The following is a 57,671-nucleotide window of genomic DNA, read 5'->3' as shown; positions in this document are numbered from 1 at the left end:
TAGTCCTGATGGTCAACTTCTCGTCAGTGGCAGTGATGATCAGACTGTTCGTATCTGGGCGGTCGATACGGGAGTGTGTCTTCAAACGTTGCAGGGTCATACGAGTTGGGTGTGGGCAGTGGCGTTTAGTCCCGATGGAACGCTGCTCGCTAGCAGTAGCGAGGATCAAACCATTCGGCTTTGGTCAATGCAGACCGGAACCTGTCTTCATACCTTACAAGGACATACCGGACGGGTTCAATCGATTGCCTTTCATCAGGATGGTCAAGTGTTAGCCAGTGGAAGTGGTGATGAAACCGTGCGGCTCTGGTCAACCACAACGGGACAGTGCCTTAACATTCTAGAGAAGCATCAGAATAGCGTTTGGTCGGTTGCCTTTAGTCCCAACGCTGAAACCCTTGCCAGTGGTAGCTTAGATCAAACCATAAAGCTTTGGCAGATGGAGACAGGAGCGTGTCTAAAAACGCTGCCCATGTTGACGCAAACGGTACGGACTGCGATCGCGTTTCATCCTGACCCAAATTGTGCTGCAATTGCCAGTGGTAGCCAGAGTGGAACGATCACGATTTGGGATACTCAAACGGGTCAGTGCTTAAAAATCTTGGCTCCAACCAAGCCTTATACCGGAACAAACATCACCCGTGTTACAGGTATTACGGTTGCTCAGAAGTCTGCCCTGCTCGGTATGGGCGCGATCGAATCCTAAATCCATAACTTCCATCCATTCAATGCAACCTTAAAAACCTCCATAACTTTCCTCAACTTATCCTCATCGACGCTCCTTGAGATCCGCAATAGAGTGATAGTGTCCTGAAAACGACAGGGTTTCAAACCCAGTCAACCAAATTCGACTCCACGCTGAAAGCTTTCGACAACACTAAATAACGAGCATTTTGATACATCCATCAATGCTTAATAACAAGGGCAAATCGTCCTCAGCTTCGTGTTGTCGTGCTATTCATCCACACGCTTAATGACTCACTCTTAATGACTTACAAGGAGCATCAATTATGGCTTACACCAACGCACAATTCCGCAGCATTCTAAATGGTTTAGGATTCGGTTACGTTCCAGAAGGTGAATTGACCGATCCCATATCAACTAACAACAACCCACTAACTGATCGAGTCACCCGCGATGCGATCGAAGACTTTCAAAAGTATTTCAAACTTCAAGTAGACGGTATTGTGGGTGCAAAAACAATGGCGATGGCAGAGCGAGAAATGCGAGTACTTCAGGCAGAACTGAATCAAGTCGTGGGAGCCAACCTACCGAAAAATCAACCGTTTTATGGGCCTCGTACGATCGCAGCTATTAAGGAGTTCCAACGACGTTATGGATTTGTTCCTGATGGCTTTGCAGGGCTTCCAGTTCGCCAAAAGCTGCTGGCAGTGTCAAAACTGCAAGGTGTCACACGTTAAATAGCTCAAATTCTTGTTTTCTAAAGCTGAAGAATCCACGAGCGCTCCTACTCCGGTAGGAGCTTTTTTCATTAATTCTGAACCTAATAGTCATTTAAAACTTACTAATTTATCCTAACTTTTCTAGCAAACCTACCTAACAAGCTCCTTAACTTTCCTCAATTTATAGTTATCGACCCGCATCAGATAAGCCAGTAAATTGAAAGTGTTCTGAGAGAAGCGGTTGCTAATCAATTAACAAACCAGACGACATCTCAGAAAAATCTTTTATTACAAGTACCAACGTTCTCACAAAGGAGCTTCAATCATGTCTGCAATTCAATTCCTCAAATCTCGGAAATCTCTAGCCGTTTTCGCACTCTTAAACATTAGTATTCCTCTGTTTACACTTGTAGGAGCACGGGCTGCACACGCAGACTCTAACTTCATTCAATGCGTTCCTGCAATGGGCATCAATGTTTGTGTTGAGGCAAACACGAGTGACTATTCTCTTTACACTCAGTCAGGGTCACTCACTAGTCAAAAAGTTGCCCTTCCGGTCGAAGGTGGCTGTCCGGTATTTGGTGGAATGGACACTGCCAAGGGTCGTCTTCGGGTAGAAGGATGCGTTACTCCTTACTCAAGACCGCCACAATTACAGGGTGTTGCTCAAGTTTGTAATGCAGGCAATTGCCAAAGAGAAGCGATTACGTTGAATTTTCCCAATCGCACCATGTTGTCAGACGATCGCCATCTGGGTGCGAAGGGATATGAGTATTATTTGGATGGTGAGCTAGTTGCAAGATCGCCGAGTTGGTCGCGCCGAGATTCAGTCACTCACCTAGAGTTAGCGAAGAAAACATATCCTAATCGAAAAGTCGAAGGCTATTTTGACGGTCAAAAGATTGGCTATGAACTGTTTTGGGATGGTGTGAGAGTTGGATTTGAGCCAAGCTGGAGTCGGGAGCAAGCGATCGCAAACCTGCAACAGAACAAAAAAGCTTATCCCAACAAACGAGTTGAGGGAATTCTCAACGGTCAGAAAGTTGGCTACGAGTTATTTTGGGGTGGACTGCGCGTCGGGTTTGAGCCAAATTGGAACCAGGAGCAAGCGATCGCGAACTTGCAGTGGAACAAGAAAGCTTATCCCAATAAGAGCGTGTATGCTCTGTTGAATGGCGAAACGGTTTATTTACCTAGCATTCCTGTCACTAGACCAACTAGCAGCCGATAGCAAGCTCTACATCCTGTTAGAGGAACTGTTTCAATTTCATACACCGTGATTTGATCTAAAGCAGCTAGTTAACCTAGCTGCTTATAGCCTTAGCCGCGATCGTACTAAGCAAAAGCGCTGCTCCCGTTTAACTTGCTACCTGCTCCGCAACCTCTGGCAACCGCACTTGCTCCACACATGGGGTACAGCCTAACCATTGACGAGAAATCTGAACAAATGGATGCGGATCGCCACTCACATAAAATCGAGTCGGCTTTGGTGGGCGAGTATGCCGCAGACCCAACACATCTAACTCTTGAGCCGCTGCTAAAACCACATGAGATGCCGGATCAACCAATTGTACTGACTTAGGTACAATCGACCGAATTACAGGAGCCAAGTGCGGATAGTGAGTACAGCCATACACTAAGGTATCAATTTCCTGCTCTAGTAACGGCCGCAAATACTGCTCGACAACTTGATAAGTATAGAGGTCATTAATTCGACCTTGTTCGATCAGGGGCACAAATTCAGGACAGCCGACTTGCCACACGTGTGCCGTCGCATCGACTTCTAAAATAGCCTGACGGTAGGCATCACTTTGGGCCGTAGCCGGAGTCGAAATCACCCCAATCCGCTTGCCTTTCTGAACCGCTGCCCGCGCACCGGGCAAAATAACGCCCAAAATAGGCAATCCCGGAAATTCTTGGCGAACCGTTTCGATCGCTAAAGCCGAACTCGTATTGCACGCCATGATCACCATCTTGACGCGATGTGCCGTCATCCACACCAAGATCTCCCGCACAAATTGTTCAATTTCTAAGCGCGATCGCGTTCCATAAGGCAATCGCGCTGTATCTCCGAAATATAAAATCGATTCGTTTGGCAGTTGGCGATAGAGTTCACGCAACACGGTTAAGCCGCCCACTCCACTATCAAACACCCCAATCAGATCGGAGCTTTGCGATGAGGCATGGAGCATTGACTCTGCTCGTCTAACCGCATCAGATGTTTGATTCTTCATATTCTAAAGTTTGAACTCCACACCACAAATAATTCACACCATACGAAATTCTAAGCCTAGGCGCAATTCCCTAGAGGCTCAAGTCTGATTGCGCTAACGCAAGTATTGAATAATGCCCCGCGCGATCGCTTGAGCTAACTGCTGTCGATAACCAGGCGTGGCTAACTTGGGCGCATCTTCTGCCCCCGTCACAAAGCCTGTCTCAACTAAGACAGACGGCATTGAGGTTTTCCGAATCACGTAGAATCGGGCTTTGCGGACGCCGCGATCGCGCGTTCCGGTCGCCTGCAAAATGCTGCTGTGAATCGACTGTGCCAGACCTGCGCCAGACGAGAAGTAATACGTCTCTAAGCCATTAATATCGGGGCGACTCATGCTGATCGCATTGGCATGAATGCTGACAAAAATGGTCGCGTTGGCGCGTTGTGCGATCGCCACTCGTGGTTCTAAATCTAAATCTCGATCGTCGGGGCGAGTCAGAATCGCTTGAATGCCCTGCTGCTCTAACAGCGCCGCCACTTGACGGCTGATGTCTAAAACAACATTTTTCTCGTAAATGTTGCCAATGCCGACTGCGCCCGGATCAGGTCCTCCATGTCCTGGATCAATCACCACCACTAAACGACCATTTGGTGTGCGGGGGCGCGGCTGAACCGGATTTGGACTGGTGGCCGGAGGAACAGGAATGGAGGAACCCGGAGTCGGATTTGGGGGAGACAACAGAGCGCTTCGTCGAAGCGAGAGCGACACGAGTTGACGACTGGGCTGATTAGGAGTTCCGACTTGAACACCAGAGGCAGGCGTCATCAAAATCGCCACATTCGTGTCCTCTTGGCGAATCCGGACTTGCAGCAGGGGGCTGTTGCTGGGCAGTCGCGGCCCTTGAATGTTGCTGTCTAGTCTCGCCGATGGAACCGTAATTCGATACGCTCCGGTGGCTCTGTCCCACCCTGATGTGTAGGTAATAGGCTGATCGGCTCGAATCAGAAGCTGACTGGCGGCTGCGTCGTATTCCACCGACTGAATTTTGGCAGTTCCCGACTGAGCTTGTGATCCAGGTAACTGACTTTGAGATCGCGGCAATTCAGCTGTCGGAATGGAGCTAGACCCAGACGTTTGGGGCAGAACCACAATACCGCCTGTAATGCCCGTGCCGCTCATCGAAGCTTCCCAGTTGGGGCTATCGGGGGATAAAGATAATGCCACCCTCACTACAGGCGGCGAGGCTTGAAACTGTGACACCTGCAACCGGCTCACTCCATTTTGGTTCACCGATAAATCGCGAGGATAAGCGCTGGAAGCGAGTGTTGCTCCGTAAATATCAATATACATCTGGCGGCGATCGCTGCTTCTAAGCGATCGGATTTGCGCTTGCCCTTCTGTGGTTCGCAGAAAGAAGCCGTCTTGGGTCGCCTGAATGCTTTGAATCTGAGTGCCTCCACGACTGAGCAAGGGCCGATTGCTGCTTGGAGGGAGGCTAGTGAGAGGCGGACGACCGCTGGGCGACGTCGGCAGTTGCGCTACTTCCGAATTAGTACCCGCAAATTGAGGTGTTGGTACTTGCACCGACCACTGCTGAGCCGTTGTTCCGCGAAATTTCACCTGCGCCGGGTCAAGCGTATAGCCAGGAGCAAGTTCCATCACGATCCGAGTCGTTCCTCGCTCAAATTGCCCTACCCGCACAGAGCGAATCGCCCCTCCATAAGACTGGGTGACAGCAGGACGCCCCAAAGTCGTTCCGGGCAGATCAATAATTAGTCGCGTCGGATCTGCAATCAGTTGCGCTCTGGGCTGTACCCCATCATCGGTTGTAAAGTCGAGGCGATTTTGAGCCGCATCAAACCGCCAAGATTGCAGTCTCGCTGCCTCGGCAGGCGAGGTTAGGAAAAAGAAAACAAGGGGTAATAAAGAATATAAATAAGAATTTAGCCCTCTCCAGTTTCGTTGATTGTTGACCTGATCGCGTTTCAATGTCGTTCTCCTTGTGTGCATCGCGTCGCCCTGCTTTGAACCTGCAAACACTCAAACCCGCGCTTTCAAATTGCTACATTTGGTGCAGAGTCTTAGCTAGAAATAGCGAGGCGAAATGATGAATGATTGCCTTAGTTAAAGCGCCGCATTTCCCCCATTTAGTCTTCTCACACACACGATTACATGGTTGCTGTGACCCCTGATAGATAAGCTCTTGATCTATCGAAGCTAACAATTTAGGGCAGCCGTGAACCAAAACTTGAGATCAGATTGGTCATTCAAAAATAACCTTCCCAATATTCACCACGACTGCACCCTATTCTGGAAATTCTGCTCAGCTCAGCAAAATTTTAAGCTCTCGAACGATGCGGACGTAAAGCTGAACGCTGAAGTTTCGCAGAGATTGGACAAGCGCTTCGATGACTGCTGGCATAAGAATTTGCGACCAATTAGTAAGACACGTTAAGAGCCTGAGGGTGCTTCTACCGATGGGTGGGGCAGTGAGCGATTTGGCTACAGCATTTTAATATAGATGCTTAAGAATCAAACTATTTTCTAGGGTTCATTGTTCTAATTGCAAAGAAATTATAAAGATGAGATTAGCCCAGAGCGCAATTTTAGAAGAGCTGATGTGGCTCAGCGCTACTCCGTTCAGGTGCTTAGCACTCTGGGACTGGCGTTGTACCTAGTCATCCTGTTGAACAATGCCTGGTTCTAGAAGTTCAGAGGGGGCAATTCCTTCAATTGCGAGGTCGTCCTCTTGTCCTACAGAGTCACCGTTGGTAAAGACAACCCGTAATAGCGGTGGCGCTAGAAACGTAGTCAAAATCACCATCACAATCACGGCGGCTTGCAGGGCTTCGGGTAATGTTCCAGTAGTTGCACCGACTGAGGCAAACACCAAGCCCACCTCGCCCCTAGGAATCATACCGACCCCGATCGCGAGTCGATTTAGCTCTGGTTGCCCAAAAATAGTAAATCCGGTGACAACTTTACCCGCGATCGCAACCGCGACCAAGAAGGCAGCCATAATCAATCCTTCACGATTGCTGGGTACAAATGGATTGAGCACGCTCAAATCGGTGCGTGCGCCAACCACGACAAAGAAAATGGGCACGAGCATATCTGAGATGGGCGCAACTTGCTCTTGCAGCTCGGTGCGCTTCTCAGTTTCTGCCAAAATCAACCCCGCCGCAAATGCCCCTAAGATGGCTTCTAGCTGAATTACAACCGCAACATCCGCTAAAACAAAGGTCAGAACTAGGGCGGTGATCAACAGTTGTCCCCGCGTTCTCAGTTCGTTGATGAGAGACACCAGAAACGGATTAAGCAAGAGTCCGAGCCAAAGGCTTCCAACCAAAAAGACCCCAGCGCTCACAATCAGATAAATGACGTTCCCAATTTCGACTTGTCCGGTCTTTGCCAAACTCGCAACCACGGCAAGCACAATGATGCCCAATACGTCGTCTAAGACGGCTGCCCCGATGATAATTTGTCCTTCTTTGGAGTTGAGCCGCTGAATTTCTGCCAGCACCCTGGCCGTGATGCCGATGCTAGTTGCCGTTAGTGCTGCCCCTGCGAAAATGGCTGGAACTGATGAAACGCCGAATAGCAGCATTAGACCGGCTGTGCCCAACGCAAACGGAACTACCACTCCCACGACTGCCACGATCGCGGCTTGCGGTCCGACTCGAATCAGTTCTTTGAGATCAGACTCTAGCCCAATCTCAAACAGCAGAATGATCACGCCCATTTCTGCCAAGGTCGAGAGGACTTCGCTCTGCACCTCAAAGGTCGTGGTGAGCGGGGCGGGGTCAAGATGAGCCGTTAGTTGCAATAGCTGCATTACCATCGACTGACTCGCCGTTAGATCAGCGCTTGGAAAGACGAGTAAGTGCAGCGCAGAAACGCCAACCACAACGCCCGCTAGAAGTTCCCCGAGAACCGCCGGTAGCTCCATACGGGCACAGATTTCGCCACCAATTTTGCTGGCTAAGTAAACCACGATTAGGCTCAGCAACACGCCTGCTAAAACAAGGGAACCACTTTCTGGCTCAGCATTCGCGACAATTGGCGACAAGATTTGAACTGGAGTGGAGATTAGTGACGAGAAATTATTCATCAGTCAAAGCAGTAACACTGCTTCCCATGGTACAGACTCTGTAACATTTCTCAATGCCCACATTTCTCCATCCCCGCAGGAGGTCTGACTAGACAAACACGCGATGCTGTAATGAGGGCATCTGCCGCCGGACTTGCTCAAGGCGAGTTGGCCTAATTTCGGCGATCGCAACTCCCACCTCTTCTCCCGCATCTGCCAAAATCATGCCCCAAGGGTCAATGATCATTGCGTGTCCGTGAGACTGCCGCACGGCATTGTGGCGGCCCGTCTGAGCGGGCGCAATCACATAGCAGGTATTCTCGATGGCTCTAGCTTGTAGCAACACTTGCCAATGGTCTTTGCCCGTGTACGCCGTAAACGCGGCGGGAACAAACAGCACTTCTGCCCCTAACTGAGACATTTGACGGTAAAGTTCTGGAAACCGCACGTCATAGCAGACCGACAGCCCCAAACTGCCCAATTCTTTAGACGGGTAAATCGGCGGGATCCGCATTCCAGCTAAAACCGTTTCTGATTCGCGATAGGTGTTGCCATCGGGCACATTCACATCAAACAAGTGAACTTTCTCGTAGCGGGCTAGTTCTTGACCGTTGGGGCCAACCAACAGCGCCGTATTGTAAACTTTGCCATTGCCTACCGGAACCGGAAACCCGCCGCCTAAGATCGTGATCTGAAAGCGTTGCGCGACGGTTTTGAGAAATTTCTCGCTTTCCTGCGCGATCGCGTCGGCTTGGGTCATTTTCGCCACTTCATCACCCAGAAACGAAAAGTTCTCTGGCAGCGTCACGAGTTCTGCCCCTCGTCGGACGGCAACATCGATCAACTCTTCTGCCTGAACCAGATTCTTTTGCAAATCTGGCAGGCTGTTCATTTGAATTGCGGCGGCAAAGTAAGACTTCATGGATTTCACTCAGGCTCAGAAAAATGAGTAAAGCTCTATATTGTATCGGCTTCTAAAGCGATAGAAACATCTATCGGGCAACAAATCCACTGGAACCCTAAAGCAAACTTGACTGAAGTGCCCGACTTGAAGTTACTTTACTACGTTAAGCACGATGTTAAGCTCGATTGAAATGACTTGATTTTTCCATTCTTGATTTTCGCGTTGAGAAACAAACCTATTTTTTATCGGTTTGCGGCGTGCCAGAGTCGTGGCCCAAAACAGCATGAGTGAGAGTCGACACTAGGCTAACGAGTGCTGCGACGAACATGACGAGCATTAGCATCGCTAACGCGGAAAATGGGGAAAAGATCAGAGTGCAAAGTAAAACGATCAGAATGAAAGATGCGATCGCGTTATTCATAGAAACCAACTCCACAAAAATTCTACATTTACTCTAAAAAAAACTTCTTCAATTAACCTCTAACGTGAGCAGCATTTTGATTAGGTTTTGCTTAGTTATTGAAGAAATATTCTGTTACGGCGATCGACTTTAATTCGAGGTATGATGCAGACATCATCTCGCCCTAAACTCTCTCGGCGTAGAGATTTCAAGTCGTTCACGCTTCACTCAAACGGCGAGATATTGATTTTACTTGAGTTATAAACCCGGCAAAGTCGTTATGAATGAATGGCAAAAAGACTGGTCTGAAATGCTAGACACGATGGCAGGACACATCGGAGATTTTTTCGCTGAAGTGGCTCAGGATATGGCGGAAGTTGCAGAGACATTTATTGTTATTTCTGAAGAAGTCTCAACACAACTTAATAACGTTTTTACTGACGAAATTGAGCAATACGTAACAGAGTGGGTTAGCCCCGTTCTAGAAGCCTACTTCGGCATCGAAAGTATGGTCGGGGAAGCCACTCAACCTGTATTTCAAACCGTCGATCCATTGCTCAAACAGCACTTAGGATGCGTCGGCTGTCGTCACTTCCACGGACAGGTATATGGCGATGCGCTGTTGGTTTGCGGAATGCATCCCTATGGCATTGGCGAAGGTGTAGAAACTTGTCCTGACAAAGAAATGACTGTTTGGAAGTCACCCGGATTCTCGTCTGACAATCAGTTCTTTTTTGGTTCAGACGAAGACTGGTAAGCAAGAAGCTAGGACAAAAAATCGGGCTGGACGTAAAATATACGTTCAGCCCAATGTTCAGACTCAGTGTTCAAAAACGTGTTCAAAAGCAGAATTTAGACTTATACAAGCTTCAAGTTAGGATATTCTGCCAACACATCATCGCGGGTCAACACATCCCCTTCAGCTTGAGGCGTCCATAGCACTTCAAGAGCTAGAAGCTGATCGCCGGAGACGCTCCCCAACTGGCTGAGGGCACGCTTCAGGTCATCAGAGCTATTAATCGTAGGAAGCTGTAGCTTGCCCTGAGTGCCGACTAACAGGGTGACAACAATATACTCACCGGGTGCTTCAGCTAACGCACCGCCTCGCTCAGCCACCGTCAACGCGTTGCTGTCTTGAGAAGCTTGCTTCAGTTGGTCATTCACGTTAGACAGGGTTTCTGCTGTAAATCTGCTCCGCTCAAACAAAGCTAGGCGATTGAATTCTGCACCGGCTGCTTCTAAGCGGGCTTGATGAGCTTCCGATGCGCCATACACCCAGTATTCGGGGTGGCGCAGCAGCGAAAGAGTCGTCTCCTGCAGCACTTGTGCCAACCCTTCGGACGAGTCAGTATTGGCGCGTTGAGCAATGCGATCGAGGTCTGTTTGCAAACTCCGAGCTTGGGCTAGTAAGCCAACTTGGACTTTCGCAACCGAAACAGATGGATTGGTCGTGTAGTCTAGATCGTTGCCTTCTGTTGCTCGTCGGAAGCTTTGTAGCAGAAAGCCTGCGATCGAGATGAAGATAAACAGGGTGAATAGGCTGCCACCGCCGCCAAAGAACGGGAAGTAGAGGAAGGGGAAGAACCCACCGCCGCCGCGTGGATAGTAGCCGCCACCGCCAGGATATCCTCCACCAGGATAGCCGCCGCGACTAGGCGTGAAGGTCCGGCTAGGTGCTCTAAAAGAGCCTCCACCGATGCGACCACCCGTGCGCGCTGCAAGCGCACCATCAGCATGACCCAGTGCCAGCGTGAGAGCCAATCCCAGCGCAATCAGGGGTCGGATGAGTGATTTAAAGAAAGATTTTGGTGTTTTCATAGCGTAGTCCCAGTTAGCTCGCCTAGACGCAAATGCTTGTGTTCTAAACGTCGAGCTTTATACCTTGTTACAGTGCTTTAAGCTTTTCTACTCCTCTACTGTATCGCCTTCTATAGGGGTTGAAAATGCCTTAAGTAGTAGGTTTGAGGGGAGATTACCGTACTAAAAGAGACGGACATGAGCGCCCTATCCACCGCCGACGATCGTCACAATTTCTAAGCGATCGCGCTCCTTGATTTCGGTTGTATCCCAGTACTGTCGATGCAAGATTTCGCCGTTGTATTCTACGGCGACAAGTCGAGGGTTCAAGCCGAGTTGCTCTAGAAAATTTGGCAGATGCAGATTTGGTTCACAGGTTTTAGATTCACCATTCACCTGAAGCGTGATTTGCTCAGACATGCGCTGGTTCTCCCTCACTATTTTTCTTCTCTACTATTTTTGTTCATATCTATGTCATCCACGGATCAGTCATTGAATCTTGCTTGACAAAGTTGGGTGTTTTAAGCCGACGTTTTTGCTCCAGTTGCGCCATGAAATATTGCACTGCCAGTGTCGGTTGCTCTGCGGCCATAATCGCCCGGACAACAGAAATGCGTTGTGCCCCGGCAGATAGAACCTCGTGGACATTGTTCGCGTCAATGCCCCCGATCGCAAACCAAGGAATCGGACACTCTTCGGTCGCATGACGCACGTACTCTAGTCCGGCAGCAGGTCTGCCTGCTTTGGTTGGCGTTTCGTAGACGGGACCCACGCCAACATAGTCTGCACCTTCTTGAATGGCGCGGTAAAGATCATCGGCACTGTGCGTGGAACGTCCGATCAGCCGTTGAGACCCCAGCATCTGACGGGCTAATTCTATCGGCAAATCGTCTTGTCCGAGGTGAACGCCATCGGCATCGACAGCTAGGGCTAAATCGATACGATCGTTAACAATAAATAGTGCTCCGTACTCGTGGCACAGCCGCCGTAATGTTCGAGCATTACTCAGTCGCGTCAAATCATCTGAGTCTTTGTCGCGATATTGAACAAGGCTGAGTCCTCCCTGCAACGACGACTCCACGGTTGCAAACAGCGTTTCGGAAGGCGACGTGACCAAATACAGCAGGGACTGACGCAACTTTTGATGCCGATGCTGTGCCATCAGTTGGCTTTCGAGCGTGTAAACCTGATAGCGCATTTGTTTGAGCGATGCGGTCATGTCTTGGCTGTAGACTTTGCCGTATTCTTCTAACACCCGCAGCGCTTCTTCGACGCGGCAAAAATTGGCCTGCAAGACCTGCTCAATTGTGCCTCGCGTGGCTTCGTTGGGATGGGTTAATTCTGTACCCGGATCGTCTGGGGTGTTGCGTGCCGATCGCAGATCGCTGTGATGCCAAGTGGCGAGTTCTTGTCGTAAGTGTTTGCACTGGTTGGTGAAGTGGGAGTGGTTCAGGCCAAACCGACACCATTCTTCTATCACCCGCAATCCTTCACGGGCGCGATCAAGATTGGCATCCAAAATTCGGTATAAAGCTGGTTGCATAGATGGGAGAACGGGCTCTGTTTTGTCCATTGGCGCAAACCGATTAATGTCTCATCCTAGCAGCGAGAGGGAGTCGGGCATTTTGAATTGTGACATTCTTTATAACTTAAGGGTTAATACTGAATTCAGCTAACTCCTTGGTCAAAAATGAAGCGGTTTTTAAAAACTCAATTACCATGAACTTCCATTAGGCATTTTCGCCCTCATGCCCTACGGACAACCGGATGAGGAATTCGCTCTCCTCAGTGATCAAAGGCTGAATTTTATCAGTACTTTTGCGGTCGTTTTTGTTTCTAGTTCTTATTTCTAGTCAAAGCCATCCTACTGCCGTGTATAGGAGAAAGATTGTGAGTAAAGTTTCACCTGAAAAGCCGTCTTCCAGTGTTGTATTAACGCTGGGCGTCTCTGGAGTTATGTTATTTGGCGGTGCATCCCATGCCATTGCTCAACCGATCGCCCAACCGATTCAACTCGCTCAAGCCTCCGATTCGTCCCCTCAATACAATTATTTGTTTGTCAATTCAAACGCTGGAGTTGATACTGCTGAGGGTAGCGTGCGATCGCCGCTCAAAACCATTACTCGCGCCTTGCAAATCGTTCAACCAAATACGATCATTCTGTTAGCTCCAGGGACGTATAGTGCGCAAACAGGTGAAGCATTTCCACTGCAAATGAAGCCGGGGACAACGATCAAAGGAGAGCCTCGTGATCGCGGGCAAACCGTTCTGATTCAAGGCGGTGGTATCTTTTTGAGTCGTACCTTTGCGCGGCAAAGTGTCACCATTGTCGGTGCAAATCAGTCAGGCTTAACGGGCGTTACTGTTTCTAACCCTGACGCTCAAGGCTACGGGTTGTGGACTGAATCCACGAGTCCTGTGATCAGTGACAACACGTTTACTAAAAATGGTCATGATGGGGCATCTGTAGTCGGGAGCAGTGCTCCAATTCTTCGCAACAACTATTTCTATCAAAACGGTGCAAACGGCATCACGGTTTACGGAACCTCGCGCCCAGAACTGCACGACAACATTTTTGAGCAGACCGGGTTTGGCATCAACATTGCCCAAAGCGCGGCCCCTCGAATTGTTGGCAATCGCATTACGCAGAACAAAGATGGCATTGTGATTCAAGGGAAAGCGCAACCGATTCTGCGAAACAATATCGTTGATGGCAACGCACGGGATGGCATGGTCGCGATCGCGCAGTCTCGACCGAACTTAGGTACGTCCGCCGACCCTGGCAACAACACCTTTACAGATAACGGACAGTTTGATCTCAACACTCAGAAAAGCGTTCAAAAAATTCCAGCGTTTGGCAATCAAATGACCGGAAATAAGACGATCGGACAATTGGATTTCTCCAATACGCCCGCTGTAGCAGATGCTCCGATTAGCGTCGCATCTGCTCAAAGCTATGGGCGGTCTCTACCGAGAGTTGTGCCCGCTCGATTTTCGCCCAGCCAGCCTTCCGCATCCTTTAAGGGCACAACCGTTGTCGCGCCGATTTCTAAGAAGTCACGCCCTGCGGTTTCTTCATCGCGCAGTAGACGAGTACCGCTTTCTAAGCAGTCAAAATCTCAAGTTGCTCGGATTGAGATTCCTGTTCCGGCTCCCTCGAATTTTAGTACCGCTTCCAATCAATCTGCCTTCCAACTAAATAGCGCGATCCCTCGAAGCTTGGCAGAGCCAATAGCTCGTCGCGGCTCGGACGGTGCCATTAACATTCCGGTTCCTCCTCCTGAGACGATTAGGGCAGTGCGTAACTCTACAAAAACTTCGCCATCTCGTCGATTTCAAGCGATGTCCTCTAGGGTTGATCGGCCTACTTCTCGTGGTGCGGTTTCGGCATCAGGCACCTTACGTGTGCCCAAAGCGTCAATCCCTGTCGGTCGAACGGCAGGATCATCGGTTAAGGTTTGGCGCGGCGCACCCGTCTCTCCCAAACGGTCTGCTGCTCCAGTGAGGCAAGATCTGGCGTTTGGACTTCGCTATCGAGTCGTGGTGCAAGCCCGCAGCGAGGGTGAACAGGCTCAAATTCAATCTGCGGTTCCAGGTTCGTTTCCTGTCTTTCGGAGCGGACAAAGTGTGCTGCAAGCAGGAGTTTTTAGCGATCGCAGCAAAGCCCATGAACTTCTACAAACGTTGATGAATCAAGGACTGAGAGCCACGGTCGAACAGCTTTAATGTGTCGTAACGAATTAAGTAGAGCGCCTGAATAAATTGCATCCTCTGCTAGCAAAGATCTCCGATTTCATCTAAGAATCGGAGATTTACTTTGAGATGGTTAAGATGCTGTGTGCGGGACAGTCAGACTGGCGCGATCGCGTCAACCATCCGTTTATCGTTGGTCACTATTGGAAGTTTCCTAAGACATTGAGTGATTCATTGAATTTTCTCTATTAAAGACACTAACAATTCCGAAGGTGTTTCTATTCCATTGCGACACTCTAACCCCTAATTTAGAAATTAATGAACTTATGGGTGTTTTAGGAAACCTATAAGCAAAATTAATATATTCTATATGGTTGCGGTGAGGAGATTGTAATGAGGCAGTTCGGTTTACGGCTACAGATGAGCTTGATTGGTGGATTAGCGGGCGCGATCGCGTCGCAGGTTTCCGGAGGAGTAATTGCTGTCAATCCAGCGATCGCAGCACCTGTTAAAGAAACAAACAGTGTTTCTCAATCTATCCCTGAAGCTCAATCTATTTCTGAAGCTCAATCCATTCCTGAAACAGTGCCTTCGGTGTCGCAACTCAATCAAGCTTCAGCGATCGATACAGATTCTGGACAAGTCACTTCAGTCTCCCAACTTTCGGATGTGCGTCCAACCGATTGGGCATTTCAAGCGTTGCAATCGCTTGTGGAGCGCTATGGTTGCATCGCGGGCTATCCCGATCGCACCTATCGCGGTAATCGTGCGCTCACCCGCTATGAGTTTGCGGCAGGCTTGAACGCGTGTCTCGATCGCGTCAACGAACTAATCGCCGCATCGACCTCAGATTTAGTCAGGAAAGAAGACTTGGCAACCCTACAAAAACTGCAAGACGAATTCGTCACAGAACTCGCTGCCTTGCGCGGTCGCATGGATGCCCTTGAAACTCGCACCACCACCCTGGAGAAGCAACAATTCTCCACCACAACCAAACTGCAAGGAGAAGCAATCTTCAGCCTGGCCAGCGCTTACGGGGCAGTCCCCAATGGTCAAGATGCCAATGTCGCTTTTAACAATCGAGTTCGCCTGAATCTAAAGACGAGTTTCACAGGTAAAGACGCGTTAATCACTGGGCTACAAGCTCAGAACTTCGGTGCCAGCGGACTTGTCGGTAGTGGTAGCAGCCTTGCTCAAACCCTGGGCTACGCTGATCCAGTATTTGGCAGTTCGAGTAATGTGAAGCTTTCCTATGGGCCTCAGTTTCCTACGGCTGATCCGTCAACCTTGACGGCAAAAGGCGCAGACAATAGCCTCATCCTCTACAAGCTGCTGTATGTTTTTCCGGTTGCGAACAAACTCACCGCTTTTGTCGGAACAAATGCCGAAGTTTCGGATGCGTTTCCGTCAATCTTGCCGTTTGCCAGTGAAGGGCAAGGCGCAATTTCTCGCTTTGCGGCTCTTCCTGCTGCTCAACGCGTTTCCGGCGGAACGTCACAAACTGGACTCGCTGCCGCCGCAGGCTTTATCTTCAATATCTCAGATGCGATCGATCTGCGAGCGCTCTACGGCTCAGTCAACGCTAACCTTCCAGCCAACAATGGACTCGCGGGCGGAACACCGCTCGGCGCAGGGGTGTTTGGTGGTAGTTATGTAGCAGCCGCACAACTCACGGTTAAGCCATCTCCCGCGATCGACATCGGTCTCAACTACGCCCACAGCTACCACCAGATCAATATCTTGGGAACGGGCTTGAGCAGTTCAGATATCGGCGCGATCGCGTTGCCGGGAGGCTTCACAGTTGCAAATCTCGATGAAGGTATTCAGCTCAACACCGTTAGCGCGTCAGTTGCTTTCCGCCTTTCTCCGAAGCTTACGCTGGCAGGATCTTATACCTATATCTTCAGCGATTTAGTCGATGTCAACGCTTCCACGAATTTCAACTCCTGGCTAGTAGGCTTGCACGTCAAAGACATTTTCAAAAAAGGCAACTCGGCTGGAATTACCTTTGGTCAACCGCTGAAGCGAGTTCAAACCAGTGGTTTAGCCCTCAATCCCGAAAATCGGATTCCCTATCACTTAGAAGGCTACTTTAACTTCCAGGTAAGCGACAACATAAGTGTTACGCCCGGTGTATTTGCGGTGTTTAACCCAGAAGGATCGAGTGCCAACAATACTGCGATCGTGCCTGTAATCCGCACTACGTTTTCGTTCTAGTCAGTAACTCACGCCCCTCTTTGTAGAGAGGCGCTCTGGTAGAGCATCTCTCTATATCTTGTCTCCTCACCCTCACTGACCTCTTGCGGGAATCAGGAAGAACGGGCAAGCTCAAGGTTAATACTAGAAGCAGCCCTGAAACCTATGTCTGAAGAAACTATGCCTGGAGAAACGAAGCCCACAACACTCCATATTCTGGCGATTTCAGGAAGCCTCCGAAAGGTTTCATCAAATACGGCGCTACTGCAAGCTGCGATCGCGTTAGCACCAGAGAACCTCGAAGTTAAATTGTACGAAGGACTCGGCGCTTTACCGCACTTCAATCCCGATCTTGAACCCACTGAACCGCCATCTGTCACTGATCTACGTCAGCAAGTGCAATGGTCTGACGGGTTGCTGATCTCCAGCCCAGAATATGCACATGGTGTACCGGGTGTGTTGAAGAACGCCCTCGATTGGCTGGTCAATGGAGAAGAGTTTGTGGGCAAGCCGATTGCATTACTCAATGCATCACCACGAGCGATTCATGCTCAAGCGTCTTTAACTGAAATCGTGACTGTAATGGCGGGGCGGGTCATCCCTGCCGCCTCGATCACCGTCCCTCTTCTAGGTCAGAACCTTGACGCCGCCGGAATTGCCTCTGACGCTGAACTATCGAGCGCTCTGCACACTGCGATCGTGACGTTTGCAAGTGCCATTCAACGCTGTCAATCTGAAGCGGTTAGGTTACTCTAGTCCTGCAATCATGCATCATTTTCTTCCCCTGTAGTGCTGAATCACTCCGATCCTGATGCCATCCAAAGCTCGAATTCCCTCTCCTAATCTTCTAAAATAAGGGTTATTACATATTAAAGTCACCCATAGGATTGTTCATGGATATTGTCGAGTTTTTTCAACAGAGCGCTGGGAAATGGTCATCGATGCGAACTAGCCATCATCTAGCGTTTAAGCAACAAGAGGCTGGAAAATCGAATATTCAAATCGAATTGCTCGACAAGACTGACCCTGCCGTAATCCAACTGTGCGAACAGCATAATGTTGACCCTGCCACCGCTTCATGTGGAGCGCGAGTTACATGGGACGGCACAATGGATTGGGATAAGGAAAAACACGATGGCTCAACGGTGCTTGTGCCGATCGCAGATCCTGAAAATCCGCAAGAAGGAAAGCTGCTGCGAGAAATGGGCTATGCCGAGAAAGCTCCAGTCGCAGGAAGCTATCACATCAACGACAGTAATGAACTGACGCTCGTGACTGAGTACGAAAGTATGTACTCAAAAGAACGCCTTTGGTTTGAAAGCCCCAACGTGCGCTTGCGTCACAGCATTTTAAAGCGGTTTGGCGGCTTCAGCATGGCATCGTTCTGCTCAGAAATCCGCTTGGGTGTAGCTCAGGCAGCCGAACAACAAGCAACCGAACAAGCAGCCGAACAACCTAGTGATGCAGCAGCTAACGCTTAGGTTTAAACAGATAGGATGCGAGCGAGTGGAGCGGTTCCTTTGGAGCTGCGCTCTACACTTCGCTGATTCGCCTAGCTTTTGCCTTGGGTCTTAGGCGGCAATTAGAGTGTGCTTTGTGTTAGAAAACAGCCCATAATTCCGCCTGTTTGCCCACAATGATTACCCATGATGAAGATCATCCACGATCCAATGTCATAGGTGGAAGTGTCGCTTGTGCCTATGATTCTAGGCTTGAGAATCAGATTGAAAGCTTATCTTGAATGAGGGTCTTAATTCAGAAAGTTCCAGTCCAATCGTTAAGCGACTAAAGGACTTTTTATCCAATCCATTTCTATATTCGTGGGCGATCGCAGATAGACTTCTCATTTTCAATTTCATGCTTGGCGTACTATACTGTCACGGTGTTTTGAGGCGAGTTCTATGACGCAAGAGCAAAAAGACCAGCAGCATCCGTTGTGGAACAGCGATCGCCAAATTGTCGATGCCCTGCTCAGCGGCGAACCGACAGATTACAATCTCGCTGAGTTGGCCCGTCTGAAGATTCGCTACAACGGCTTTCCAGGCGCTAGAGACATTCAAACAGATTTAGATCAGGTTCTAAAGCAGTGGAAGCTGACCGAAGATGCGCTATATGAGCGGACACGTCAGATTCATGAAACATCGCAGGTGTACAAAGGTCGTGGTGTAAAGCGAGACGATTGGAGTTAGCCAACGCCTTAACGCCAAATCAACGTCCACGATTGGTTCTCAATCAAAATATAGATGCCTAAACCGATCAGAACTACAGGAACAAAGATGTGGCTATAGCGGCTGAGAATAGGCGCGACAGTTGGGTGTCCTGCTAACCAATCTGAGATGAGGCACCACACCCCAACAAGTAGGAAGAATACGCTCAAAACAATTACCAAATTGGTCAGAGTACTACTTGCAAAGAGTGGAATATAAATTCCGATATTATCTCCACCATTAGCAAACGTAACGGCAGCAACGTTAAAGATTTGAGGATTGATGCGTTTAAAAATTCCTCTACATGACACGCTCGTTGCTTGAACTTCATCACGATCCTCTGGAGTGATTAAACTCCGAATTCCAAACCCAATTGGCACAAATCCCAGTAACCCAATCAAGGGTTTAGAAACAACTAGTCCGCCAAAAAAACCTGGTAAGCTGCATAAAACTAATGCGGTGAATCCCAAATATTGACCCGCGTAAATATGATGCTTTTTGAATTGCGGATTGACCTGAGCAAAAAACAGCATCAGCATCACCAAGTCATCAATATTTGTCGCGACGAACGCGATCGCGGCATAAGTTGCTACAGCCATCGCACTCGTCAAAGTGGCTGAGACAAACCAAGGCATGTTTAAGGTTGAGTTGGGGCTGGACTAGGATCAAACTGAAAATCTGGCATAAACTCTGCCGAAAGCTGAGTGTTTTCTTTGGTGAACGGACGCAGCTTTGCAGTGGGCGACGGAACCGTTAGAATTTGAGCGACCTGAGCCTGTTTCTCAAGCTGATCGGTTGAAGACACCAATCCACTTAGACCATTGATTAAGTTTCTCAAGTTATTACGAAGCGCCGGATCACCCGTTAATTCATCTAAATCGGCAGTAATTTTTTGCGTGTTCTGAAACGTCTCTCTTGCAGAATCAAGCGTTTGCCGCAGCAACGTAATGCTTTCAGGATTGTTCAAACTGGTTGACACATCTCGAAAATTAGCAGACGCTTGAACCGCATTTGCAGAAAGAGTCTCTAAATTTTGAATCAGTTGCCCTCGTTGAACCTGATTGACAATTGGACTCAAACTTGAGATGCTACCGCGCAATTGGGTACTTGTTGCATTGAGATTTTCCAGCGTTGAAACCAGCGTTGCTCGATTGGCGGTCACTAACTCATTCACTTGCCCCACCGTCAGCGTCACTTGATTTGCTGCTGTAGTGATAGAGTCTGCGGTCGTTGAGAACGATTGCGCCGTTGTTGAGAATGTACCGATTTCCTGTCTAGCAGATTTCACTAGCCCCGTAACTTCTTTGCTAAGGGTAGCGATCTGAGCAGCTGCCTCACTGCTATTTTTCGTTAAGGTTGTGATGTTGCCTGTAAATTGCGGACTGCTGTAAGCATCGGCAAACTGAATTGTCGCTCGAATTAACTCATCGGTGCTGATGCCCAAGCGACCTTTGACGCGCGAACCGTCGCACAAAATTACATCCCGGTTGCAGTCTGGGTCAAGGGGTTCACCCGCGTTTCCTTTAGAGTTGCGTGCAGCGCGAATCGCGCCTTCTGCCAGCAGTTGGCGCGGAACGATGTCCACCACCGTTTCACCGAGTAAGCCCGTCTGGTTCACCGTCACCTCAGAATCCCTAGGAATCAGCAGATCGGCGGGCGACACCTCAATTTGCACCTCGACACCATTGGCTCCTGGAGCCGTGCTTTTAATTTTGCCGACATTCACGCCTCGGTAACGCACGGCCGTTCCCGCTTGAACTCCATTGATTACCGCAAAATCAGCCACGATCGTAAAGCTGCGGTTGGCCGGGTTGAGTCCTTTGACCCACAGCACCAAGCCGCCAAACAAAGCGGCTCCGACAAGCAGCAACAAGCCGACTGATCCTTCTCGAACGGTTCGCGATCGCAACGCCATACCTCTTACCCAAGCACTTGAATAGGTCCTTCTACACTACCGCTAAAGAACTGCCGAATTAGAGGATTATCCGTCGTGTCGAGTTCGTGGGTTTTGCCCTCCCACTGCACTCTGCCACGATGGAGAAACAAGACGCGATCGGCAGTGCGACGAATCGTACTCTCCTGGTGCGTGACCATAACGTAACTCTGGCATCCTTGCTGGCTACTCTGGAGATGACGAACCAGATCTTCAATCACGGTAGACGCGATCGGGTCGAGTCCGGCGGTTGGCTCATCGTAGAGTAGCACGTCAGGCGCGTCGTCCGGCTTATTCGGGTTCGCCATCACCGCCCGGGCAAAACTGACGCGCTTCCTCATGCCGCCAGACAGTTCTGCGGGGTAGCGATCGCGAATTCCCGCCAAACCCACCATTTCTAAACGGTGGTCTACTAGCTCCCGAATCTGTCTTCTAGACAATCGAGAATGCTGGTGCAGCAAAAATCCTACGTTTTCGCCAACGGTGAGCGAGTCAAACAGCGCAGCTTGCTGAAACACCATGCCGACATGAATTGAATCGGGTTCATCTTCAATCAAACCCTTACGCCGCTTCCCATCGACAAAAATTTCTCCTTCATCAGGAGCAATTAATCCAGCTATTAGGCGGAGTACCGTTGACTTTCCGGTTCCTGACGGTCCGATGATTGCCAGCGCCTCCCCTCGATAAACGGTCACATCAGCCTGATCGAGGACAAGATTTCCTCCAAACTGCTTTCGGATTCCTCTTAATTCAATCAACGGCTCAGCCATTCCCGTGTAGCACACAGATGATCTAACGCTATTTTGCGATGTTGGAGCGAGATTGCACCCTCCATTTATCAAAGTAGCTACTTACCAGGGTAGCGGTCTGCTGAAGGATTGGCCTAAATTGTCTTGCGATCAATGAAGGATCTGCTTGCGATTGATGAAGGATTAATGGAGAGAGTAGCCTGTCAAATTTAGGTGGATAGGATTAAAGGGAATGCTGGCAGCAACCTTTTGCAAAGACGATGAATTTAGCATAGTCATTCTTTTTCTCATCATCGTCATTCTTCCATTCCTCATTCCTCGCGGTTCCTACAGAGTTGCGCTCTACGCTAATCGCGCGCCAACATTCTCACTTTTAATCCTGCTGAGAGCGTGACTAATTCCGCTTTAGCAAAGTTCCGGTTCAGTTAGAGAACCTTTGAAGACCCTTAGGGAGTCATTCACTTTAGTTACAGGCACACCCTAACGTCCTTGAGACAGATTGAGCTATTAGAATGCACAACTTAGGTTATCCTGCACGTATTCAGCCCCTATATTCATCGTCCGTAGGTCGATCCACATGACGACAAATCGTTTCATCAAGCAAGCTGTCCGAGCGCTCCGCCACGAGTCTCACTCGTTCACCTCAAGTTGGGTCGGACAATGGTTTAAGTGGCTGGCTCCAGGGCTGGCGGTCAAACGCTGGATGCTAATTAGTGCGGGAGGAGTTTTACTCGTTTCTCTCGGTGCAGCGATTTGGGTGAAGCTCACGCCCGTGTTTTACATCACTCAGTTTGCTAGCGATGTCTTAGAAACGATTACTCGGGTCGTTCCCAGCTATATTAGTGGGCCTCTCGTACTGCTGCTCGGCATCCTGCTGATTCTTTGGGGTCAGACTCGCACCTTTGGGTCGATTACCGAAGTGTTGATGCCTGAGCGCGACGAAGAACTGATTGATGTGCTGCTGCAACACCGTCGGCTCAATCGGGGGGCAAAGATCGTTGCGATCGGAGGGGGAACCGGACTGTCAACGTTGCTACGGGGCTTGAAAAAAGCGAGTGCCAACATCACGGCGATCGTTACGGTGGCAGATGACGGCGGCTCTTCGGGTCGGTTGCGTCGAGAGATTGGCGTGTTGCCTCCGGGCGATATTCGCAACTGTATCGCGGCTCTTGCCGATGAAGAAAAACTGTTAACCGAATTATTTCAATATCGATTTAAAGCGGGAGACGGACTGGTTGGGCACAGTTTCGGAAACTTATTTCTCACGGTTCTCAGCGAGATAACCGGAGATTTTGAGCAAGCGATCGCGGCGAGTTCTAAAGTGTTAGCGGTACAAGGTCAAGTGCTACCTGCCACGCTGAGCGATGTCCGGCTGTGGGCCGAACTCTCTGACGGACGCCGGATCGAAGGCGAGTCGAATATTACCGAAGCAGGCGGAAAGATTGTTCACATTGGCTGTATTCCTGAAAATCCTCCGGCAGTACCAAAAGCGGTCTCGGCGATCGCAGATGCAGACTATATTATCGTGGGTCCTGGCAGCCTCTACACGAGCGTGATTCCCAATCTGTTAGTGCCCGATATTGCTGATGCGATCGCCGCACGGGAAATCCCCTGTATCTATGTCTGCAACATTATGACTCAGCCGGGAGAAACAGACGATTACACGGTTGCCGATCACATCCGCGCCATCGATCGCGTGTGCGGTCGGCGTCTGTTTGATGCGGTGTTAGTCCAAAAGTATCCGCCCTCTGCTAAAGCCTTGCTGCGCTACGCTCAGGAAAAATCTTATCCTGTAGAATTTGATACGGAAGCCGTGATGCAATTAGGGCGACGGGCAATTCGAGCCAATATCATGATGGAAGATCCAGAAACCGGATATGTCCGCCACGATTCGCAACGCTTGGCAAAGGTGTTGTTGAAGTGGTTTAGTCGCGCCAGTCACTTCTGATTAGAACTTTATGAAGGACGTTCTGACGCTACCCAATGCAGAAGCAACCCGTCACTTAGGAATTCAACTGGGGCGATCGCTGCCAGCCGGAACTGTGTTGCTCCTTGAAGGCGACTTGGGAAGCGGTAAAACCACCTTAATTCAAGGGCTTGGTGCAGGATTAGGCATCCAAGACTCGATCGAGAGTCCAACCTTTACGCTGATTAACGAATACCTGGATGGGCGCGTGCCGCTCTATCACTTTGATCTGTATCGACTGGAGCGATCGCAAACTGCCACCCTCTACCCAGAACTCTATTGGGAAGGGCTTGAAGTCGAACTCGGCATCGTGGCGATCGAATGGGCAGACCGCTTGCCCTATAGACCTCAAGACTATCTAGAAATTCGGCTCACTTACCAAGAAACTGGGCGGCACGTAGAATTGACGGCGATCGGTCAGACCGCCCAAAAGCTAATCCGGGCGCTTGGATAGATATCATTATCTATCGTCTGCCTTGAGGAGAGGGCGTCGCTGTAGGAGAAGGGATTGAACCTGGTGAGGGCGTTACGGTAGGAGAGGGTGTTGGACTTGGCAACGGCGTTACGGTAGGAGAAGGTGTTGGACTTGGCGAGGGCAAGATAGGAACGCTTTGACGGGGTAGCTGTTGAGGCGCAGGACGCTTTGCATTGAGTCGAAACGAATCGAGAAAAACCGCTACACTTCCTGCCAAATCGGTCTGTAAATTCTTTCGTGTAGTCGTGGCGCTGAGAAAGTAAGCTCGTTTGTTAACGATATAGACTCGCCACCGAGCCGCAAAGCCATCAGGCAAGAAAAATGTCATTTCTCGACCCGGAAATCCATTTCGCTCAATCGTGCGATAGGCAACCAAATCTCCTTTATCTTTTTCTGCACCTTTTTTGACGCCTTCATAGACCTCATTGATTAATTTAGAATCATTGCCCGGAGCGATCGCGAGATCAAGATAACCCACGGCATATCTCATCTGTTCTTTGTCGCGGACAACTTCGTAGAGCGAAAGCCCCTTCTCTTTGCGAATTTTCGGCATTTCAGGCACGATTACCGAAAAGCCTTCTTTTTGAAATAGAACTCGTTTCCACGTGGATTGAGCGGCAACAGGAGAGACAGACACCCACGCGATCGCAGGAACACTCACCAACAAAGCCGCTATTAGAACAAATCGACGCACTACAACACACCTTTTGAACTGGGTATTTCATGAGCGCGACGCGGATCAATTTCCGTTGCCATTCGCAGCGATCGTGCGAATGCCTTAAACGTCGCCTCAATAATATGATGCGAATTGATGCCGTCAAGTTGCCGAAGATGCAGCGTCATTTGCGAATGATTTACAATTGCTACAAAAAATTCACGAACTAATTGCGTGTCATACGTTCCCACGCGCTGTGTTGGAATCTCTAACCCATAGCTCAGATGAGGACGCCCTGAAAAATCGAGCGCAACTTGAACCAATGATTCATCGAGCGGTGCGACGAAGTGACCAAAGCGGACAATGCCCTTGCGATCGCCCACTGCTTTTGCTAACGCCATGCCCAGCGTAATGCCCACATCTTCATTGGTGTGGTGATCATCAATCTCAATATCGCCCGTTGCCTGCACCTCTAAATCGATCAGGCCGTGAGATGAAATCTGGTGCAGCATGTGATCGAGAAACGGAACGCCAGTATTGGCGGTGCAGCGACCTGTCCCGTCTAAATTGACGCTGACATGAACATCGGTTTCACCCGTTTTACGGCTGACAGAAGCGGTTCGAGCAACGGTAAAGGCGGGAGAAGTCTGGGGACGGTCACTGGTTTGCATCGCGATTTCAGGTGTAAAAAGAACTGTAGTGACCACTATGCTAAGTCGTAGCGATCGCTTCTATCAACCTATCTTTTAGATTGAATGAATATACTCGCGTAGGCTGGTTTCAAGCTAATGTCTGAAGGGCTTGGCTGGTTATCAAAGGCGGGAGTTTTTGATCAGCAATTCGTCCAGATTACATTCGTCCAGATTAATAAAATTCAGCATGACTCGTGCAGATGAGCCTATGACTCAAGGGTAACGCTTACTCATTTCTGTCTCTGGCGTCTCATCCCTAAACCGGAGAAAATTATTCCGCCGCTTTCGCTCCGCTCATGCCCATAATTTCGTATCCAGCATCGACGTACACGACTTGTCCGGTAATGCCGCTCGATAGGTCGCTACAGAGGAATGCCGCCGTATTTCCAACTTCGGTTTGGGTTACAGTCCGGCGCAACGGTGCAACGGCTTCAACGTGATGAATCATGTCTAGAATGCCACCCACCGCTGACGATGCCAATGTCCGAATCGGACCGGCTGAAATGGCGTTCACGCGAATGTTGTTTGGCCCTAACTCAGACGCGAGATAACGAACATTCATTTCCAACGCCGCTTTCGCAATTCCCATGACGTTGTAGTTTGGAATGACTTTGACGCCACCCAAATAGGTGAGCGTGACAATGCTGCCGCCGTCTGTCATTAACGATTTCGCTGCGCCTGCCATTTGAATGAGTGAATAGGCGCTGATATCTAATGCCGTTGTGAATCCGGCGCGACTTGTGCCGCTAAAATCGCCTGTCAAATCGTCTCGATTCGCAAACGCAAGACAGTGAATCAAGATATCTAACTTGCCCCATTTATCGCCTACGGTTTTGAACGTTGACTGCACTTGCGCTTCATCTTGCACATTGAGCGGTAGAAACAAGCTTGGTTGAAGCGGTTCTACGAGTTCTGCGACCTTTTTTTCCATTTTGCCTTTCTCATCGGGCAAATAGGTAATGCCAAGATTTGCCCCTGCTTTGTGCAACTGTTGAGCAATCCCCCACGCGATCGAGCGATTGTTCGCAATTCCGGTGACGAGGGCATTTTTTCCGGTCAGGTCTAGCATGACAGTCTGAGTGGAGAGCAATTATGAGGATAGCAGGAAAGGATGAGTTAGTTAAAAATTGCGCGATGGGTGGGACGGGTTCGATAGAAGCGATTACTCGAAGGAAACTGGCTTTGGCAGGGTTTAAGCGATCGCTAAGTCCTCACTCTGTCCAGATTCAGAGGTTGTGTAGATGTCTGATGTTAATAGACGATGAAAGCGAATCCAATTTGGCTAATTGTCCGGTAGTAGCAGTTCTCCTGGCAACCGGACTGGAATCTCTGTGCCCACAAACCCAGACACGTCACGAGTCACAATTGCATCTAGGCTGTAGATATTGCACAAGCATATTGAACTGCATCCTCAAAATCTCGAAAGCCCAACGCAACCGCCTGTTCCAACGTAGCTCGATCTATTGTGCAGATTTGTAAATCTGTTAGAACTTGACTGACTGCATCTTCGGCTGCCCCTACTCCCGCCGCTTTCCGAACGATGTAATAGATGTTGGTAATTGTGGTTGCAGCAATAAAACCTTCAATCTCTCCTACATCAATTCGCTCAAATAGCTTCGCTGCATCTTCTACAAATGGCTCGCGTTCCTGTAGAAAGTCAAGAACAATATTGGTATCAACCAAAACTCGCATTACTGGTATTTCTGGGTGAGGTAAGTCACATAATCTTCTGTATTATCAGTGTCATTTAGGGCTGTTGGGTTCTTCGCGATTCCTCGCAGCCGAGACAGGTTCTTCGGCTTCACCTCTAAACGGGTGTCTTCCTGTAGGGATGTGAGAACAGCCTGCACTAATTGCCAACGATCGCGGATGGATAGTTGCAGTACCTGTTTTTGTAGTTCTTGTAATGTCATCTGGAGCAGTGCCCAAACTAAGTACTTCTCAATTGTAAAATCTTGTAGCCTAGACAAATCTAAAGGGATAAAAATTATCGTTTACCGCCCGACTACCAAGCAACAATCTTGGATAATTTGATTGTTAAAGTTTTCATCAGTTAGGAATCGTAATTTATCGCAGATTTTGCAAACTTATTAGAGCATAGGGCTTGGGAGAATCCTAGTTCTTCGATGAAAAATATCAAAAAGAATATTGGATGGCCGGAGGAAAGCCACGAGCAAAGGGGCAGAAAACTTCCTCACGCAACGCTTTTAGCGTTCCGCCAAGCGTCAATGAGATCAAGACCAAGTCGCCTGCTGTGAAGAATGGAGCCAGTGCAAAAGCCGCCGTTGAATGACTCGAATGTAAGTCAGGGGGCGATCGCACGTTGGAGCAATGCGATCGCCCCCTGACTGCTGTAACTTATCCAAAGCGAAATCTACCTCTCTAATGCCAGTTATAGATCAGGGCTCCCTCTCTCCAGTCCGCTTTGCGCTAGAATCTGGTCAAAATGATTGACTATTCTCCCCAAAAAGCGTTCAATACGAGTCAATCTTTTGGTGAGGAAATCACAGAGATTTTCTAAAATTCTTAAAATACGGGCAGAAATGTATAAGGAGGCACAAAAACTGCGTTTGCAGTCAGTTTAAGTGTTCTAAAGTCATCAATTGTTTACAAAGGCTTCGCTTACAATGACTCGCCTCAATAGAACAATTTTCTATAGGGGTTTTAATAGAAAAGTTTGCTCACCGGTGAGCCTAATAGTTGCTAAGAGAACGTCTGAGTGACGATAAAGGGAAGAAATGATAGTGACCAAAGAGAGACCGCTTGCATCGTTATTTCGCCAAATCGGTGGAGGGGCATACCCCCCCGTTGTAGAAACATTTGAGCGTGGCAAAACTATTTTCTTTCCGGGTGATCCGGCGGAACGGGTTTACTTCTTGCAGAAAGGAGCCGTCAAGCTCTCGCGCGTGTACGAGGCAGGCGAGGAGATCACCGTGGCCCTGCTGAGAGAGAACAGCGTGTTTGGGGTGCTATCGCTAATTACAGGTCAACGCGCCGATCGTTTCTATCATGCCGTGGCATTTACTCCAGCAGAGTTGCTGTCGGTGCCCATCGAGCAGGTCGAGAAAGCCCTGAAAGACAACCCAGATCTCTCAATGATGCTGCTGAAAGGACTGTCATCTCGCATTCTACAAACCGAGATGATGATCGAAACGTTGGCGCACCGAGATATGGGATCGCGGTTGGTCAGCTTTTTGCTGATTCTCTGCCGCGATTTTGGCGTACCGTCCCAAGAAGGGATCACAATTGATCTCAAACTGTCGCATCAAGCGATCGCAGAAGCAATTGGCTCAACTCGCGTGACCGTCACCCGTCTATTAGGCGATTTGCGGCAAGATAACATGATCTCGATTCACAAGAAAAAGATTACCGTTCACAATCCGGTCACGTTAAGCCAGCAATTTACTTAGACTTTCTCTGCCCTCGCTCCAAATCACACATTTTCTTCGCAGCAGTGATATCCGTTCCGCAGGCATAATAGATGCGGAGTCCTGCTTGTCGAGTGAACTAAGCCGGAGCGTTTTGGAGCATCAATGTCCGACATAGGGCTAATTCTGATTTTGGCAGTTTTGATTTTGGGCGGGCTGATCGCAACCGTTGGCGATCGCATTGGCACCAAAGTTGGAAAGGCGCGTCTGAGCTTGTTTAATCTGCGGCCTAAGCGCACGGCAACTCTCGTGACGATTTTGACCGGAACGTTAATTTCCGCCTCGACATTTGGCATTTTGTTTGCGAGTAGCCGCCAGTTTCGCGATATGCTGCTCGATTTCAACGACTTGCAAAAGAAAGTCCGGGAGCAAAATCGAGCCTTACGGAAAAACTCAGATGATTTGCAAATTACTAATCAGCAGAAGAGTAAGGTCGAGGATGAACTTGAGCGCACCCGCGCCCAGCGGACACAAGCGGAAGGACAACTCAATCGAATTAATGAGTCTCTGAAGCAGTCCCTTGAAAAGCAGAGACAGACCAACGAGCAGCTCAGAACGGCTGAGGCGCAGCGGGATGTGATTCGCGGTCAACTCAATGCCGTATCTGCGCAGGCTGAAAGGCTGCGATCGGAGATTAATCAGTTGCAGAGCGAGCAGAAAACCCTAATTGCTCAGCGCGATGCCGTCAAAGCGCAAATTGCCGAGCGCGATAGTCAAATTGCGGAGCGGACGAGCACGATTCAGAGGCGCGATCGCGAAATCGCCGAGCGCGATCGCGTGATTGCCGAGCGCGAAATTCAACTTCGACAGTTGGCATCTCAGCAAGCGCTCTTAGCCGAAGCGGTGCAGCAGTCTGAGCAAGAAGCCCAACTGATTCGCGGCGGATATTTGGCGATTCTGCGGAGTCAGGTGCTGTCGGCGGGTGTGCTGCGGGTGGTTGATCCAGCCGCTGCCAAAGCCGCAGTCGATCGCTTGCTAAAAGAGGCAAATCGAGCGGCCTGGCAGTTGATCCAACCTGGTTCTACCGGGGAAGAGCAAATCGTTCTAATTAAGACCGCCGAGGTAGAGCGTCTGATTAAAAAGATTAATGATGGTCAAGACTACGTGGTGAGAATTGCGGCAGACGCTAACTATGTCCGGGGCGAACGGCGACCCGTTTCCGTCTTTGCCAGTGCTATTCCCAATCGGGTCGTGTTTTTAGCAGGGGATGTGGTGGCTGCAAAGTCGATTGAACCCTCAAAGCTGACGTCTGAGCAGTTCCAACAAAACATCGAACAACTGCTCGCCTTCTCCAATTTCCGCGCGAAACGGGCAGGCGTAATTAACGATAGCGTTCAGATTGAAAACCTAGAGTCGTTATCGGGCTTTATAGAGCAACTGCGCCAATTTCAGACTCCGGTAGAACTCCGGGCGGTGGCATCCGATGTAACGTACACAGTAGGACCGCTCAAAATAGGATTAGTGGTGATTCAAAACGGTCAAGTGGTACTGAAAACGTCGTAGTCATGGACAGTTGGAAAGCGATGGAGAAGGGACAGACGGTGCTGGATCAACCTGTAATTCTGGGGTTTGATCCGGGGCGGCAGAAGTGTGGGTTGGCGGTGATGGGCGTTGATCGGCGGTTGTATTATCACGAGGTCGTGACGGCAGAAAGTGCGATCGCCACGATCAAATCACTGCGTCAACGGTTTCCGATTTCGCTCTTGATTATGGGGGATCAAACCTCTTCAAAAGCGTGGAAGCAGAAATTAGGAGATGAATTGGGGGAACCGTTGCGGGTGGTCATGGTCGATGAGCGGCATAGTTCTCTGGAGGCGCGCGATCGCTACTGGCAGATGTATCCGCCGACGGGTCTAACACGGCTTGTCCCGGAAGGAATGCGGACGCCACCCCGCAGCATTGATGATATTGTGGCGATTCTATTAATTGAGCGCTATTTACAACGGTTGACGGACTAGCTCTGATCGTCAACTTCGAGTATTGAAATTTAAGCGATGAAATTCGAGTGATTGAATTTAGTCGCTCGATCTCACCTCGTCTATTGATAAATCCAAGGCTTCGGCAATTTGTTCGGGGGTTAATCCTAGCGATCGTAACCTCGGAACCGCCCCTAATCTTGCCTGTTCTGCTCGTTCTGCCCGTTGGTTTGCCTGTTCTGCCCGTTGACGTTCTTGCTGAAGCTGCTGCTCTAACTCCATTGGGCTTAAAAATCGCTGTCCGTTCGGGCGATAGACTTCTAGCTCTGTGCTGGGTTGCCACCCAAACCGAATGCCTAATCGAGGACTCGTCCAATCAGACATCTGCGCGATCGAAACTAGCTGATTGTTTTGGCGCTGCCATCCTTGCAACACACACTCATCGGGATCGTAAATGTAATATTCTTCCACGCCATATTGCTGATAGAAGCGGAACTTAAAGTCGAGCGCTGTTCTACCTTCGCGGGTTCTATTGCTATCTGAAAGCACTTCAAACACGACCTGAAACGGAATGTTATTTTCCTTCCACTGCATGTAAGAGCGCCGATCTCCTTTAGGTCTGCCAAAGACCACCATCACATCGGGTGCTTGTCTAGGCGCTGGCGGCGTTTTGACTTGCACCGGATACCAAAACATATCGGCGGCAATGAAGACATTTGGATCATCTGCAAAAATAATTTCTAAATTTTCTTTGAGGATGACAATCCAACGATACTGTACTGTGTTTTCCGCCATTGGTTCGCCATCGCCGCTTGGGTAAAGCAAGTCTTCATTGAGGTCAAGCGATGTCGTCATCTTAGGTTCCTCGTGGTTGAAGGATATTTGTATTATGGGCAATCCTTCGGAGCTTGGCGAAGCCAATCGTATTGATTACAAATTCATGATCACAGATTTGGGATCATAAATTTGCCCTGTCACAAGTCCGCCCGGATCGTAAACGAATAATCTCCGCCCGGTTCCAATTGATAGTCCTTTGCTTCTAAAAATCGCCCCAACGGTTCTTTAATTAAGGCCCGCCCTAGCGATGGATGAATAACCAACTGTCCGCAGCGAAACAGCCAGCGAAATTGCCATTCATACTGATTAGCGATCACTTCGCCCTCAATTTCGCCCTGTTGCCAGGACTGGCGGAAGATGCGGACATGAGCAGTCGTTTCGGGAAGACGCTTAGACACAATACTTAAATCTAGAAGTGCTTGAATTTAGGTTTTTATTCGACACTACGATTGTTGTAAAGACTCATTGCTTTTTCAACCCCCTGCTTGAGGCTGACTTCGATCGCGCTCACGGTTAAGTCTAAAACGTCTTCGATGATCGGTTTTTCAGATGGGGCAAAGGTGCCGAGGACATGAGAAACAGCGTTGTCACCTGGCGCAGATTTAGGGCTACCAATGCCGATTCGCAACCGGGGAAAGGTCTGCGTGCCGAGGTGAGCGATCGCGGATTTCATGCCGTTTTGCCCGCCTGCTGAACCAGACAATCGTAGCCGCAGTTTGCCAACGGGCAAATCCATGTCGTCGTAAACCACCATCACCGACTCGCTCGGCAATTTATACCAATCGATGACCGCGCGAATTGCCTGTCCCGAATTATTCATATAGGTGGTCGGCTGGAGTAGGCGAATTTTTCCCGTCGGACTCATGCCTTCGCCAAATAAGCCTTGGAACTTCTTATTGTCGGACAGGTTGATTTGCCAGACTTTCGCGAGTTTCGCGATCGCCATAAATCCGACGTTATGTCGGGTCTGCTCATATTTCGCTCCTGGGTTGCCCAGTCCTACAATGAGTTGCGGAATGACTAGCTTAGAGGGCGTATCGTCGCTCATACGTCAGGTCAAACTAGCCTTCTTTCTCGGTGGTATTGGTCACAGCCTCTTCAACCATCTCTTCAACCGTTGCGTCGGCCGGTGAAAGACTAGGTTTCTCAGGAGTTTCTAGAGTCGCCTTCATCGTTTGGGGAGTGGATTTCTCTAATTGATCTGCTTCTCGCTTAAATTCTGACTCAAATTCTTTAGACGCATCCTGAAAGCTGCGAATGGCTTTTCCCATGCTTTTGCCAATTTCTGGTAATTTTTTGGGTCCAAACACCAGCAGGGCGACGACCATGATTAGCACCATTTCTGGTAAGCCGATGCCAAAGACGTTCATGAGAGGAGGCTCCTAGAGAAGAAGGGATGAGGGATGAGGGGTGAGGGATGAAAAGTTGAGACAGATACTAAGACAGATACAAAGTTAAGCCAGATACATTGTAGTAGTTTCGGGATTTGAGTTGACGCACATGAGTAGATCCCATCTTTAGCAGCGCTTGTTTAGTCGCACTGGAGAAGTAGCCCACTTCAAACCTTCACCGTTGATGCTTAAAGAGCCGATGTTGATGTCAAACCTTGTCTACAGTAGCGTATGGCGAATTCAGTTTATGGCGATCCTGGACTTGGTGGAGTGACTCCTCGCATTGGCAATGGCTTCCAGTTCGAGAATCCTTCTAGGTGTGACCAGTATGCTTTGAGGGCAATGACGGTAAAGATGAGAGCCGCTAGACCTAAAATGAGCGCTCCAACGGTTCTGAGCGATCGCGTGGATTTCCAATGCAGCGTTGGAGCCGCAAAAATGCCTCCTAACCCTGTCAAAATGAACGCGACGCCTGTAACAAGAGGCGTTTGAGTTAGTCCTAAGTTGATGATGCGAATGCCAATTAGCGTTGCGGCTAAGCCCGCAAAAAATCCATAGGCGGCAAGCGTAATTAACTCCCAGCCAGCCGCTAACGCCCACGCTGTCCCTACAAACAGAATGCCAAACAGGACAGACGTTTCTCCAAAGGCGATGTTGTAGCTGCCCGGAACTGCCCAAGTAAAAACCATGTGCAAGCCCGTAACCAGCGCGATCGCACCGACCACGCCAAATCCGGGAACCCATCGTTTTTGAATAGGCTCATCTAGTCCTCGATACACATAAGCCGACAGAAGAGAAAGCCCGGCTGCCAAATTGATCAGCATCAATGTGATGTAGTCGATAAACATGGGTGATCTCGTAGAGAACGCTAGGACTTGATGAGTGATTTTAAGGCCCTCATCAATTAAATTAACTCCTGAGCGAATCTTATCAGCCGTTGGCATTTAATTTAAGCGCGAGAGTTCTGCGGTTTGCCAAGCAAGGTCTCCTGCGGCTCACTGCTGCCGTTTCGCGATCGCTTGACGACTTCCGCCGCTAACATCGGCTTATCCTGCGCAACGACTAGCTGAGAGCACTACTCTACTCTGGAGGAATTATCGTTCTACTTACATGCAGCATCAGTCTGTTCGCCGGACGTTGCTGATGATAAAACGACTTTTTGGAATGGCGGGTATTCGCGATAGGCTGATGCGCAGATCCTGTTCGGGCACGTCATACTGTATCGATTGAGTCAAGAACTTCACCGACGCTTTCATCAGTTCTATCGTGATCCATTCACCTGCACAGCGATGCCCCACTTGGTAATCGCCTCCCCCTTGGGGAATGAAATTAAAGGGGCTTCCATCCCAGTGGCGGAACCGTTCTGGCTGAAACTCATCCGGGTTCTCCCACAGCCGCGCATCGTGGTTCGTGCCATACAGGTCTAGAAACACTCTTGTCTTTTTAGGGAAGTGGTAGCCATTCCAGTCGAAGTCCTGTCGCACACGGGCAGCGATCAGCGGGAAGAAGGGATAGAACCGACGAACCTCTTGCACGAATCGCTCAACATCCTTGTCGTCGCCCTGCTGAAGTGTCTGCCGACAGTCTGGATGGTCGTGCAGCGCTAGTGCCGAGAAAATCACAAACTGCGCGATCGCAACGGTAGGTCGCAGCAGATTAATCAGTTCTATGGCGGCTGTCCGTTTATCTAGCAGTTCTTCGTTGAGGTCTCTGTGCCACGCGATCGCGTGAACCGGGCTCCCTTCAGCGACTTCTAGCGTGTGGCTACGCACGTTTTCGATGATGTCTTCGATCCATTTCTCGGTTTGCTGACGAGCGATCCTTCCCCGCAAGTGCCGTAGTCCGGCAGATCCTCCTCCTTCAAACAATGCTGCCAGTTCGTTTGTCCGTTGTTTGACTTCTCCCTCCTCAAGCGGAACGCCAGTCCACTGACACACAGCGCGGCATAAGATTTGCCGCACCTCATAGAGGAGTACAACCTTGTCCATCATTTCCCATTTTTTGCTGTAAGCGTGCCATTGCTCGGTTGTTAAAGCGGCCAGGTGCTGAATGCTCTCGCGGGTCATCAGCGACATGAACATCTGCTTGCGGCGTCGATGGGCATTCCCATCTAATCCTAGTACGCTACCTTCACCGATCAATGTCTTCTTCAACGGTTCAGGATTGGCATCTTTTCGCTCAAACCGCTCAGTATCGTAAAACAGCGTGGCTGCCTCTTTTCCAGTCATGCAGATGGATGGCTGGAACAGGAGTCGGGCTTGAAAAATATCCGATTGGTAGCGTTGACACCTTTTGGGAATGAATAGGTAGCCATCTAGCAGCAGTGCCAGCGTGCTATCCAAGGCTTTGTCGCGAGGAATCTGTTGCATGAAGCTTCCTTGTATTTGCGTGATGAAATGACTAAGGATGGACTAAATAAATGCAGGCAAACACTACCGTCGGTATAAAAGCAACTGCTGTTTAGCAACAAATGAGAACTCAGAAACACGAGATGGGAACTTACATCCCAAGATAGGAACAAAGGATCACGCGATGGGAGCGAAGAAACATGGAGTGGGAACAAAGGAACGTGCGATCGTACCTAAGATCCCAAGGTGGGAACGAAGGATCACGGGATGGGAACGAAGGATCACGAGACGGGAACTTACATCCCAAGATAGGAACAAAGGATCACGAGATGGGAACGAAGGATCACGCGGTCGTTACTTAACATCTCATCATGAGAACAAAGAATTTACGCGATCGCATTTAAGTTCACACGTAGAAAACAGTGCAAAAAAGAGCGCCTGCTTCTCACGCCTCAAGGCAAACATTGCTTCGGCTCCTGATGAAAGCTTTACCAGAGTTAAAAATCGGCTTCGTTACGCTTTTTATAATCGCGCTACTTGCGTAGATTCCTAGAACGTGCATTGTGATAGATCCCACTCCCTACAGGTAGAATGTCCAGGTTGCGTTTTGTTAATCTGACAAGAAATTAAGTGCAAGTTCAACCCCTTCCATCTGTTTCATCTGGTGTAGATTCCCATTCACGAGTCCAAGATCTACCATTCACACTGAAAGACGTTCGCGCCGCCATTCCAAACTTTTGTTTTGAACCTTCTACCGCGCGATCGCTGTCTTATTTCTTTCTTGATATTGGCATCATCGCTGCACTGTATGCAGCCGCCGCTTATCTCAATACTGGTTGGTTTTTTCCAATCTTCTGGTTCGCCCAAGGCACTATGTTTTGGGCGCTTTTTGTCGTAGGACATGACTGCGGACACGGTTCATTCTCAAAACACAAGTGGTTAAACAATCTGATTGGGCATCTGTCTCATACGCCCATTCTTGTGCCCTATCACGGTTGGCGCATTAGCCATCGGACGCATCACGCCAACACAGGCAATATTGAAACCGATGAAAGCTGGTATCCCATCGTTCAATCCAAATACGATCAGATGCCTTGGTATGAGAAGTTATTCCGCTTTTATCTACCGCTCTTGGCGTATCCGATTTATCTATTTCGTCGCTCGACAGGTAAGAAGGGATCACATTTTATGCCGACCAGTCCGCTCTTTAAACCTTCTGAGCGCAACGAAGTGATCACCAGCACAGTTTGCTGGAGTATGATGATTGCCTTTCTGGGCGTTCTGACGGCGCAGTATGGGCTGTTGTTTTTCGTGAAGTATTATCTGATGGGTTACATCGGATTCGTCGTTTGGTTGGACTTAGTGACATTTCTCCATCACACAGAAGAAGATATTCCTTGGTATCGCGGTGAGGATTGGTATTTTCTAAAAGGTGCATTGTCTACCATCGATCGAGACTACGGCGTGTTCAATCCCATTCACCACAACATTGGCACTCATGTGGCTCATCACATTTTCTCAAACATGCCTCATTACCACCTCAAGACAGCCACCAAAGCGATCAAGCCTGTCTTAGGAGCGTACTATCGCACGTCAAATGAGCCGATTTGGAAGAGTTTCTTCCGCTCTTATGGCGCGTGCCATTTCATCTCAGATACCGGGTCGAAGATTTACTATCAAGCACCGAGCCGTTTGCAAAAGTAAGCGCGAGTAAATGAAAGAAGCGATTCCTCGGAGTACCAATCTCTGAGGAATCGCTTTTTTTATATCGCTGCATCAATATTACCCACATGGGTAATCCCGAAAATCTGGAATGGCAACGCATAACCCTGAATCCTATAACAACACAGGATAGAACGGCAAAACGGTTAGTACACAACGGTTTCATCTAATCTAACTCCGTTCTATCTCTTGCAGAACACCGCATTCCATCAAGGAGTATTTACATGTTTTCAGATATCAAAGGTCACTGGGCAGTTGCGTTGATCGATTCCTTGGCTCAAGACGGAAAAGTGAGCGGAGATGGCAACAACCTCTTCAACCCCGACAAGTTTATGACAAGAGCAGAATTTAGCGCTTTGATTGTTCGCGTATTCAATCCTGCTCCTACACGTCCCGCCATTGTGTTCTCGGACGTTCCGGCAAATCATTGGGCGTTTAAGGCAATTCGCCAAGCGTACCAAGCGGGTTACTTATCGGGGTTCCCCAACAGCACGTTTAAGCCGAATGAATCGATTTCTCGCCAAGACGCGATCACGTCGTTAGCGTCCCGCAACACAGGCATTGGCACACCAAATCTTGCCTTGCTCAATAGATACATTGATGCGGCTAAAGTGAGTGACTACGCGAGACCCGGAATCGCACGGGCAACCCAGCGAGGCTGGATTCTCAACTACCCTAACTTAGAAGCGCTCAATCCAAAGCTGCCCGCTACCCGTGCAGAAGTTGCTGGAATGATTCGCCTGATTACCAGTGATCAGTACAATTCCATCTACGCGGTGCGAAACCTGTTCGCGATCGCATAAGAAATAAATAGGTTTGCTAAACTACTGCTTCTCTGCCCCTCTTGCAATCATATAAAGAGGGGCTTTTTTAGTGATTTCAGATCTCGCATCCGTCTAATTGGCGGCGGATTGCTTGCAACTGCATGAGTCTACTGTGGGCTAGTCATATTTTCTGGACGCACGATCGCATCAAATTCTTCTGCGCTGAGAAAGCCGAGCGCGATGCACGCTGCTTTTAATGTAGTTCCTTCCTGGTGCGCTTTCTTGGCAACTTGAGCGGCGCGATCGTAGCCAATTCGTGGGTTTAATGCCGTCACTAACATCAATGAATTTTCAAGAAAATGTTGAATCTGCTCACGATTCGGTTCAATGCCAACGACCATATGATCGGTGAACGAAGAACAAGCATCAGAAAGAATGCGAACAGAATGTAAAAGATTATGAATAAGAACAGGTTTAAATACGTTGAGTTCAAAGTTTCCTTGAGTGCCAGCGATTGCGATCGCGGCATCATTTCCCAACACTTGCACACAGACCATTGTCATCGCTTCGCACTGAGTTGGATTCACCTTTCCCGGCATGATCGAGGATCCGGGTTCGTTAGCAGGCAAAACCAGTTCGCCCAAACCGCAGCGCGGCCCTGAACCCATCCAGCGCAAATCATTAGCGATCTTCATTAAGGCGCAGGCGAGGGTTTTGATTGCACCACTTGTTGCCACGATCGCATCGTGCGCTGCCAGCGCTGCAAACTTATTGGGGGCGCTGACAAACGGTAATCCTGTTAGAGTCGCAATTTCAGCCGCTGTTCGTTCTGCAAATTCGGGATGAGTATTGAGTCCGGTTCCTACGGCTGTACCCCCGATCGCCAGTTCATACAATCCTGACAGACTTGCCTCAATTCGGTCTAATGCTTGATCGAGTTGAGCAACGTAGCCTGAGAATTCTTGTCCTAACGTTAGTGGAACAGCATCCATCAAATGAGTCCGACCAATTTTAATAATCGTTTCAAACTCAGTTGATTTCTGATGTAACGCATCACGCAGCTTCTTGATCATCGGAATCAGTCGGTGATGAATCGCTTCAACGGATGCAATATGCATCGCTGTTGGAAACGTATCGTTAGATGATTGAGACATATTGACGTGATCATTCGGATGAATCGGTTCTTTACTGCCGATCACACCACCCGCGATCGCGATCGCTCGATTAGAAATTACCTCATTGGCGTTCATATTGGTTTGAGTTCCGCTTCCCGTCTGCCATACGCTTAACGGAAACTGATCGTCTAATTTACCTGCGATCACTTCATCTGCCGCTTGAATCAACACCGTTGCTTTATCTGGGGGTAATTTTCCGAGGGCTTGATTCACCGTGGCTGCCGCTCTTTTAAGGATGCCAAAGGCGCGAATCAATTCGGTCGGCATTATGTCCTGACCAATTGCAAAATAGAGCAGCGATCGCTGCGTTTGTGCGCCCCAATAAGCCTGCGATGGAACTGCGATCGCGCCCATGCTATCCGTCTCGGTGCGAGTAGCATTGAGTGATTCATCCTGCATATTTGTCTCCCTAATCATCAAGCACTCTGAGAATAACAGAAGGCATGATCTAACGTGATGTCAGAGGTTTTGAAGTCAAGGTTTTGAAGTCAAGGTTTTGAAGCTAAAGCTCTAAAGCCAAGGAGTGAGCAAATCCTTTCTAGAAGAACGCTTATGTGAATTCCTTGGAACACTCCGGGCACTCTGACACAGTACCTTGTGTTCCAGGTTGTTATGAAACGTCATCGCTTTGGATCAAACTGGATTGCTCGCCCTTCAACGTTTACACCATTGGCGCTGATTGCCTGTCTGCTGTCGATTTTGATCAGTTGCGCTCAACAACCTGAAACTCCCATTCGCCTCGGAGTAAACGTATGGCCTGGTTTTGAGCCTTTATTCTTAGCCAGAGAGCTTGGCTACTACCAAGGGCAATCGATCGAACTACGCGACTATCCATCTTCAACAGAAGTCAGTCAAGCGCTCCGCAACGGTGAACTCGACGTAGCAGCACTCACGATGGATGAAGCGCTGTCCTTAGCGGAGACAAACCCAGATATTCAAGTTGTCCTCGTGACTGACTTCTCTAACGGCGGGGATGTTTTCTTAGCAAAACCAGAGATTCAAACCTTAAACGATCTTAAAGGCAAGAAAGTTGGAGTTGAATCTAGCGCACTAGGCGGATATATGTTGGCGCGATCGCTCGATAAGTTGGGGCTGGCGCTCGACACTCTCAAGATTTCAAGCTTAGGCGTTTCCGAACACGAACAAGCCTATAAGCAAAACGTAGTCGATGCGGTGATCACCTTCGAGCCTGTGCGCTCAAATTTGATCAAAGCGGGAGCCAAAGTCCTATTCGATAGTTCTCAAATTCCAGGTGAAATCATTGATGTCTTAGTCACCCGCAAAGAAGTCCTTGTCGATCGCGATCGCACAATGAAAGCGCTGATCGCAGGTTGGTTCCGCGCTCTAGACTATCAGCAACAACAGCCCCAAGATGCCGCCCTCAAAATGGCGCAACGCCAACAAATTACACCTGAGCAATTCATAGAGTCGCTCAAATTACTGAGCATTCCCGATCGCCAAACCAACATCAAGCTGCTCAGCAAGACCGACTCTTCTTTGGTAGAAAACACGAAACGTTTGGGTCAAGTCATGCTGAAAAACAAGCTGCTAAAACAGATTGCGCCCATTGATCAACTGCTTAGCGATCAGTTAGTAAAGGCAAGTTAAAAGAACTTCTGCCTAACGCGAGGCTCCAGATCAGATCCCAGATTTTAGTAGAGCCAAACGCGACCTACATGATGTATGTTCCATCATTCTGTCCATAAAGCAGAACGAAGGGATCAAACTAGCACAACATCTCGGCTGGATTGAATGATCAATTTCTATGAAAGCATTTCCCCTGCCTCTGCGGTTAACGATTCCAATCACGCTCTTGCTGGTGGGATGTGTTGCAGGAGGGTTCTCTTTGTATCGCCAAGTTTCAATTTCTCATGAGCGGGCAGAAGACTACTTAACCCAACGGGCGAAACAAACTGCCACTGCAACGGCTCAACTCCTAGAGTATGTCTACCGTAGAGCAGAGGTTAAAGAGGAAAAGTCTGAGGGGGCTTCTTTGCTCATTAGCCGTCTCACTGGAGATGATAATCTTAAACTGATCACGTTGTGTGATGAATTTGATCGAGTTCAAAATTCTAATCGTTACGAACTCCGCAACCGATTGCTACAAGATACACCTTTAGCAGACACCGCTTCTGTTGTAGCCCAAGTGCGCCAACAGCGAGCGGGAAAAGTTGCTCTCAACCGCGATCGCACGAGTATTACGGCAGTCTATCCAGTGCTGCTGCCACCCAAGCCAGGGCAACTCCGCTCAGACAACATTGGCGTACTTCTAATAAACTATGATTTAGCGCAATTGGAACAGCGTGCGATCGTAGATGCTCAACAACAGTCGGTGCAGCTCATTGGCGTGCTGGTCTTGTTATGCATTCTCATTGGACTTCTGTTTGATCAGATCGTCACGCGACGGGCAAGGCAACTGGTCTTAGGCAGCAATCGGCTCGCCCAAGGAGAACTGACTACCCGAGTTAAACTGCAAGGCTCAGATGAATTGGCGCAAATTTCTGGTGCATTCGATCGCATGGCAGGACAAATTCAGCACAATACCGAAGCGCTGCAATTCTCAGAAATCCAACTGAAACATCAAGCAGAACAACTTGAAACAACACTGCGAGAATTGAATCAAATGCAAGCGCAACTGATTCAAACTGAAAAAATGTCAGGATTAGGGCAAATGGTCGCTGGAATTGCCCATGAAATCAACAATCCGGTTGGATTTATTCACGGTAATCTCAATCATGTTCGTCAGTACGCCGGGGACTTACTGAATCTCGTCGAATTGTATCAACACCATGTTTCCGATCCGCCAACGGTCATTCGCGCCAAAATTGAGGAAATTGACCTAGAGTTTCTGACTGAAGATTTCAGTAAGGTTCTTCAATCGATGGAGATTGGCACGCAGCGGATTCGTGAGATTGTTCTCAGTCTACGGAATTTCTCGCGGCTAGATGAAGCAGAGTATAAACAAGCAGATGTCCATGAAGGAATTGATAGTACGCTACTCATTCTTCAGCATCGGCTCAAATCTAAAAAAGATAACGGTCACACCATTGAACTCATAAAAGAGTATGGCGAACTGCCAAAGATTGAGTGCTATCCGGGACAACTCAATCAGGTCTTTATGAATCTTTTGACAAATGCGATCGATGCGCTAGAAGACGCTATTCTCAACACTGAGCAGCCTGCGTCCCCTCAAATTACAATCCGAACAACTCGCCTCGATACCGAGTGGATCAGAATCTCGATCACAGACAATGGATCTGGCATTCCTGAATCGGTTAAAGCAAAACTGTTTGACCCATTTTTCACAACAAAATCCATCGGAAAAGGAACGGGCTTAGGACTCTCGATTAGCTATCAAATTGTCAACGAACGCCACCAAGGTAAGCTGTACTGCAACTCTACACTAGGACAGGGTACAGAGTTTGTTATCGAAGTTCCGGTGCGCCACGGTGCGGTTCGTTCCAAGCAAACAATCGCCGTTCACTCGTGATCGAGCCGCTTTATTAGAATTAGCTCACACGCCCAACGTCAGTTTCCAGAAATTGAGGGTTCCGGTATCGTTTGCGATCGCATCAACAACTCGCAGCTGCCAGCGTCCTCCAGCGCTTTGTCCTAACAATCGTCTCAGTGTCGGTGTCGTCTGCACGGTGTAGACCGCTTGTAGTTGAGTTCTTCGTCCCAATGTCCGGCCTTGCAACAAAACGACCGTTCCTACTGGAGAGATTAAGCTGACTTCAATATCTCCAAGGTAAGTGTGATCGATTCCTACACTGATTTGAATGTCCCGGATGGTTGCCGAATCATTGATTTGAAGAACGCTAATCAACCCGCCAGCATTATTATCGGGAATGGCAGTTGGAGTTAAAACTTGGGCTGAAACCGAGCGGGTTGGCGACAGTGGTGATCGTCGTTGCACTGCCGCTTGAACGGCTTTTGCAGCGTTCACCTTACCATACCCAAACCAATCACAGCGACCATTTGATTCGTATGTTCCTTTGCGTAACCCTAACTGTGGATCAGCATCCGTATCAATAATTTTATCTGCTGTTTGCTGCAAGATTTGTCGAACGTCCTGCGCGGTTAACTCTGGATTGGCAGAAAGCACTAACGCCGCGACTCCCGCCACGAGCGGACAGGCACTGGATGTTCCGCCAAAACCAGAGGTAAAGTTAGTGCGATCGTAGCCTCTATCCTCAACGCGATCGGCTGTAAACACGCCTAATCCCCGCAGGGGAACCCGAATTTGCGGCGGTGTGTAAACGTACCCTAAATTCGGCAATCCTAACCCTGGAGCCGCATTATTGCTGGGCGCACAGACCGAAATCTCCGCGCCCCAATTGCTATATGCCGCTTTTTTATTCAAACTGGTGCAAGCAGAAACAGCAATCACGTCAGGATGTGCGGTAAAGCCGCCCAACCACTTTGTGGCTCCGCTAATCGCGTTGTTCTGCCAACCGGATTCATTCACAGTTCCATTCGTCGGACGGTTGGCGTTACCAGCGGCGAAGACGATCACGCAGCCTTTTCCGTCTCGTCCGGCGGTGGCAGCCCGAGTAATTGCCGCTTTTTGTCTCAAAGACGGCGGATAGTAAACCGCGCTCGGACCCCAACTACACGAAATGACAGACGCACCCCGATCGACTGCCCAACCGAACAATTCCTCGATCGTCTCATCATCCAAAAAACCAGTTGTGCGAATCGGCATCAAGGCGCACTCAGGAGCCGCCCCAACGACGCCATAGCCGTTTTCTTCTGCCACGGCAACGCCTGCGCAAGCCGTACCGTGGTCTTCATTTGTTTCATCAGGAGTGGGTAGAAAATCTTTTCCCTTAAAGTCTCGCGGCGCAACAATTTTGCCGAGTCCCTGGAAATCGGGGTGATTGAGATCAACGCCATCGTCCATAATTGCCACCGCGATCGCGCGACTGCCCCGCGTCATTTCCCAGGCTTGTTCTGCAAACACATGAGACCCGGAAGCCAAATCAGAGCCGCCGCTGTGATTGAGATACCATTGCTTTGAATACAGAGAATCTTGGGGGCGATAGTGCGATTGCTGACGGACAATAATATTCGGCTCGGCGGTGAGAATGCCTTGCCGCGTAATCAGGCGATTGGTGAGCTTGACCGGATTTTCGGTGGCGCTAGAGGTGAGTTGAAAGACAAAAGTATTCGGAATACTAGGAATAGGTTTGACTTGCTCTAAACCAAATTCTTGTGCGATCGCTGCGACCGTGTCGGCGCTGACTTGAGGCGCAAATTGAATCGTAATCTGATTGGTCAGATACACCTGAGATCCGGGATTATCTTTGAATTGATAAATATGGCTTGCATAATTCACCTGATCCAAAGCACGAATCTCTTGCATCACCTGAGCTGATTGCCCTGGATCGACCCTAAATTCTGTCAATTTGGGCGGAGCTATTCCCACCTTTCGTTCTGCCGGAAAATGGTTTGCCAAATCCCAAGCGGCTTCCTTTGAGGTCGCATTTACAGCAAAGCGATCGTCTATTTTTTCGAGTAATAGTTCTTCGCCTCCTCGCTGAAGGATGCTACCTCGATTTTCGGCTGAAATCTTGGCATTTCCTGCTCCATTCTCTGGCGTCGGCTGATTGGTCATAGCAATTCTCTAGATAGCGGTCTATGGCTCAGCGTCCTACGTACACGCTCCCACCAGTTTAGTCTGCACAAGAGTGTTTGATTTTCAACAGCTATCTCTCCTTCACGGTTTTTAACTAACTGTTGAACAAATCTTGAATAAATTCCTTTCGAGCGATTGAGGAAGCGATCAGAAGGGACGCACAAAACTAAACTCCAACTCAACAAAGCTGTTTTGCGATCGTTGCTATCACAATCCAAATAATTAACAGCGATCGCACCGTTCTTAGAATGCCAAACCAAAATTTTGCTCAGCAAAAACCGCTCGATCTTCTAGCAATGCATTGAAAATCGAAGACCGTATGATGAATAGATTTATTGGTGCTTATTATTGACAGTCACAACATTCTATTTGTTCCCGATTGTACGATTGAGAGTTGAAAACAGCTAAGAGTCAAAGCTGCCAGGCGATGCAAGTTAGAGAATGATCTACAAATACGGTAGATGTTTGATACTTCAATCGTGCTGAAATCAAAACTTTGAATTTGTGTTTGAAGAAAGAATTAGCTCTTTAGTTTGGTAAGATTAACGATTCAATTTCAGAAGTGTTTTAGCTAGTGATAAGATACCTGAAGTTTAATTACCCACTACTGAAATACGGTCTAGTTTTCATGATTGATTCTGGAACTGTTCGTCACCTTCGTACTTCAGGCTTGATTGCACTTTCAATCCTGAGTCTGGTGCTAACTCAGTCTGTTAGCGCCCAAACGCCGAAACTGCCGTCGGGTGCGAATCAGGCACAACCGATCGATCCCAATGACCCTAGTGGTTCGCGTCCTCTGTCGCAAACAGACAGTCTTTTAAGCTTGCAGGGCGGGCAACGCCTAATGAGCGATGCCGAGCGAGCGGTTTCTGCCCAAAACTACCCGTTAGCGTTGAAGAAACTGCAAGATGCTCGTCAAGTCTACAATCAGTTGTCTAACTTCTACCAAGAACTAGCCACTAGCTTTTCTGGAATTGATATTCGGGTGGCAGACAGCCAGCGCAAGAAAGCGCTAGAAACGGCTCAAATGCGGGATCAGGCGACCTACCAATTGGCATTAGTGCATCGTGCCATGAACCAACCGGAATTAGCAGTTCCGCTACTTGTTCAAATCATCCGAAGTCAGCAACCAACGCGCGATTTGGGCAAGAAATCCTATCAGCAGTTGCTTGAATTAGGCTTTGTGGACGTGCAATATCCGCGTACCGCCGAGCAGCCATCTACTCCTTCAGCAAATAAATAAAAGCAGAATGGGATGTTGTAAAATATCCCATTTTCTCTATACCTCTTGAATTCTTTCTACCCTCTTGACCCTAGAGGGCTTTAGCTGATTTAGGACAGATTCAGTCTTCGTTGTCTTCGTTCTCCATCAGGCTTTGCATGTCATCGGTTAGTTTTTGAAGAGACTGTTGCTGCGATCGCCGCGACTCCTGACGATACTTTTTGGGGTCTAATCGCGCTTCATACTGGGTTCCCTTGCGTTTAGTCTTAAGCTTCAGCACCTCATCGCGATCGCTCTGTTGGTTCAGATTGGTTTGATACGCGATCGCGTCATCTAAAAAATCTAGGTAATGTTCATAGCGCTCCCACTCTCCGCGCACGACGCATCCCGGCTCGTCGCGATGCCAGCAATCGTTAAACTGACAGGTCGCCTCGGCTAATTTGTGCCTGATTTCCGGAAAGTAACCCGCCAGATCTTGCGGCGCAACAAACAGATCCGGTTGATTAAATCCGGGGGTGTCGGCAAGGAGACCGCCCATTGGCAGTTCAAACAATTCAACGTGTCGAGTTGTGTGGCGACCCCGAGCCAGTTTTCCAGAAACCGCATTCACTCGTAAATCAACGTCAGGAATCAGTTGGTTAATCAAACTAGACTTGCCAACGCCCGACGGACCGGAGGCAACGGTAATCTTCTGGCTCAAGCGCTGAGCCAATTCTGTCACTCCTATCCCTTTGCGGACGCTAATTAAGGTCGCTTCATAGCCCCAGCTAGATAAGCGATCGCGCCACTGCTCTTGCTGAGTCACGGCTGCAAGATCGCTTTTACTGAGGCAGAGACACACCTCTAGCCCAGTCGATTCTGCTTTTACCAGAAATCGACTGAGTTGATAGGGTTCGATTGTGGGTTCGGCAAGCGCAAACACGAGCAGAATTTGGTCAACATTCGCGATTGGAGGGCGATCTAATTCCGATTGCCTCGGTGCGACCTGCGAAATGGCTCCCCGTCCTCCTGCCCAATCAGGTTCTTCGACATAAACGCGATCGCCCACTATTACGCGCTGTCCGATCTTCTTCAAGCGCGTTCGTCGAGTACATAACAGCATCGAACTAGGGGCTGCTTGATCGCTCGCCAGTCGCACCCAATAGTAATTCGCTTGAACAGCTAGAACGGTTCCCTCAAATGGCTCTGAGAGCGGGTGTTGATCCTCAGCAAGAACCTTACTAACGTCTTCTGCCTCAAAACTCATAGATTGACCAGGGGTGAGGCTTAGCAACGCACTTTGATCGCAAAGAACTCTTTGCGATCGTCAATGCTCTCAATCTGATAGCCTTCCATCGTTAAGCTGTCAGGAACTTGCTCGATCGGTTCTCCCGGATCGAGCCACACTTCTAGCAGTGAGCCGGAGGGCATCTGTTCTAGCTTGAGCTTGGTTCGCACAAAATTGATCGGGCAAGGGGTGCCTCGCAAATCCATTTGCGCGTCAGGAGTTGAATTTGAAGTACTCATCCGCCAAATATCTTTCCAATAAAGCCTTCAACACCGCCTTTACCGATGCGATCGCCGCGAATCTTTGCCAATTTCTCAAGCAATTCCCGCTCTTCCGTCCCAACTTTGGTTGGGATATCAACCGACACGGTAATCAGATGATTGCCACGACTGACCGGATTGCCCAACTTAGGAACGCCTTTATTCTCCAATGTTAAAACCGTATTTGGCTGCGTTCCCGCCGGGATTGTCAGTTCTTCTGCCCCGTCTACCGTGTTCACTTCGATGCGAGACCCAAGAATGGCTTGCAAATAACTAATTTTCACATCTGACAGAACGTTGATTCCCTCGCGACGAAACTCAGGATCATCGTTGATGAACAGATACACATACAGATCCCCTGAGGGACCGCTGCGTTGTCCCGCATCGCCTTCACCTGAAACCCGAAGCCGAGTTCCATTATCAACCCCCGCTGGGATTGAGATCTTCAGTTTCTTCGTTTCCTGGCGTTGTCCGTTGCCGCCACACACTTCGCACTTATCTTCAATCACTTGTCCCGTTCCGTTACAGGTCGGACAGACTGAAACTTGAGTAAAACTGCCAAACGGAGTGCGGGTGGCACGGCGAACCTGGCCTGAACCTGTACAGGTCGAACAGGTGCGAGGACGAGTTCCCGGTTTTGCTCCGCTTCCACTACACGTAGTACAGGTCTCTAAGTGACTAATCCGAATTTCTTTTTCGCCCCCAAACACGGCTTCTCGAAAGTCGAGCTTCAGATCGAGCCTCAGATCATCCCCGCGCACCGGGCCACCGCGCCGCCGAGTTTGAGTGCCGGGTGCGCCACCCGAAAAGCCGCTAAAGAAACTTTCAAAGATATCGGCAAAGCCGCCCATATCTCCGAAGTCTTGGAAGCCCGCACCCGCACCAATGCCTGCTTCGCCAAAGCGATCGTACTGAGCACGCGTTTCGGGTTCAGACAGCACCTCATAGGCGCGATTAATTTCTTTAAACCGATCCTCTGCACCCTCTTCTTTATTGACATCGGGGTGATACTTACGAGCTAAGCGACGGTAAGCTTGCTTGAGGTCTTCTTTATCTGCATCTCGCGAAACGCCGAGAATTTCGTAAAAGTCACGAGCCATAGACTGCTGCTAGGTGGGGGTAAGGGGGCTAAAGGTTCGGGAGTTTGGGGTTGAAGGCTCAGTAAACTTTCCCAAACAACCCTATATCTAATACCCTAACATTCTCATTTAATCAACTGCCTCATAATCTGCGGTCACGGTTGCATCTTCTTCAAAGTCGAGATGGGCACGTTCTGCAGATAGAGTTTCGTCATCAAACGCCACTCGTGATTTTGGAGTAGCGGTTGCGCCATCAGACCCGACGCCCTGATACACAGCCGATCCAATCGTAAACAGAGTCTGCTGGAGGGCATCGAGACGGTCTTTCATGTCCTCAATGCTGATTTTTGGATCAGCGATCGCGGCTTTCAGTCCTGCAACTTTTTCGTTTGCCTGCACTTTAAGCTCATTGTTGATGAATTCAGAATTGTCGCGCATTGTGGTCTCGTAACTGTAGAACAGCGTATCGGCCTGATTCTTCAGTTCGACTAGCCGCTTGCGCCGTTCGTCTTCATCGGCATAAAGCTCAGACTCTTGACGCATCCGCTCAATCTCACTGGTGCTCAAACCGCCGGTGTTGCTGATCTCAATGCCTTGAGCGCGTCCAGTTCCTTTGTCCCGAGCCGAAACTTTAAGAATTCCGTTTGCATCGATCTCAAACGACACTTCAATTTGCGGTATCCCCCTCGGCGCAGGCGGAATGCCGGTCAATTGAAACTTGCCAAGACTCTTGTTATCTCTTGCCATCGCCCGCTCACCCTGCAAGGCATGAATTTCAACCGACGTTTGCCCATCCGTTGCGGTTGAGAACACCTGAGTTTTGCTGGTTGGAATCGTGGTATTGCGATCCATGATTCGGGTAAACACCTCTCCCAAGGTCTCGATTCCGAGCGAGAGGGGCGTTACATCTAGTAGCAGCAAGTCTTTGACTTCTCCCCCCAACACACCCGCTTGAATGGCAGCCCCTAATGCCACCGCTTCATCTGGATTGACGGAGCGATCGGGCGTTCTGCCATTAAAAAAGGTTCGCAGCGCGTCTTGAACGGCTGGAATTCGAGTAGAACCGCCTACTAAAATGATGCGATCGATATCTTCGGTTGTTAGGGCGGCGTCTTTCAGGGCCTGTTCCATCGGGTCGAGCGTTGCCTGAATCAACTTGCCCACCAACTCTTCAAATTTGGCGCGAGTCAACTCTGCTTCTAAGTGTTTGGGTCCGGTCTCATCTGCCGTGATAAACGGTAGATTGATGGTAGTACTAAGCGTTCCAGATAGTTCAATTTTGGCTTTCTCTGCTGCCTCTCGCAGCCGTTGCAGTGCCATCTTGTCGCTAGCTAAATTAACGCCTTCCTGCTGCTTGAAAGCGTCACTCATCCACTGTACGAGACACGCATCAAAGTCGTCGCCGCCCAAATGGTTATTTCCGGACGTTGCTTTGACTTCAAAAACCCCGTCTCCTAACTGAAGGATAGAGACATCAAACGTTCCTCCTCCCAAGTCGAACACCAGAACGCACTGATCTTGATCTTGCTTCTCTAATCCATAAGCTAAGGCAGCAGCCGTTGGTTCATTGATGATCCGCAGGACTTCTAAGCCAGCGATCGTTCCAGCATCTTTAGTGGCTTGACGCTGAGCATCGCTAAAGTAAGCTGGAACGGTGATTACCGCTTGCGTCACAGATTCGCCCAAATAGTTTTCAGCGTCCTGCTTCAGCTTTTGCAGTACCATCGCTGAAATTTCTTGAGGCGTGTAGTGGCGTCCTCGAATCTGCACATCAACGGTATCGTCTTTGCCCCTGACACAGTTATAGGGAACCCGTGATCGCTCGATCTCGGTATCTTCCCAACGCCGTCCAATAAAGCGTTTGATACTAAAAACAGTATTCTCTGCATTGGTAACAGCTTGACGCTTGGCAAGCTGACCAACAAGTCGCTCGCCTGCTTTACCAAACCCTACAATACTGGGAGTTGTCCGTCCCCCTTCAGAGTTGGCAATAATAACGGGTTGACCGCCCTCCAAAACAGCAACACAACTGTTGGTCGTGCCTAAGTCGATACCAATGACTTTTCCCATAGCTTGCGGCGATAGAAGATACGCGGGTGAACTGCAATCCGATGTAACGTAAATATCAGCAAATTAGCTATACGTAAGTAAGCTCCGTAAACTAACTGCTTAATCCGAAGGTTCCCCTATTCAGATTTTTCATAACGTTCCCACCGTCAGTGTTCGTTATACTCCGTACCTTCGTGCGTAAAATCACATAAAATCGCCGCATCTCCTCGTAGCCACGCAGAGCGGAGCAGTCATTTAAGCATCAAGTTCTGGCTCGGCCGCTGACGTCTCTTCTGTAGGAGCGGCGACTTTGACCATCGCATGGCGCAACACGCGATCGCCAAGCATGTACCCCCGCACGAGTTCTTCCACCACCATGCCTTCTGCATATTCGTTGGTCGGTTCTCGCATCACGGCTTCATGCAGGTTCGGGTCAAACTCCTTGCCTTCTGCTCGCATGGGAGCGACGCCAATTTTTTTGAGGCGATCCACCATGTCTTTGTAGACACCTTGGTAGCTCTTGTGAATGCCCATTTCTGCATCAGTTTGGGGTTTAATGTGCGATCGCGCCCGCTCAAAGTTATCTACGACCGGCAGCAACTCATTCACGGTGTTGCACTTAATTTGCTGTTCCAGATCTTCTTTCTCTTTTTGAGTGCGTCTCCGAAAATTCTCGAAATCCGCTGCAATTCTCATATATTGGCTATTGCGGTCTTCAGATTGCACTTTGAGAGCTTCTATCTCTCGCTCTTTAGCCGCATAGTTCGAGCGAAGTTCCATAAACGCGGCTTCATAGTCAGTATCATCCGTTTCGACGGAGGCAGCGGTTTCTTGAGATGTGCTTTCAGGCTGAGTCCCAGCAGAAGCATCTGCAGATTCTGTGGTCGTCTCAACCGTGGTTGCTTGAGCCTCATCTAGTCCAGACGCTTCTGGAGAGGGTTGAGTGGAGTCTATTTGCTTTTCTTCCTCGATCATTGTTGCGCTAATCCCCTGTAAACAACGCCAGCTTTGGCTAATCCTTCACTTATCCTAGCGAATTGTCTCAAGTCGCTACTGTCTGATCAAGCCGTTAAGCATCATATCCTGCTGGCAACATTTTGACCTAGTGCAACTCGAAGTCAGGTTGCTTTGTAAAGAGCAGTGCTGCATGGCGCTTCAGGGGTGACACCCATAACCGGACCGTACTACGGAGAGCCTTCTTAAAGTTCTGGTGAATTCAATTCTGCTGGTGAACGAGTCTTTTCAAACCTTTTAGGGAATATTCACCTACGAGGACATCCTTCGTTCATCAGCTATGACTAACTTCTCTTCTCAGCGGCGAGCGCTTGTCGTTCAAAACAATTTTTCTCACTTTGGAAATCAACTGATTCAATCTGGGTATGTCAACAATGAGCAAATGCACCAAGCGCTTATTGATAGTCGGAAGTCAGGAAGACCGCTTACAGCCGTTTTAGAGGCATTAACTGGACAGCAGCTTCCTCCAGATTTGCTACGGCAGTATAAGAAGCAACAACTGTTTGAACTCAAAATCCTATATGGGGTTGAATCGCTCGATCCGGAGATTAATCAAGTTTCTGAGAATCAAGTTGGTCAACTGATTGACAACCTTATTCCGATCGAACTGTGCCGTCGCTATAACCTGGTTCCTCTAGCGCAAGGGGATTCTCAGCCGCCTTTCTTGTTGGTGGCAATGGTTGATCCGGACAATCTTGCCGCCCAAGACGAGTTAAATCGCATCTTGCGTCCAAAAGGCTTGGGGTTGCAGCGACTGGTCATTACTCTGGAAGACTATCAACGGCTAATGTCGAGCTACCTCGACGATCGCATCGCCCGCGATCGCCAGCTAGAGGAGCAGTCGAGAGTCGATGTCAAATCGGATTTAGAGGGGTTAGAAGCTCTCGGAGAAGCAGACGATAGCGATAACGAGGTTGACTTAGATGCCTCTGCCGATGCGGACGCGGCTCCCATTATCGCGTTGGTTAACAAAGTTCTGATCAAAGCCCTTCAGATGGGCGTTTCCGATATTCACGTCGAGCCACAAGAAGAATTTCTCCGCATTCGCTTCCGCAAGGATGGCGTGTTGCGAGAAGCGTTTGATCCCTTTCCCAAGAAGATTATTCCTGCTGTCATTGCCCGCTTCAAAATCATCTCGCAACTTGATATCGCAGAACGCCGAGTGCCGCAAGACGGTCGGATTCGACGCATCTACGACGGTCGCAAGGTCGATTTTCGGGTCAATACTTTGCCGAGTCGCTATGGCGAAAAAGTCGTTCTCCGAATTCTGGATAATTCCTCGACTCAACTGGGTCTTGATAAGCTAATCACCGATCGCGCCTCTCTCGAAACCGTTCAAGACATGGTGAAGCGTCCCTTCGGGCTGATTCTGGTTACAGGTCCTACGGGGTCTGGTAAAACAACGACGCTCTACTCAGCCTTAGCAGAACGCAACGATCCCGGCGTTAATATCAGCACCGCCGAAGACCCGATCGAGTATTCTCTCCCTGGTCTGACTCAGGTGCAGGTGATTCGAGAGAAGGGAATGGATTTCGCGGCGATCTTGAGAGCTTTCCTGCGACAAGATCCGGACGTGATTCTAGTCGGTGAGACACGCGATAAGGAAACGGCTAAAACCGCTATCGAAGCGGCGTTAACCGGACACCTAGTGTTAACCACCTTACACACGAACGATGCGGCGGGTGCGATCGCGCGTCTTGACGAAATGGGGGTTGAACCCTTCATGGTTTCCGGTGCTTTGGTAGGTGTGGTCGCTCAGCGTCTTGTGCGCCGAGTCTGCGATCAGTGCCGCGTGTCCTACACTCCTAGTTCAGAAGAACTGTCTCGATTTGGCTTAACCAGTTCTCGCGACAGTCAGTTAACCCTCTACAAAGCCAACACGCTGCACACCCACGAAATTCAGGAAGCACGGGCGAGGAATCAGCTTTGCGAGAAATGCGCTGGAGTCGGATACAAAGGACGACTAGGCGTCTATGAAGTGATGCGAGTCACCGAACGCTTACAAACCCTAATCAACCAAGGAGCGCCCACCGAGCAAATTAAGGAGGCTGCAGTCGAAGAAGGAATGCAGACCTTGCTTGCCTACAGCATGAATTTAGTTCGTGAAGGACTATCTACGCTAGAGGAAATTGAACGGGTGACCTTTACGGATACAGGTTTAGAAGCTGAACTGAGAGCTAAACGGAAGACCTCACTGACCTGTCGGTGCTGTAGTGCAGAACTCAATCAAGAATGGCTTGATTGTCCCTACTGCATGACGCCTCGCTTTCAAGATTAGCCGCTTCGATAGTTCAAGATCGCACATTACTCCTCCCAACTTAGCAACCTCTATCTGTTTTGAGAGCCTGCGGAGCGATCCTTTGGAGCTTGCGGAGCGATCCTTTGGAGCTTGCAGAGCGATCGCTGGGCAGACTAGGTTCCGAAGTGGCAAATTTCCCATTGCACTGCTTTCAGATTGCACTCTGCGCTAATCGACCAATTCTTCCAAGCAAATTTTTCTAATCCCTATTTTCTAAGCACTAACGGAGTGAGCCGCATGGAATTAATGATTGAAGATTTGATGGAGCAACTCATTGAGATGGGTGGCTCTGACCTACACTTAACCGCTGGATTGCCCCCCTATTTCCGAATTAGCGGACATCTTAAGCCGATCAACGATCAAGCACTGAGTGCTGAAGAATGTCAGCGGCTCATTTTCAGTATGCTAAACAACACGCAGCGTAAAAACTTAGAGCAAAACTGGGAGCTTGACTGTTCTTACGGCGTCCGAGGATTAGCCCGCTTTCGGGTCAATGTGTACAAAGACCGGGGAACCTACGCCGCCTGTCTACGTGCGCTCAGTTCTAAGATTCCTAACTTTGAGAAGTTGGGATTGCCTGATGTCGTGCGGGAAATGGCAGAAAAACCGAGAGGCTTAATTCTGGTTACAGGTCCTACAGGATCTGGTAAGACAACCACTTTAGCGGCAATGATTGATTTGATTAACCGCACCCGTGCAGAGCATATTCTGACCGTTGAAGATCCGATCGAGTTTGTGTATGAACCGATCAAAAGTTTAGTTCACCAGCGCCAGTTGGGAGAAGATACGAAGAGCTTTGCAAACGCTCTGAAAGCCGCTCTGCGGGAAGACCCAGATATTATTCTTGTGGGTGAAATGCGTGACCTAGAAACAATTTCTCTCGCGATTTCTGCGGCTGAAACTGGTCACTTAGTATTTGGAACGCTGCACACCAGTTCTGCGGCTCAAACCGTTGACCGGATGATCGACGTATTTCCGTCTGAACGTCAAACTCAAGTTCGAGTACAGCTTTCTAACTCGCTCGTTGCGGTATTTAGCCAAACGTTGGTTCCGAAGAAAAACCCGAAACCAGGAGAGTACGGTCGAGTGATGGCACAAGAAATGATGATTGTGACGCCTGCCATCTCTAACCTTATTCGAGAAGGCAAGACGGCACAAGTCTACTCTGCGATTCAGACGGGCGGAAAGTTAGGAATGCAGACGTTAGAAAAAGTGTTGGCAGATCTCTACAAGGCTGGAACTATCAGCTTTGAGGCAGCGATGTCTAAAACGTCTCGCCCTGACGAACTCCAACGTCTGATTGGAGGAGCTCCAGCCACTTCTAATGCGGGCGTTAAACGTTAAGTAGATGAAGGATCGGCTTCTAATTAAAGTGTCATTACTCAACAGAAGCCAATTCTCTTCTCGCTCTAGGTATTAAAAATTGCTTTTGCACCGAAATCAAAATGTCGATTCATTCTTTTGTTGTAAGAAAAAGTTTCCCGCAGTAGCGATCGCTACCTAAACATCTTGCTTTCCGTTTCATTCTTCATTCAGAGCTAGACTATGCCTACTTACGTTGCCCGTGTTCGAGATGCCAAAGGAAACGCCAGAAAAGAAAAAGTGACGGCCGAGTCTCTAGGAGATGCAAGAACGGCTCTGCGGGATCAGGGTCTTTTTGTACAGGATCTTCAAGAAAATAAAGGATCTGGTCTGGATCTGAAGAAATTTCAGACTTCAATGGTCAAAGTTTCTGTAAAAGATAAAGCCGTTTTCTCGCGTCAGTTTGCAGTATTGGTCAATGCGGGTGTGGCGATGGTACGAGGATTGGGAGTTCTGTCTGAGCAGTGTACCAATCCCAAATTAAAAGCGGCGCTGATGGACATCAGTAGTGAGGTTCAGCAAGGAACCAATCTCTCTGATGCCATGAGAAAGCACCCCCAATGCTTCGATGGTTTGTATGTCAGCATGGTTCAAGCGGGTGAAACGGGGGGTGTACTGGATGAAGTACTGAACCGACTGGCCAAACTGCTTGAAGATGTAGCGCGGTTACAGAACCAAATTAAGTCAGCCATGACCTATCCAGTGGTAGTTGGGTCGCTGGCGCTGATTATTTTTCTAGCCATGACGATCTTCTTGATTCCTATTTTCGCCGGGATTTTTAAGCAAATTGGAACGGATTTGCCTGCCTTCACTCAAGCGATGCTGAACATCAGCGAGTTCTTGCGGAGTCCAAAAGCCGTCATCATCGTAATTCTGATTCCGATCGTCATGTTTGTCTACAAGCGCTACTACAGCACTCGGGTGGGGCGTGAAACAATGGATCGCTTTTTCTTAAAAATGCCGCTATTTGGCGATTTGATTCAAAAAACAGCAACCGCTCGCTTTTGCCGCACCTTTGGCGCACTGACTCGCTCTGGCGTGCCAATTTTGACGTGTTTGGAAATTGTGCGCGATACGGCTGGAAATCAGGTTGTGGCCAATGCGATCGATGAGGCACGCCGAGAGATTCAAACAGGCGGCATGATCAGCATTGCACTCCAGAAAGAGCAAGTCTTCCCTATGATGGCGATCCAAATGATCAGCATTGGGGAGGAAACAGGAGAAATCGATAAGATGCTGATGAAAGTGGCCGATTTTTATGAAGATGAAGTGGAACAGGCGGTCAAAGCGCTCACGAGCATCATGGAACCAATCATGATTTTAGTCATTGGAATTATGGTAGGTAGCATCCTGCTTGCGATGTATCTGCCGATGTTCAAGGTGTTTGAGAAGCTCGGCTAAGTTAGCCCACTAGTCGAGATGCCACTAAAGTAGTATCTCAATTCTTGCCATTCTCACTAGAGTCAGAAGCACAACGAAGCTAAGACGAGCTTAGTGCTTCTGACTACTTGTATTAAGGGTATTAAGGTTCTAAATCTCAGATTGAATTGAAAAATGACCACTCAAAAAATTCACTACGAGGAACTACTTGCCACGTACAGCCGAGCCCTAGCTGCGATCGCGCTCCTCAAACACTACCGGGCTTACTTGGAAATGTTGCCGAGTATGCGTCGCCCAGAAGAAAGCGTGATTACGATTCCTTTACCGATCGCTCGGATTCGTCATCCAACCGGATCAGCAAATGGAGTGGCCTCTGCAGAATCTACACTGCTGCCGTGTGAACTCGCAATTCTAATGTGTGATCCGGAATGGAAAATTAAAACCGGAAAAGAAATCTTTATTTTCATTCATCGTCCCGACGAGGACTTCTCAGAGTTCCTAGGACGATGGCGACACACGCAAGTTTTGTTGGGTAAGGACTACGAGTGGGTTCTGCCACCGCGCTATCAGCATATTTTGAATGAAGGCGCAGACAAAATCTATCCTCTATTTGTGGTGCTTGAAGAGACGCCAGAGCGAATCTTACGGGGACTGAAAGGAGCGCATTTACCGTTCGTGGCACACGCTTCGGTAACAGATAATCAACCTTCATTAGAACAAGACGTCTCTGTAGAAACGAAGGAATAAGGGGTAGTGGTATAGATCTATGGCTGAACCTGTAGTTATAGGGCGCATCGTTCTTGTAAAAAAGACCCGACCAACGGCGTCTTCACAACACGGCCTGGAAGCTACAGGTCTGCACCACTATCGAACACCGAAATAAAAAAGCTTTAGCAAAGGTTATTTGCTAAAGCTTTTTGAAATAAAATTAAACAATTAGTTTTATTGCTTCCGCTTAGGTGCTAATTTTTGTCGTCGTCGATTAGTGGCAATCATTGCCTGCTCGACCGGAAAGCCAACAACGGGCATAACCTGGTACTTACGATCGTCTTCTAGCTGCTTGAGCTTTGTGTACTCAATCCAGTGAATACAATCAACAGGACAAGTATCGATCGCCTCCTGAATCAATTCTTCGGAGTCGCTG

55 protein-coding genes (2 of these 55 running past the window's edge) are annotated in these 57,671 nt (G+C 49.0%); 24 read left to right on the top strand and 31 right to left on the bottom strand.

The annotated features are described in order from the left end of the window. The 3 genes from AC5JLB_RS11285 to AC5JLB_RS11275 form a co-directional block, all read left to right on the top strand. Positions 1-706, top strand: the 3' portion of a protein-coding gene (locus AC5JLB_RS11285) for a helix-turn-helix domain-containing protein (protein ID WP_495873928.1). Its footprint begins 2,897 nt before the window's first position; 706 of the gene's 3,603 nt are visible here — the last part of the coding sequence; its start codon lies off the left edge, out of view; its stop codon occupies positions 704-706. A gap of 304 nt (positions 707-1,010) precedes the next feature. Continuing rightward, positions 1,011-1,421 (top strand): peptidoglycan-binding domain-containing protein, encoded by a 411-nt coding sequence (locus tag AC5JLB_RS11280; protein ID WP_495873927.1) that lies wholly within the window; start codon positions 1,011-1,013, stop codon positions 1,419-1,421. Between the two features lie 307 nt (positions 1,422-1,728). Continuing rightward, entirely contained in the window at positions 1,729-2,634 is a 906-nt protein-coding gene (locus AC5JLB_RS11275; protein ID WP_495873926.1) for a hypothetical protein, read from the top strand. Between the two features lie 127 nt (positions 2,635-2,761). Here AC5JLB_RS11275 and murI read toward each other — a convergent pair whose 3' ends face one another. The 5 genes from murI to AC5JLB_RS11250 all read right to left on the bottom strand — a co-directional run bounded on the left by murI (position 2,762) and on the right by AC5JLB_RS11250 (position 9,034). After that, positions 2,762-3,637: a glutamate racemase gene (gene murI / locus AC5JLB_RS11270; protein ID WP_495873925.1), complete on the bottom strand. Its 876-nt coding sequence runs from the start codon at positions 3,635-3,637 to the stop codon at positions 2,762-2,764. Between the two features lie 93 nt (positions 3,638-3,730). Next, entirely contained in the window at positions 3,731-5,608 is a 1,878-nt protein-coding gene (locus tag AC5JLB_RS11265; protein ID WP_495873924.1) for an N-acetylmuramoyl-L-alanine amidase, read from the bottom strand. A 685-nt stretch (positions 5,609-6,293) separates the two neighbouring features. Next, entirely contained in the window at positions 6,294-7,730 is a 1,437-nt protein-coding gene (locus AC5JLB_RS11260) for a cation:proton antiporter (RefSeq protein ID WP_495873923.1), read from the bottom strand. An 88-nt stretch (positions 7,731-7,818) separates the two neighbouring features. Then, on the bottom strand, positions 7,819-8,631 hold the full coding sequence (locus AC5JLB_RS11255; RefSeq protein ID WP_495873922.1) for a carbon-nitrogen hydrolase family protein: 813 nt from the start codon (positions 8,629-8,631) through the stop codon (positions 7,819-7,821). A 217-nt stretch (positions 8,632-8,848) separates the two neighbouring features. Then, a complete protein-coding gene (locus AC5JLB_RS11250) occupies positions 8,849-9,034 on the bottom strand; it encodes a hypothetical protein (protein WP_495873921.1) in 186 nt (61 codons plus the stop codon). A gap of 259 nt (positions 9,035-9,293) precedes the next feature. Between AC5JLB_RS11250 and AC5JLB_RS11245 the strand changes: the two genes are divergently transcribed. Then, positions 9,294-9,770, top strand: a complete 477-nt coding sequence (locus AC5JLB_RS11245; protein WP_495873920.1) for a hypothetical protein — start codon at positions 9,294-9,296, stop codon at positions 9,768-9,770. Between the two features lie 101 nt (positions 9,771-9,871). On the opposite strand, the gene AC5JLB_RS11240 is transcribed toward AC5JLB_RS11245, so the two are convergent. From AC5JLB_RS11240 to AC5JLB_RS11230, 3 genes are all read right to left on the bottom strand, one after another. Beyond that, entirely contained in the window at positions 9,872-10,831 is a 960-nt protein-coding gene (locus tag AC5JLB_RS11240) for a DUF1517 domain-containing protein (protein WP_495873919.1), read from the bottom strand. Positions 10,832-11,017: 186 nt separating this feature from the next. Further along, a complete protein-coding gene (gene thiS / locus AC5JLB_RS11235; RefSeq protein WP_495695648.1) occupies positions 11,018-11,230 on the bottom strand; it encodes a sulfur carrier protein ThiS in 213 nt (70 codons plus the stop codon). Positions 11,231-11,279: 49 nt separating this feature from the next. Continuing rightward, a complete protein-coding gene (locus tag AC5JLB_RS11230; RefSeq protein WP_495873918.1) occupies positions 11,280-12,353 on the bottom strand; it encodes a thiamine phosphate synthase in 1,074 nt (357 codons plus the stop codon). A 347-nt stretch (positions 12,354-12,700) separates the two neighbouring features. Here AC5JLB_RS11230 and AC5JLB_RS11225 point away from each other — a divergent pair, with 347 nt between their 5' ends. From AC5JLB_RS11225 to AC5JLB_RS11200, 6 genes are all read left to right on the top strand, one after another. After that, positions 12,701-14,536, top strand: a complete 1,836-nt coding sequence (locus tag AC5JLB_RS11225; protein ID WP_495873917.1) for a DUF1565 domain-containing protein — start codon at positions 12,701-12,703, stop codon at positions 14,534-14,536. A gap of 96 nt (positions 14,537-14,632) precedes the next feature. After that, complete coding sequence (locus AC5JLB_RS11220; RefSeq protein ID WP_495873916.1) at positions 14,633-14,755, top strand: hypothetical protein; 123 nt, start codon at positions 14,633-14,635, stop codon at positions 14,753-14,755. A gap of 141 nt (positions 14,756-14,896) precedes the next feature. Next, complete coding sequence (locus tag AC5JLB_RS11215) at positions 14,897-16,720, top strand: iron uptake porin (RefSeq protein ID WP_495873915.1); 1,824 nt, start codon at positions 14,897-14,899, stop codon at positions 16,718-16,720. A 144-nt stretch (positions 16,721-16,864) separates the two neighbouring features. Next, entirely contained in the window at positions 16,865-17,455 is a 591-nt protein-coding gene (locus tag AC5JLB_RS11210; RefSeq protein ID WP_495873914.1) for an NADPH-dependent FMN reductase, read from the top strand. Positions 17,456-17,592: 137 nt separating this feature from the next. Further along, complete coding sequence (locus AC5JLB_RS11205; RefSeq protein WP_495873913.1) at positions 17,593-18,180, top strand: phycobiliprotein lyase; 588 nt, start codon at positions 17,593-17,595, stop codon at positions 18,178-18,180. 420 nt (positions 18,181-18,600) lie between these two features. Continuing rightward, a complete protein-coding gene (locus AC5JLB_RS11200; RefSeq protein ID WP_495873912.1) occupies positions 18,601-18,888 on the top strand; it encodes a DUF3288 family protein in 288 nt (95 codons plus the stop codon). 8 nt (positions 18,889-18,896) lie between these two features. Here AC5JLB_RS11200 and AC5JLB_RS11195 read toward each other — a convergent pair whose 3' ends face one another. Genes AC5JLB_RS11195 through AC5JLB_RS11185 form a run of 3 tightly spaced genes read right to left on the bottom strand, consistent with a single transcriptional unit; the run spans position 18,897 to position 21,609 of the window. Then, positions 18,897-19,541, bottom strand: a complete 645-nt coding sequence (locus tag AC5JLB_RS11195) for a cadmium resistance transporter (protein WP_495873911.1) — start codon at positions 19,539-19,541, stop codon at positions 18,897-18,899. A 2-nt stretch (positions 19,542-19,543) separates the two neighbouring features. After that, positions 19,544-20,821, bottom strand: a complete 1,278-nt coding sequence (locus AC5JLB_RS11190; RefSeq protein WP_495873910.1) for an MlaD family protein — start codon at positions 20,819-20,821, stop codon at positions 19,544-19,546. Positions 20,822-20,826: 5 nt separating this feature from the next. Beyond that, on the bottom strand, positions 20,827-21,609 hold the full coding sequence (locus AC5JLB_RS11185; RefSeq protein ID WP_495873909.1) for an ABC transporter ATP-binding protein: 783 nt from the start codon (positions 21,607-21,609) through the stop codon (positions 20,827-20,829). Positions 21,610-22,165: 556 nt separating this feature from the next. Between AC5JLB_RS11185 and AC5JLB_RS11180 the strand changes: the two genes are divergently transcribed. Together AC5JLB_RS11180 and tsaE are read left to right on the top strand one after the other, a co-directional pair. Continuing rightward, entirely contained in the window at positions 22,166-23,536 is a 1,371-nt protein-coding gene (locus AC5JLB_RS11180; RefSeq protein WP_495873908.1) for a gluconeogenesis factor YvcK family protein, read from the top strand. A gap of 10 nt (positions 23,537-23,546) precedes the next feature. Then, complete coding sequence (gene tsaE / locus AC5JLB_RS11175; protein WP_495873907.1) at positions 23,547-24,008, top strand: tRNA (adenosine(37)-N6)-threonylcarbamoyltransferase complex ATPase subunit type 1 TsaE; 462 nt, start codon at positions 23,547-23,549, stop codon at positions 24,006-24,008. 10 nt (positions 24,009-24,018) lie between these two features. On the opposite strand, the gene AC5JLB_RS11170 is transcribed toward tsaE, so the two are convergent. The 6 genes from AC5JLB_RS11170 to AC5JLB_RS11145 form a co-directional block, all read right to left on the bottom strand. Beyond that, a complete protein-coding gene (locus AC5JLB_RS11170) occupies positions 24,019-24,723 on the bottom strand; it encodes a hypothetical protein (protein WP_495873906.1) in 705 nt (234 codons plus the stop codon). Beyond that, positions 24,723-25,355: an imidazoleglycerol-phosphate dehydratase HisB gene (hisB, locus tag AC5JLB_RS11165; RefSeq protein WP_495873905.1), complete on the bottom strand. Its 633-nt coding sequence runs from the start codon at positions 25,353-25,355 to the stop codon at positions 24,723-24,725. The genes AC5JLB_RS11170 and hisB overlap by 1 nt, the downstream gene beginning before the upstream one ends. Positions 25,356-25,647: 292 nt before the next feature. Then, positions 25,648-26,445 (bottom strand): enoyl-ACP reductase FabI, encoded by a 798-nt coding sequence (gene fabI, locus AC5JLB_RS11160; protein ID WP_495873904.1) that lies wholly within the window; start codon positions 26,443-26,445, stop codon positions 25,648-25,650. A gap of 302 nt (positions 26,446-26,747) precedes the next feature. Continuing rightward, positions 26,748-27,068, bottom strand: a complete 321-nt coding sequence (locus AC5JLB_RS11155) for a type II toxin-antitoxin system VapC family toxin (protein WP_495873903.1) — start codon at positions 27,066-27,068, stop codon at positions 26,748-26,750. After that, positions 27,068-27,289 (bottom strand): hypothetical protein, encoded by a 222-nt coding sequence (locus tag AC5JLB_RS11150; RefSeq protein ID WP_495873902.1) that lies wholly within the window; start codon positions 27,287-27,289, stop codon positions 27,068-27,070. The genes AC5JLB_RS11155 and AC5JLB_RS11150 overlap by 1 nt, the downstream gene beginning before the upstream one ends. A 321-nt stretch (positions 27,290-27,610) precedes the next feature. After that, complete coding sequence (locus tag AC5JLB_RS11145; RefSeq protein WP_495873901.1) at positions 27,611-27,742, bottom strand: hypothetical protein; 132 nt, start codon at positions 27,740-27,742, stop codon at positions 27,611-27,613. 372 nt (positions 27,743-28,114) lie between these two features. On the opposite strand from AC5JLB_RS11145, the gene ntcA reads away from it, so the two are divergent. From ntcA to AC5JLB_RS11130, 3 genes are all read left to right on the top strand, one after another. Continuing rightward, on the top strand, positions 28,115-28,786 hold the full coding sequence (gene ntcA, locus AC5JLB_RS11140; RefSeq protein WP_495695671.1) for a global nitrogen regulator NtcA: 672 nt from the start codon (positions 28,115-28,117) through the stop codon (positions 28,784-28,786). A 123-nt stretch (positions 28,787-28,909) separates the two neighbouring features. Then, a complete protein-coding gene (locus tag AC5JLB_RS11135; protein ID WP_495873900.1) occupies positions 28,910-30,307 on the top strand; it encodes a DUF3084 domain-containing protein in 1,398 nt (465 codons plus the stop codon). A 2-nt stretch (positions 30,308-30,309) separates the two neighbouring features. Then, positions 30,310-30,762 carry a pre-16S rRNA-processing nuclease YqgF gene (locus AC5JLB_RS11130; RefSeq protein WP_495873899.1) on the top strand — a complete coding sequence of 151 codons (453 nt, stop codon included), beginning with the start codon at positions 30,310-30,312 and terminating at the stop codon, positions 30,760-30,762. Positions 30,763-30,819: 57 nt separating this feature from the next. On the opposite strand, the gene AC5JLB_RS11125 is transcribed toward AC5JLB_RS11130, so the two are convergent. The 6 genes from AC5JLB_RS11125 to cypC all read right to left on the bottom strand — a co-directional run bounded on the left by AC5JLB_RS11125 (position 30,820) and on the right by cypC (position 35,317). Further along, on the bottom strand, positions 30,820-31,575 hold the full coding sequence (locus AC5JLB_RS11125; RefSeq protein WP_495873898.1) for a Uma2 family endonuclease: 756 nt from the start codon (positions 31,573-31,575) through the stop codon (positions 30,820-30,822). Between the two features lie 119 nt (positions 31,576-31,694). Next, positions 31,695-31,955, bottom strand: coding sequence for a DUF3146 family protein (locus AC5JLB_RS11120; RefSeq protein ID WP_495697306.1), 261 nt, complete (start codon positions 31,953-31,955; stop codon positions 31,695-31,697). Between the two features lie 35 nt (positions 31,956-31,990). Continuing rightward, positions 31,991-32,605 (bottom strand): aminoacyl-tRNA hydrolase, encoded by a 615-nt coding sequence (pth, locus tag AC5JLB_RS11115; protein ID WP_495873897.1) that lies wholly within the window; start codon positions 32,603-32,605, stop codon positions 31,991-31,993. Positions 32,606-32,618: 13 nt separating this feature from the next. Beyond that, complete coding sequence (locus tag AC5JLB_RS11110; protein ID WP_495873896.1) at positions 32,619-32,927, bottom strand: TatA/E family twin arginine-targeting protein translocase; 309 nt, start codon at positions 32,925-32,927, stop codon at positions 32,619-32,621. Between the two features lie 266 nt (positions 32,928-33,193). Further along, complete coding sequence (locus AC5JLB_RS11105; protein ID WP_495873895.1) at positions 33,194-33,796, bottom strand: DUF981 family protein; 603 nt, start codon at positions 33,794-33,796, stop codon at positions 33,194-33,196. A gap of 270 nt (positions 33,797-34,066) precedes the next feature. Beyond that, a complete protein-coding gene (gene cypC / locus AC5JLB_RS11100) occupies positions 34,067-35,317 on the bottom strand; it encodes a CYP152 family fatty-acid peroxygenase CypC (RefSeq protein ID WP_495873894.1) in 1,251 nt (416 codons plus the stop codon). Between the two features lie 609 nt (positions 35,318-35,926). On the opposite strand from cypC, the gene AC5JLB_RS11095 reads away from it, so the two are divergent. Beyond that, entirely contained in the window at positions 35,927-37,000 is a 1,074-nt protein-coding gene (locus AC5JLB_RS11095; RefSeq protein WP_495873893.1) for a fatty acid desaturase, read from the top strand. A gap of 242 nt (positions 37,001-37,242) precedes the next feature. Beyond that, entirely contained in the window at positions 37,243-37,821 is a 579-nt protein-coding gene (locus tag AC5JLB_RS11090) for an S-layer homology domain-containing protein (protein WP_495873892.1), read from the top strand. A gap of 128 nt (positions 37,822-37,949) precedes the next feature. Here AC5JLB_RS11090 and fumC read toward each other — a convergent pair whose 3' ends face one another. Then, positions 37,950-39,356: a class II fumarate hydratase gene (gene fumC / locus AC5JLB_RS11085; RefSeq protein WP_495873891.1), complete on the bottom strand. Its 1,407-nt coding sequence runs from the start codon at positions 39,354-39,356 to the stop codon at positions 37,950-37,952. Between the two features lie 213 nt (positions 39,357-39,569). On the opposite strand from fumC, the gene AC5JLB_RS11080 reads away from it, so the two are divergent. Together AC5JLB_RS11080 and AC5JLB_RS11075 are read left to right on the top strand one after the other, a co-directional pair. After that, positions 39,570-40,565, top strand: a complete 996-nt coding sequence (locus AC5JLB_RS11080) for an ABC transporter substrate-binding protein (protein WP_495873890.1) — start codon at positions 39,570-39,572, stop codon at positions 40,563-40,565. A 157-nt stretch (positions 40,566-40,722) separates the two neighbouring features. Continuing rightward, entirely contained in the window at positions 40,723-42,447 is a 1,725-nt protein-coding gene (locus AC5JLB_RS11075) for a sensor histidine kinase (protein WP_495873889.1), read from the top strand. A gap of 24 nt (positions 42,448-42,471) precedes the next feature. Here the strand turns inward: AC5JLB_RS11075 and AC5JLB_RS11070 are convergent, their stop codons facing one another. Next, on the bottom strand, positions 42,472-44,574 hold the full coding sequence (locus AC5JLB_RS11070) for a S8 family serine peptidase (RefSeq protein ID WP_495873888.1): 2,103 nt from the start codon (positions 44,572-44,574) through the stop codon (positions 42,472-42,474). A 649-nt stretch (positions 44,575-45,223) separates the two neighbouring features. Here AC5JLB_RS11070 and AC5JLB_RS11065 point away from each other — a divergent pair. After that, positions 45,224-45,838 (top strand): hypothetical protein, encoded by a 615-nt coding sequence (locus tag AC5JLB_RS11065; protein WP_495873887.1) that lies wholly within the window; start codon positions 45,224-45,226, stop codon positions 45,836-45,838. A gap of 100 nt (positions 45,839-45,938) precedes the next feature. On the opposite strand, the gene rsgA is transcribed toward AC5JLB_RS11065, so the two are convergent. The 5 genes from rsgA to grpE all read right to left on the bottom strand — a co-directional run bounded on the left by rsgA (position 45,939) and on the right by grpE (position 51,447). Then, positions 45,939-47,063 carry a small ribosomal subunit biogenesis GTPase RsgA gene (gene rsgA / locus AC5JLB_RS11060; RefSeq protein ID WP_495873886.1) on the bottom strand — a complete coding sequence of 375 codons (1,125 nt, stop codon included), beginning with the start codon at positions 47,061-47,063 and terminating at the stop codon, positions 45,939-45,941. A gap of 20 nt (positions 47,064-47,083) precedes the next feature. Further along, positions 47,084-47,323 carry a sulfurtransferase TusA family protein gene (locus AC5JLB_RS11055; RefSeq protein WP_495873885.1) on the bottom strand — a complete coding sequence of 80 codons (240 nt, stop codon included), beginning with the start codon at positions 47,321-47,323 and terminating at the stop codon, positions 47,084-47,086. Then, complete coding sequence (gene dnaJ / locus AC5JLB_RS11050) at positions 47,320-48,444, bottom strand: molecular chaperone DnaJ (protein ID WP_495873884.1); 1,125 nt, start codon at positions 48,442-48,444, stop codon at positions 47,320-47,322. The genes AC5JLB_RS11055 and dnaJ overlap by 4 nt, the downstream gene beginning before the upstream one ends. A gap of 108 nt (positions 48,445-48,552) precedes the next feature. Next, positions 48,553-50,493 carry a molecular chaperone DnaK gene (gene dnaK / locus AC5JLB_RS11045; RefSeq protein WP_495873883.1) on the bottom strand — a complete coding sequence of 647 codons (1,941 nt, stop codon included), beginning with the start codon at positions 50,491-50,493 and terminating at the stop codon, positions 48,553-48,555. 234 nt (positions 50,494-50,727) lie between these two features. Then, the gene (gene grpE / locus AC5JLB_RS11040; protein WP_495873882.1) at positions 50,728-51,447 is read right to left on the bottom strand and encodes a nucleotide exchange factor GrpE; all 720 of its coding nucleotides are present in this window, start codon (positions 51,445-51,447) and stop codon (positions 50,728-50,730) included. Positions 51,448-51,766: 319 nt separating this feature from the next. Between grpE and AC5JLB_RS11035 the strand changes: the two genes are divergently transcribed. From AC5JLB_RS11035 to AC5JLB_RS11020, 4 genes are all read left to right on the top strand, one after another. Then, positions 51,767-53,764 (top strand): GspE/PulE family protein, encoded by a 1,998-nt coding sequence (locus AC5JLB_RS11035; protein WP_495873881.1) that lies wholly within the window; start codon positions 51,767-51,769, stop codon positions 53,762-53,764. 258 nt (positions 53,765-54,022) lie between these two features. Beyond that, on the top strand, positions 54,023-55,129 hold the full coding sequence (locus AC5JLB_RS11030; RefSeq protein WP_495873880.1) for a type IV pilus twitching motility protein PilT: 1,107 nt from the start codon (positions 54,023-54,025) through the stop codon (positions 55,127-55,129). A 201-nt stretch (positions 55,130-55,330) separates the two neighbouring features. After that, entirely contained in the window at positions 55,331-56,548 is a 1,218-nt protein-coding gene (locus tag AC5JLB_RS11025; protein ID WP_495873879.1) for a type II secretion system F family protein, read from the top strand. A gap of 153 nt (positions 56,549-56,701) precedes the next feature. After that, positions 56,702-57,274, top strand: a complete 573-nt coding sequence (locus AC5JLB_RS11020) for a hypothetical protein (RefSeq protein ID WP_495873878.1) — start codon at positions 56,702-56,704, stop codon at positions 57,272-57,274. Between the two features lie 195 nt (positions 57,275-57,469). Here AC5JLB_RS11020 and AC5JLB_RS11015 read toward each other — a convergent pair whose 3' ends face one another. Then, positions 57,470-57,671, bottom strand: the final stretch of a protein-coding gene (locus AC5JLB_RS11015) for a ferredoxin (RefSeq protein ID WP_495873877.1). The gene runs 266 nt beyond the window's last position; only the last 202 of its 468 coding nucleotides appear in the window; its start codon lies beyond the right edge, outside the window; it ends in the stop codon at positions 57,470-57,472.

It is taken from the genome of Myxacorys chilensis (assembly GCF_059505265.1).
The sequence above is the reverse complement of the archived record's forward strand: the minus strand, read 5'-3'. Positions and strand labels throughout refer to the sequence as shown.

Coding starts and splice junctions, on each gene's coding strand:
- AC5JLB_RS11280 (WP_495873927.1), top strand. CDS start 1,011: ATGGCTTACACCAACGCACAATTCCGCAGCATTCTAAATGGTTTAGGA.
- AC5JLB_RS11275 (WP_495873926.1), top strand. CDS start 1,729: ATGTCTGCAATTCAATTCCTCAAATCTCGGAAATCTCTAGCCGTTTTC.
- murI (WP_495873925.1), bottom strand. CDS start 3,637: ATGAAGAATCAAACATCTGATGCGGTTAGACGAGCAGAGTCAATGCTC.
- AC5JLB_RS11260 (WP_495873923.1), bottom strand. CDS start 7,730: ATGAATAATTTCTCGTCACTAATCTCCACTCCAGTTCAAATCTTGTCG.
- AC5JLB_RS11255 (WP_495873922.1), bottom strand. CDS start 8,631: ATGAAGTCTTACTTTGCCGCCGCAATTCAAATGAACAGCCTGCCAGAT.
- AC5JLB_RS11250 (WP_495873921.1), bottom strand. CDS start 9,034: ATGAATAACGCGATCGCATCTTTCATTCTGATCGTTTTACTTTGCACT.
- AC5JLB_RS11245 (WP_495873920.1), top strand. CDS start 9,294: ATGAATGAATGGCAAAAAGACTGGTCTGAAATGCTAGACACGATGGCA.
- AC5JLB_RS11240 (WP_495873919.1), bottom strand. CDS start 10,831: ATGAAAACACCAAAATCTTTCTTTAAATCACTCATCCGACCCCTGATT.
- thiS (WP_495695648.1), bottom strand. CDS start 11,230: ATGTCTGAGCAAATCACGCTTCAGGTGAATGGTGAATCTAAAACCTGT.
- AC5JLB_RS11230 (WP_495873918.1), bottom strand. CDS start 12,353: ATGCAACCAGCTTTATACCGAATTTTGGATGCCAATCTTGATCGCGCC.
- AC5JLB_RS11220 (WP_495873916.1), top strand. CDS start 14,633: ATGGTTAAGATGCTGTGTGCGGGACAGTCAGACTGGCGCGATCGCGTC.
- AC5JLB_RS11215 (WP_495873915.1), top strand. CDS start 14,897: ATGAGGCAGTTCGGTTTACGGCTACAGATGAGCTTGATTGGTGGATTA.
- AC5JLB_RS11210 (WP_495873914.1), top strand. CDS start 16,865: ATGTCTGAAGAAACTATGCCTGGAGAAACGAAGCCCACAACACTCCAT.
- AC5JLB_RS11205 (WP_495873913.1), top strand. CDS start 17,593: ATGGATATTGTCGAGTTTTTTCAACAGAGCGCTGGGAAATGGTCATCG.
- AC5JLB_RS11200 (WP_495873912.1), top strand. CDS start 18,601: ATGACGCAAGAGCAAAAAGACCAGCAGCATCCGTTGTGGAACAGCGAT.
- AC5JLB_RS11195 (WP_495873911.1), bottom strand. CDS start 19,541: ATGCCTTGGTTTGTCTCAGCCACTTTGACGAGTGCGATGGCTGTAGCA.
- AC5JLB_RS11190 (WP_495873910.1), bottom strand. CDS start 20,821: ATGGCGTTGCGATCGCGAACCGTTCGAGAAGGATCAGTCGGCTTGTTG.
- AC5JLB_RS11185 (WP_495873909.1), bottom strand. CDS start 21,609: ATGGCTGAGCCGTTGATTGAATTAAGAGGAATCCGAAAGCAGTTTGGA.
- AC5JLB_RS11180 (WP_495873908.1), top strand. CDS start 22,166: ATGACGACAAATCGTTTCATCAAGCAAGCTGTCCGAGCGCTCCGCCAC.
- tsaE (WP_495873907.1), top strand. CDS start 23,547: ATGAAGGACGTTCTGACGCTACCCAATGCAGAAGCAACCCGTCACTTA.
- hisB (WP_495873905.1), bottom strand. CDS start 25,355: ATGCAAACCAGTGACCGTCCCCAGACTTCTCCCGCCTTTACCGTTGCT.
- fabI (WP_495873904.1), bottom strand. CDS start 26,445: ATGCTAGACCTGACCGGAAAAAATGCCCTCGTCACCGGAATTGCGAAC.
- AC5JLB_RS11155 (WP_495873903.1), bottom strand. CDS start 27,068: ATGCGAGTTTTGGTTGATACCAATATTGTTCTTGACTTTCTACAGGAA.
- AC5JLB_RS11150 (WP_495873902.1), bottom strand. CDS start 27,289: ATGACATTACAAGAACTACAAAAACAGGTACTGCAACTATCCATCCGC.
- ntcA (WP_495695671.1), top strand. CDS start 28,115: ATGATAGTGACCAAAGAGAGACCGCTTGCATCGTTATTTCGCCAAATC.
- AC5JLB_RS11135 (WP_495873900.1), top strand. CDS start 28,910: ATGTCCGACATAGGGCTAATTCTGATTTTGGCAGTTTTGATTTTGGGC.
- AC5JLB_RS11130 (WP_495873899.1), top strand. CDS start 30,310: ATGGACAGTTGGAAAGCGATGGAGAAGGGACAGACGGTGCTGGATCAA.
- AC5JLB_RS11125 (WP_495873898.1), bottom strand. CDS start 31,575: ATGACGACATCGCTTGACCTCAATGAAGACTTGCTTTACCCAAGCGGC.
- pth (WP_495873897.1), bottom strand. CDS start 32,605: ATGAGCGACGATACGCCCTCTAAGCTAGTCATTCCGCAACTCATTGTA.
- AC5JLB_RS11110 (WP_495873896.1), bottom strand. CDS start 32,927: ATGAACGTCTTTGGCATCGGCTTACCAGAAATGGTGCTAATCATGGTC.
- AC5JLB_RS11105 (WP_495873895.1), bottom strand. CDS start 33,796: ATGTTTATCGACTACATCACATTGATGCTGATCAATTTGGCAGCCGGG.
- cypC (WP_495873894.1), bottom strand. CDS start 35,317: ATGCAACAGATTCCTCGCGACAAAGCCTTGGATAGCACGCTGGCACTG.
- AC5JLB_RS11090 (WP_495873892.1), top strand. CDS start 37,243: ATGTTTTCAGATATCAAAGGTCACTGGGCAGTTGCGTTGATCGATTCC.
- fumC (WP_495873891.1), bottom strand. CDS start 39,356: ATGCAGGATGAATCACTCAATGCTACTCGCACCGAGACGGATAGCATG.
- AC5JLB_RS11080 (WP_495873890.1), top strand. CDS start 39,570: ATGAAACGTCATCGCTTTGGATCAAACTGGATTGCTCGCCCTTCAACG.
- AC5JLB_RS11075 (WP_495873889.1), top strand. CDS start 40,723: ATGAAAGCATTTCCCCTGCCTCTGCGGTTAACGATTCCAATCACGCTC.
- AC5JLB_RS11070 (WP_495873888.1), bottom strand. CDS start 44,574: ATGACCAATCAGCCGACGCCAGAGAATGGAGCAGGAAATGCCAAGATT.
- AC5JLB_RS11065 (WP_495873887.1), top strand. CDS start 45,224: ATGATTGATTCTGGAACTGTTCGTCACCTTCGTACTTCAGGCTTGATT.
- rsgA (WP_495873886.1), bottom strand. CDS start 47,063: ATGAGTTTTGAGGCAGAAGACGTTAGTAAGGTTCTTGCTGAGGATCAA.
- AC5JLB_RS11055 (WP_495873885.1), bottom strand. CDS start 47,323: ATGAGTACTTCAAATTCAACTCCTGACGCGCAAATGGATTTGCGAGGC.
- dnaJ (WP_495873884.1), bottom strand. CDS start 48,444: ATGGCTCGTGACTTTTACGAAATTCTCGGCGTTTCGCGAGATGCAGAT.
- dnaK (WP_495873883.1), bottom strand. CDS start 50,493: ATGGGAAAAGTCATTGGTATCGACTTAGGCACGACCAACAGTTGTGTT.
- grpE (WP_495873882.1), bottom strand. CDS start 51,447: ATGATCGAGGAAGAAAAGCAAATAGACTCCACTCAACCCTCTCCAGAA.
- AC5JLB_RS11035 (WP_495873881.1), top strand. CDS start 51,767: ATGACTAACTTCTCTTCTCAGCGGCGAGCGCTTGTCGTTCAAAACAAT.
- AC5JLB_RS11030 (WP_495873880.1), top strand. CDS start 54,023: ATGGAATTAATGATTGAAGATTTGATGGAGCAACTCATTGAGATGGGT.
- AC5JLB_RS11025 (WP_495873879.1), top strand. CDS start 55,331: ATGCCTACTTACGTTGCCCGTGTTCGAGATGCCAAAGGAAACGCCAGA.
- AC5JLB_RS11020 (WP_495873878.1), top strand. CDS start 56,702: ATGACCACTCAAAAAATTCACTACGAGGAACTACTTGCCACGTACAGC.